Consider the following 48,283-nt stretch of genomic DNA (forward strand, 5'->3'; position numbering starts at 1 on the left):
GGACCCGCCCACATCACGCAGGCTCACACCGCAAATCCGACCTACATCTTGGGGTCAGTAGAACCTGTTTCACGCACCGCCAATCCGGAAGAGCCCCTTTGCCACCGCGAACCGGAACATTACTATGTAGCGCCTAGCAGCGTGGCACATCGCACACTTCGATCACGTGCATTCTGCGATCACAGCTTTTGATGTGTGGCCCCGCCGTCCACATGGAGGGTGGGGCCACACGTTGCCTGCGTCACCCGGCAGTGGGGCGACGTCGACGGCGTTGTTGTCGGTTGGGTCCGTAACTGCGTGAGATCACCCGCGGACCGACGGTTCGGATATTCGGGTCGGGGAGAAGCCCCTTGATCGGTTGGTGAACGTGATCGAGTCCGTACCGCTCGTCCCACGGGTAGATGCCGTGGTCGTCGGGCCATACGACCTGCACCGCAGGTGCGTCGGGGAACAACTCATTCGCAATCGTCATGTCGTCCTTGTCGATCACCTCGATGAGGCGCACCGGTACGTCGAGTGATCGCAAGGCGATCTCGGTGTCCGCGGCCACCAGGCTCCGCCAGTCGCATCGGTGAAGGGTGTCTCCGAGCTCGTTGAGAACACCGTTCGCGGTGATGGCATCGAGGCCGAAGACCAGGAGCTCCGGCTGATCGTGCAGCACCAGACCGGCGGTGTAGGCGAACGCGGCATCGGGGATCTCCTCGGGCGTTTTGCCTTCAGCCGCGCAGTATTTGCAGAGCTCGGAGACGGCGGTGACCGACCAACCGTATGAGCGGATGCGATGCAGTGCGTCTTGCACCAGCGGATTGGGATGCCAGCGCGGAATGCCACGGATGGCTGATGCGTGATCGGACATGATTCGCTCCTTTGTTCGAACGGGTGTGACCATGAGATCACGCCGGTCCGACAAGTCCGATGGATACCTCGAACGATGGGTGTGAATGGAGTCGAGTAGCAGATCAGCGGAATGTGCGACGTGCTATTTCCTCGACCTCGTCCTCAGTCGGCGGGCTCTTCCACCTGCTGACACCGCTTCTGCGGTAACGCTTCTCGATGAGTGGCCCCGCTTCCCGACAGGGAAGCGGGGCCACTGTCTTTGATCGGTATGACGGGTAAGTATGACGGAGGGCCAAGGGAGACGGCTCGGGTCAGTGCGCCAGCACGGTGAGGAGCACTGCGGAGTCGTCGTTCGCCCTCAGGGTGTGTCGGGCGTCGGGAATGGTGACGAGGTCACCCGCCGTGCCGTGCCAGTCGTCAGGGCCCGCGGTGAGGGTGACGTCGCCACGGAGAACCTGCAGGGTTGCCTCACCGGGACTCTCGTGTTCGGCGAGTTCGGCGGCGGCTGCAAGGGCGATCACTGTCTGACGCAGGTGACGTGACGAATCGCCATGGAGGGTGTGACCGGCTCTGCGACTGTGTGCGGTGCGCGCTGTGGCGATGAGTTCGTCGGCGAGGGCTGGGAGTCGGGTGGAGTCCATGTCTCACGATGGCACGTGATGCACGACGGACGTGCGGCATTAGCGGACTTCACACCTGCGTGTCGTCGACGTGCGGCACCGCGCCCGGAATCTCATGATGTGAGCGCGCCGTCAGGCGCGCGGTGTGCGAGCGATGGCAATAACCTCGTCCTCGGTCGGTGGGCTCTGAGGGTGGTAGCTCAGGCACAGTGGGGTTTGCACCTGGACGAAGCGGCCGCCGTCGACGGCGGTGTAGAACCTCCCGGTCGACAATCGTCCGACATCCGGGATCGGGCTCCCCTTGCTGTTCGCGAGATCCTTGGCTGCCTCGATCTGATTGGGATGGTTCAGTTTTCCGAAGAAGTGGGTCGACGCATTGCCCGACACCCGCCCGTGGATTCCCTTCGGCGCCTGGGTTGCGAAGATCAGTCCCAATCCGTACTTGCGTGCCTGAGATGCCAGCGCCAGAGTGCTCTGCGTCGCGGTTGTGACGCCCTGCGACGGTGCATAGTTCTGTGCCTCGTCCATCACCAGAATGCCGCCCAATGGACGGTCTGCGGCGGGGTGTTTCTTGATCCATGCGAACAATGACATCTGCAGTTGGCCGACGAAATTCGCGACCCGGGACTCGCTGCCGAGGCCCGCGAGATTGATGACGGAGACACGCGCGCGATATCCCGACGACGGAGTGAGTAGCAGGCCCGGGTCGGCGGGAGTCGCGTCCTCGTCGAGCAGGGGATCGTTGGCCATTGACGCCTTCAGATTCTCGGCAAGGTCGATCGCCAGTCGAGGTGCGTCGGCAAGGGTGCTGACTCCGTCGGGCAATTCAGACAGCAAAGTGACGAAGGACTGCAGGGTTCCGCCGCCCCGGCGGCCGAAGTGCACCATCGCCTGGCGTAATACCGCCTCGTAGCGGGTGGCGCGGGCCCCTCGTTCGGTGGGGCGTGCCTTTGGCAGCAGAGCGCCGACCGCAGAGTCGACGGCGGCGGTGAACTCGTCCGTATCGCTCTCGAGCGAGGCGAATTCCGGTAGCGGTCGGAAGCTCAAAGGGCGGCCGGAGCGTCGCCCGGGAGTGAACACCACCACCTCGGTGTCGGCGAAGTAGCGGTCGGCCAGCGAGTGTTCGCCAGGGGCCCACTCGCGGGTGCCGTCGGGCCAGGGGGTGCCAAGCCGCGCGAGGTCGTTGTTGATGTCGAGGACGATCGACGAAACCCCCTGCAGAGCGGCCTCTTCGACGATTCGTCGAATGAGAACGGTCTTTCCGGAACCGGAACCCGCAAAGATCGCTACATGTTTGCGGAACGACTCCAGTGGCGCCGCTACGGGTTCACCGCTCGCGGTTCGAACGCCGATGGGTAGCACGTCGAGGGCACGCTGCGGACCGGACGTACGTGATTCGGTGGGAGGTCTCGGCTCGTCGGGGGTGATCGATTCGGTCGAGGTGTGACTGTCGGCGGCGTGGGTGCCGGGTTGTGCCTTCTGCGCTTCCCCTTCGTGCGCGTGCTCGACCTCCGGAGCCTCGGTGTCGGTGGTGATCGCCTTGTCCAATCCGGGTGCGAGAACCTCGGTGAGGAAGTCGATCTCGGCTGCCGGGTTACGTTCGACGATCCACTCGTGCAGGTGCGGTGATCGCTCGGACCGCAATTGCGCCAGTCCCATGAGCCGGCGAATATCGTCGTCGGTCCACGCGATCACGCGACCTCCGCGCGCACGCAACTCGTCTACCAACTGGGCGGTTTTGGGTCCAGTCGGCCACGGCTGGCGTCGGAGCACCACGAGGGTACGCTCGACCTCGCCCAGGCTGAGCCCGGCAGCATTGTTCGCATTGGTGAGGCGTGACTGCACCGAGCGCGGGTGTGTGGCGGCGAGAGCGCGGAAGCTCCACGACTCGTCGAACTCCCGGGCCGGATCGATGACATGGCGAATTCGGCCGTGCAGCACGGCTTTTGTGCCGGGCTTGGGATCGTGATGCCATTCCCCGGCCTTGGTGGGCAGTGCTTCGATCCATGCGCCGAGACCGGCCGCCAGCAAGTCGGGCACGACGGCATCCTCTGTTGTGTAGTCGAGTGCGTCGGTTGGATCGGCGAGCTCGATCAGTTCGCGGTAGCGCTTCTCGATCATCGCGAGATCAGGTGTGGTCGAACTGGTATCGCCTGCGAGCGAGGAGGTGGTCTCCCGCTCACTCGTGGTCTCGCGGACGACTCGCGCAGCAGCCTCGGGCGCGGTGAGGGCCGTGATCGGTGTGAACGTGTCACTGCGCAGCAGCACCGCGATCTGACGGTCGACAGCCATCATGATCTCGCGCGGGGTGTAGCGCTGAGCGTCGGCGAGGGCGGCGTCGTCGACCGGCCAGTAGGGTCGGGGTGGTGTGAACCCGACCTCCGCGAAGCCTGGTGCGAAGCGTTTGGCCAGGAGTTCACGCGCGAAGTCGGCGGAGGGCGGCCGTTGCAGCATCGGCGGTGTGCGGAAGCGCTCGACCGCGGAGCGCATCACGCGGCTCTCCAGGTGTTCCCAGGCGGCTGTGATGCTCGAAACGACGGTTGTCGTGCGACTCATGTTCTCGCGCAACGCCATCAGGCCGTGAGCCACGCGATTGACCACGGAGTTCTCGTCTGCGGCCGTTGACCATCCCGCTTCGATGAGTGTGTCGATCTGGTCGACGGCCAGGACTGCGGCAGAGTCGAATGCGACGATGCGCGAGATGTTCTGCACCATTTCCTGGTACCCGAGTGTCGCGTTGCGGATACCCCACTGGGCCAAATCGTCTGCGTCGTCGACGTCGAGGTGAAGGAAGGCCTCACCGAGATCCCTCGCGTCGTAATCCTGCGACGCGGTCAGTACCAGCGCGCGCAGGATGTGCTGTGAGCGTCGACGATGGGGATGATGCCGATACACGCCTGCCACGAACTCTTCGAGCGCGGACGCGGTCAGCGATGAATCGCCGACGACTGCGGCGCGCGTAGATTCGGTCACCCCGGCTTCCCGGGCGAGGCGGTCGAGGAGTTGCGCGAGTTGGGTGGGATGATCGAGACCCGGACGACTGAGGCTTTCAAGCATTGCGACCGTCACCGACTTCCAGAAGTCGCTGCCATCCAGCAATTTGACGAGGAAGAAGTAGCCGCCGCGTTCCTGCACACGTTGGCGGATCTGGCCCAGAAGGTGCGTCTTTCCCGATCCCGCTTCGCCGCGGATCACCACGCCGATGGGACTTGCCGACTCCGCCCGCTGCGCGTCGACGAAACTGCGCATCGTCTCGTCGGTGACCTGCTCGTGCAGGCCTGCTACGTGATAAGCCCCCGACGTGCCCCAGACGTCGTCGGGGGTATCGGCCCAGTCGAGACGAATCGACTCGAGTGCCTGACGAATTCCGTTGTCCATCAGGCCTCCTCGATGGCGAACAGGTGGCACGGTTGTGTGCCCACCACAACGGCTGCGGCTCGGTCGGCCTCGCGCAAACGGGCGCGGTCGTCCTGCGGTATCAGGCTGATTCCGGGGCGGTCCTGCAACGTGAGAATCGCCGCGTCGAATTCGGTGCGGCTCACATCGGGGAGTGCCGAACGCAGCGCACCGACGTCGACCAGTGCCCCGCGGCGCGCAGCCAATGACTCGTAGGCTGCGACGATCCGGGGGGTGACCGCGCCGGAGGCCGAGTCGGTCTGCGGGGTAGTCGGAGCGCCCTCGATGACGGGACGCGAACGCCCGAAGATCTCGTACAGACGCAGGTCCTCGGCGTCGAGATGTCGTCCGATCGCGTTGAGTACGGCGTAGAGCGCGCGGACCGGCGGCAACGAGCGGGCTGGTGGACCGGAGCGCAACTCGTCTGCGCACCAGGCCCATCCGCGATCGGTGAGCGAGTGGTAGAACGCGTTGCGGTCGCCCTTGCGCGACTCGATCAGGCCGTGGTCGATCAACCGCTGTCGCGCGGTTTTGTCCAGGTTGGGGCCCAGCTCGCGCAGGCGCGGCGTCGACACCTCCGCCGACTCCGCCATCAGGACGAAGAGCACCGCGCTCTGGCTCGGTGTCAGCTCCGGGTGGTCCACGGTGACTCCTTCATGAGTGTCCGGTGCAGTGATCCGGTATTCGGGTTTCGATGAGTGAGAACGTCGCGCAGTTCTGCTACGACCGACAACGGATCGTCGAGGACTGTTTCGTTGGGGTAGCGCAGTACGAGGTAGCCGTGGCGTTGCAGCATGTTGTCCCGACTGCGGTCGCGCGCGTACTTGTCGGCGCGACGGTGGTCGGGGCCGTCGACCTCGACGACGACGCGCTCATCCGGCCACAGGACGTCGACCACGGCAACGCCCGACAGCGCCGCGAGATCGGAGGGGCAGCGGTTCCACACCCGGCCGCGTGCCCATTCATGCTGCGCCAGCGCGTGTTCGAGCGCCTGCTCGGCAGCACTGTGCGGGGCGGGAGCGCCTGTTGGCCGCGAGACGATCAGGATCGGTCGCTCGGTGTTGATCGGGAGCGGGTCGGTCGGGAGCGGGTCGGTCGGGATCGGGTGGGGCGGGACGGCGACGCCGAGGCGTAGCACAGGGATTCGGTGCACCACAGGCAGTGCGTCGGCTGTGAGCCAGACGGTGATGCGGCCGTGTTCGGCAAGCCACGCACAGGCCGCCGCGGCCGCCTGCTGAGCGGACTCGGAGAGCGTGCTGCTCGCGCGCACCGCCAGCACGACCTCGCCGCGCCCGTAGAAGTGGCGTAGTAAGGCGACGAGGGTTGCTGCGCGTTGTTCCGGCACCGCATGCGGCGTCGTGGAGTTGTGGGAAGCGCCGGTACGCGCGAGTGGTACGACGACCGCAGTGGCCAGGCCGACGTGAGCGCACAGTTGGCGCGCGAGGGCTTCCGCCTCGTCGACGTCGACTCGATCACCCGATGACCTGTGGGGTAGCCAGGCCGGAAACAAGGTGATGAGTGTCGATTCGAGCGCGTCGAGGATCTCAGCGGTGACCTGCCGTGCGGTCCGCTCATCGGGGCCGCGGTAGTCGAGGATCACCGGCAATTCAGATGCGACGGCGTCGGCGAGTTCATCGATCGCCGAACCGTGTACGTCGGCGAGGCGAAAGACCCGTCCGGGACGGATCGCATGGCCGACCAGTGGCGGCACATCACTGTCGGCGTGGGTCATCGGAGGTGAATATAGTCGCCGCAGCCGACAGGTGTGCGGGCGAGATGCGTGGCGGAACGCCGCCGCGGTGCAGCTCCCGTCACGTGTCGCGGTGCGGCTCCGGTCAGCCCGCCGCCCGCTCGACGGTGAGGAGGCTCTCGGCGCTGTGCTCGGCGTGGAACGCGGTCTCGCCGCCGCGTACTCCGAACAGTCTCTTGCTCCAGATCAGCCACACGACCGCGGCCACGTTGATCGCGAGCAGCAGAGCCTTGAACACTGTTGCCTTCTCGACGAGTTCGTAGATCTCGAGGGGGATGAAGATGCTCGTGACGATCACTGCGAAGTACTCACCCCAGCGTTTGGCGAACCACAACCCGTATGCCTCGACGAGCTGGCTGAGTCCGTAGGCCAGCACTGCGCAGCCGACGAGAACGATGGTCGTCGTGGACAGCGTTGTGGCCTTCTCGATCCATTGCACGACCTTCGAGTCGTCGATGTTCCAGCCGATCTGGTCGGCGATCGGTTTGAGGAGCGGCATCTCGGCGTCGAACTTCTCGTGCAGCGTCTGCTGGCTGTTGCGCAGCTCGATCACGAACGACCCGGCAATCACCAGGAAGATGCCGCGGATCAGGCGCTCGATTGCGAGTAACCGCATGATGATCAGATCGCGCAGCATGCGACCGCGGGGGACCTCCGGCGCGTGATCGGCCGGTCCGCTGCTGCGCGGGTCGCCGACGACGAAGTCTCCGCATCGCAGACACCGCCACGCATCGCCGACGGCGGTGTCCGAGCGGAGGTGGTCGGCGAGATCCGCTTCGTCGGGGCGGTAGGTTTCGTGGCCGCGCAGACCGCAGGAGACCAGTTCCCAGTTCACCGCAGCAGGGTAGCTCTGCCCGTGGTGGAAGCGTCACGACGCCGCGGTCATCTCACCCTCTCGATCACCCTTGTGTTCCGGTGCGCCGACATCGCCGGTCACCCCAGTGCTGGTGGCATACAACAGATCCCGGAAGTCGCCGATCGCCTGACGCTCCGTCGACCACACCATGCGGTTCCACGAGGTGTGTGAGGTGATGTCGAGATCTACCGCGATGAGACGGTCGGTGCTCGATGAACCCCCGATGGCGAACCTCGGAACCGCCACAAGCCACCGCTTCGACGACGCTCGTCGGGTCGGCGAGCGTGTCCACCGCGGCGGTGCGCCGGGGATACGGGCGCGAAACTCTCGGAGGGCTCCAGTATCTGCGTGATGGCATTCCGTCCGCACCGCGCGGAGTGACTCCGCGTGCCGCGAAGGGTTCGCGGTCGTCGATTTGGGTGTGGCCAGCAGATTCTCTACACTAGAACGGTTGCCTGTGCGCCTTGGTGTGTCCGCAGTCGCAAGTATGCGTACACACGCGGGGTTTACGGCCACAAGTGAATAGTCGCCGGTGCCGGTGAAAAGCCAAGGGCATCGGCGGCGAGAACCTTACACAACTATCCACTTCGTGGAAGGCCCACCGCAGGTCATGAGGGATTTCCCTCCGACCGGCGCTGCATGGGAACCGCTACGAGAAAGGTTGACGGTCAACCATGACCATGACTGACCCGATCGCAGACTTCTTGACACGTCTGCGTAACGCCAATTCGGCGTACCACGACGAGGTGACCCTCCCGTCGTCCAAGCTCAAGGTGAACATCGCCGAGATCCTGAAGCGCGAGGGCTACATCACCGATTTCCGCGTCGAGGACGCGGAGGTCGGCAAGAACCTCGTCGTCTCCCTCAAGTACGGCCCCTCCCGTGAGCGCTCCATCGCCGGTCTGCGTCGCGTGTCGAAGCCGGGCCTGCGGGTGTATGCAAAGTCCACCAACCTGCCCAAGGTGCTGGGCGGCCTCGGCGTGGCCATCATCTCCACGTCGTCGGGCCTGCTCACCGACCGTCAGGCAGCCAACCAGGGCGTGGGCGGCGAAGTCCTCGCTTACGTCTGGTAAGGGAGGCCTACACATGTCGCGTATCGGTAAGAACCCCATCGAGATCCCCGCGGGTGTGACCGTCTCCGTGGACGGCTCCACGGTCACCGTGAAGGGTCCCAAGGGCGAACTGAGCCACACCGTCACCTCGCCCATCGAGGTGGCCCAGGAGGGCAACACCATCGTGGTGACCCGCCCCAACGACGAGCGCCGCAACCGTGCCCTGCACGGCCTGAACCGCTCGCTGGTCGCCAACCTGGTCACCGGCGTCACGCAGGGCTACACCACCAAGATGGAGATCTTCGGTGTCGGCTACCGCGTGCAGGCCAAGGGCCGCGACCTCGAGTTCGCGCTCGGTTACAGCCACCCCGTGCCGATCGAGGCGCCCGAGGGCATCACCTTTGCCGTCGAGTCGCCCACCAAGTTCTCGGTGTCGGGAATCGACAAGCAGCAAGTCGGCCAGATCTCGGCGAACATCCGCCGCCTGCGTCGTCCGGACCCCTATAAGGGCAAGGGCATTCGCTACGAGGGTGAGCAGATCCGTCGCAAGGTCGGAAAGACGGGTAAGTAAGCCATGAGTGATACAGCAACCAAGACCGTTCGCAAGCCGCTCGGCAAGGACGTGTCGACCCGCCGTCGCACCGCGACCGCGAATCGACACTTCCGCCTGCGCAAAAAGGTCGCCGGCACCCCCGAGCGTCCCCGCCTGGTGGTCAAGCGCTCCAGCCGCCACATCCACGTGCAGCTGATCGACGACCTGGCCGGCAAGACCTTGGCCGCGGCGTCGACCATCGAGGCCGACGTGCGCGCCGCCGGTGGCGACAAGTCCGCGCAGGCCGCCAAGGTCGGCGAGCTGATCGCCGCCCGCGCCAAGGCAGCCGGCGTCGACGCCGTCGTGTTCGACCGTGGTGGCAAGGACTACCACGGCCGTATCGCCGCGCTCGCCGACGCCGCCCGCGAGGGAGGCCTGCAGTTCTGATGACCATTTTCTACAGCTTCACCAACATGACCGGAGGGAACCTCTGATGCCCGGACGTCAGCGTGACGGCGGAAACGGACCCGCCGGAAACGACAACAACAACGCCACCGCCGGTGGCGACCAGCGCGGCGATCGCCGCGGCGGCCGTGGCCGTCGCGACGACCGTGGCGGACGCGAACAGGACCGCAACCAGCTCGAGCGCGTGGTGACCATCAACCGCGTGTCGAAGGTGGTCAAGGGTGGTCGACGCTTCTCCTTCACCGCCCTCGTGGTGGTCGGCGACGGCCAGGGCATGGTCGGCGTCGGCTACGGCAAGGCCAAGGAAGTCCCGGCCGCGATCCAGAAGGGCGTCGAAGAGGCTCGCAAGAACTTCTTCCGCGTGCCGCTGATCGCCGGCACCATCACCCATCCCGTGCAGGGCGAAGCCGCTGCCGGAGTGGTGATGCTGCGTCCGGCCAGCCCCGGTACCGGTGTGATCGCCGGTGGCGCGGTGCGTGCCGTCCTCGAATGCGCAGGCGTGCACGACGTGCTCGCCAAGAGCCTCGGCAGCGACAACGCGATCAACGTGGTGCACGCCACCGTGGCCGCGCTGAAGATGCTGCAGCGTCCCGAAGAGGTCGCGGCCCGTCGCGGTCTGCCGATCGAAGACGTTGCCCCGGCCGGCATGCTGCGGGCCCGAGCGGGACAAGGAGTCTGATAGCCATGGCCGAACTCAAGATCACCCAGGTCAAGGGCACCATCGGTACCAAGAAGAACCAGCGTGACAGCCTGCGCACCCTCGGCTTGAGGGGCATCCGCCAGACCGTCACCCGCGAGGACACCCCGATCAACCGCGGTCTCATCAACGTGGTCCGGCACCTCGTGACAGTCGAAGAGGTTTAACAGCAATGACCATCAAACTGCATCACCTTCGCCCCGCTCCGGGCGCGAAGACCGAGAAGACCCGCGTGGGTCGCGGTGAGGGGTCCAAGGGCAAGACCGCCGGTCGCGGCACCAAGGGCACCAAGGCACGCAAGAACGTGCCCGCCGCATTCGAGGGCGGCCAGATGCCGATCCACATGCGGTTGCCGAAGCTCAAGGGCTTCACCAACCCCAACCGGGTCGAGTACCAGGTCGTCAACATCGGCGACATCGCCCGGCTCTTCCCGCAGGGCGGCACCATCGGCGTCGACGAACTCGTCGCCGCCGGTGCGGTGCGCAAGAACAAGCTGGTGAAGGTTCTCGGCGACGGCGAACTCGGTGTCGCCGTCAACGTGACCGCCAACAAGTTCACGGCATCGGCCAAGGAGAAGATCGCCGCTGCCGGTGGCAGCGTCACCGAGCTCTGATCCGGTTCACCCATATCCCGTTCCGCGGCGGGCGGCAGACTTCACTGCCGCCCGCCGCGGTGCCGGTGGGCCACCGGTGAAGTCCACTCATCCGGTCACGGTAGAGTCACAGGGGTTGCCGGACCGCAGACAGCGGGACTCTGGCCCCGTGGGGCCCGAGCCACACCGACCGCAACCACCGATCAACGTCGATTGCCGAGCACGCCGCGCTCGCCCGGGGACAGGTACCCCGGGGACACGCGTGGTCGTTCCTAGGAGGAGTTAGTGCTTTCCCCCCTCGTCGCGGCCTTTCGGACGCCCGACCTGAGGAAGAAGATCCTCTTCGTCGTCGGCATCATCGTGCTGTATCGCCTCGGCGCGACCGTGCCGTCACCCGGCGTCGACTACAAGGTGGTCAGCGCCTGTATCGACCGCATCAACAGCGGTAGCGGCAACCAGGTCTACTCGCTGATCAACCTGTTCTCCGGCGGCGCGCTGCTGCAGTTGTCGGTGTTCGCGATCGGCATCATGCCCTACATCACCGCCAGCATCATCGTGCAGCTGCTGACCGTGGTGATCCCGCGGTTCGAGCAGCTCCGCAAGGAAGGCCAGTCCGGCCAGGCCAAGATGACGCAGTACACCCGCTACCTCACGGTGGCGCTGGCCCTGCTGCAGTCCACCGGCATCGTGGCGCTCGCCGACCGCGGCACCCTGCTTCCGCAGGAGTGCGGCCAGGTGCTCACCGACCAGTCCATCTTCGGCCTGTCGATCATCGTGCTGGTGATGACCGCGGGCGCCTGCCTCGTCATGTGGTTCGGTGAGCTGATCACCGAACGCGGCATCGGCAACGGTATGTCGCTGCTGATCTTCGCCGGTATCGCCGCGCGTATCCCCGCCGAGGGTCGCGCGATCCTCACCAGCCGCGGCGGACTGGTCTTCGGTCTCGTCTGCGTGGCGGCCCTCATCATCGTCGCCGGTGTGGTCTTCATCGAGCAGGGCCAGCGCCGCATCCCCGTCCAGTACGCCAAGCGGATGGTGGGTCGCAAGATGTACGGCGGCTCGTCGACCTACCTGCCGCTCAAGGTCAACCAGGCCGGCGTCATCCCGGTCATCTTCGCCTCGTCGCTGCTGTATCTGCCGCAGCTCATCGTCCAGCTCACCAAGAGTTCCGACGGCACCGAGTCGGGCTGGCAGACCTGGGTGCAGACGTATCTGGCCGATCCCAGCAACTGGGTGTACATCGCCGTGTACTTCCTGATGATCATCTTCTTCACGTACTTCTACGTGGCGGTGACGTTCAATCCGGAAGAGCGGGCCGACGACATGAAGAAGTACGGCGGCTTCATCCCGGGCATCCGGCCGGGGCAACCCACCGCCGATTACCTCGGGTACGTGCTGAGCCGTATCACTCTGCCCGGCTCGATCTACCTGGGTATCATCGCGGTACTGCCAAACCTGTTCCTCGAGATCGGTAACAGCGGTGGTGTGCAGAACCTGCCATTTGGGGGCACGGCCGTGTTGATCATGGTCGGCGTGGGACTGGACACGATGAAGCAGATCAACAGTCAATTGATGCAACGCAAGTACGAAGGATTCCTCAAGTGAGACTCGTTCTTCTCGGCCCCCCCGGCGCAGGCAAAGGCACCCAGGCAGAACTCCTGTCCGAGGCGCTGGGCATCCCGCACATCTCCACCGGCGACCTCTTCCGCGCCAACATCTCGCAGGGCACCGCCATCGGTGTCGAGGCCAAGCGCTACCTCGACGCGGGCGACCTGGTGCCGCCGGAGATCACCGTCGACATGGTGCGTGCCCGAGTGGCCGAGCCCGATGCCGCCAAGGGCTTCATCCTCGACGGGTTCCCCCGCTCGACGGCGCAGGCCGATGCGCTCAAGGAGATCCTCGCCGACCTCGGCAACCCGCTCGACGCGGTGCTCTCGTTCGTCGTCGACACCGACGTGGTGGTGGAGCGGATGCTGGCCCGCGGTCGCGCCGACGACACCGAAGAAGTGATCCGCAACCGCATGGACGTCTACAACAAGGAAACCGCGCCGCTGCTCGAGTACTACGGCGACGCGGTGAAGACCGTCGACGCGGTGGGCGACATCCAGGACGTGCATCAGCGTGTGCTCAGCGCGCTCGGTGCGGGCGTGTCCTGACCGTTCTCATGTCATCGTCGGTCGTGTCGCCTCCGGTGGGCGGACGGTAGCCATGGGATTTCGTAAACCCAAGCGCGTACCGTTCCGCACCGCCGGCGAACTCGACGCGATGGCCGCGGCCGGCGCGATCGTCGGGGCCGCGCTGGTCGCCGTGCGTAACGCCGCGGCCCCCGGGGTGAGCACCCTCGACCTCGACGAGGTGGCCGAAACGGTGATCCGCGAGGCCGGTGCCGTCCCGTCGTTCAAGGGCTACCACGGGTTTCCCGGCTCGATCTGTAGCTCCGTGAACGACGTTGTGGTGCACGGCATCCCGTCAGCGGATGTGGTGCTGGCCGAGGGTGATCTGGTTTCCATCGACTGCGGCGCCATTCTCGATGGTTGGCACGGTGATTCGGCCTGGACGTTCGGGGTGGGGGAGTTGTCGGTTGCCGACGAGGAACTGTCCGAGGCCACCCGCCTGTCCATGGAGGCGGGTATCGCCGCGATGGTCGACGGCGCGCGGCTGACCGACATCAGCCATGCCATCGAAACCGGAACACACAAGGCGGAGAGCCGTTTCGGGCGATCTTTCGGGATCGTCGACGGTTATGGCGGACACGGCATCGGCCGCGAGATGCACCTCGACCCGTTCCTGCCCAACGAGGGCGATCCCGGCCGCGGACCGCTCCTGGTGATCGGTTCCACCCTGGCCATCGAGCCGATGCTCACCCTCGGCACCACCGACACCACCGTCCTCGACGACGACTGGACCGTGGTCACCGACGACGGCTCGCGCGCCGCGCACTGGGAGCACACCGTCGCGGTCACCGCCGACGGACCACGCATCCTCACGCAGCGTCCGCTCTAACGTGTGATCGCTTGTGCCGTAGATCGGTGTCAATAGTCGGCACCGATCTACGGCACAGTCATCGATTCGGGGTCAGTGCGGTCGTCCGTACACGGTCGGCGCGGGTATAGAGCACCATCGACTCACCACGCACGAAGCCGGCCAGGGTGAGTCCCTGCTCGTCGGCGAGGTCGGCGGCCAGCGACGACGGCGCCGACACTGCCGACAGCATCGGGATACCGGCCATCACGGCCTTCTGGACCAGTTCGAAACTTGCGCGTCCCGACACCTGCAGGATGTGTCCGCGCAGGGGTAACCGATCCTGCATCAGCGCCCAGCCGATCACCTTGTCGACGGCGTTGTGCCGTCCGACGTCCTCGCGCAGCACCAGCAGTTCACCGGTGACCGGATCGAACAGGCCCGCCGCGTGCAACCCGCCGGTCTTCTCGAACACCTTCTGCTGCTCACGAATCCGATCGGGAAGGTCGAGCACCACGTCGGCGTCGACGCTGAGCTCGTCCGCGGATACATCGAAAGATGAACGCGTGGTGACTGATTCGATACTCTCCTTGCCGCAGACGCCACACGCGCTGGAGATGGTGAAATCGCGTGCGAGCGACGGGTCGGGCACGGCGACGTGCGGGGCCAGCGTCACGTCGAGGACGTTGTAGGTGTTGAGCCCGTCCGGGTCGGTGCCCGCGCAGTAGCGGGCCGTGGACAGGTCTGCCGCGTGCAGCAGCACGCCCTCGGACACCAGGAAACCTGCGGCCAACTCGACGTCGTGGCCGGGGGTGCGCATGGTGACGGCCAGCCTCGACCCGCCGATCCGGATCTCGAGGGGTTCCTCGACGGCGAGCGCGTCGGGCCGGGTGACGGGTTCGGCGTCGCGACGCACGCGAATCACCCGGCGGCGCGCGGTGATACGTCCCATGGCATGCCAGCGTAGTCCGGCCGGGGGGCCTCACACGTCGAGTACCAGCGTCACCGGGCCGTCGTTGACCAGCTGCACGTGCATGTGCGCGCCGAAACGTCCCGTGGCAACCACCGCGCCCGCCTTCCGCAGCACATCGACCACGGCGTCGACGAGTGGCTCGGCGACCGGTCCCGGGGCCGCCGCATTCCACGACGGCCTACGCCCTTTCGCCGTGTTGGCATACAGCGTGAACTGGCTGATCACCAGGATCGGGGCGTCGAGATCGGCGGCGGACTGCTCACGCCCATCGGGCCCGTCGAGGATCCGCAGCCGCCAGATCTTGTCGGCGAGTTTCGCGGCGTGATCGACGGTGTCGTCGTGGGTGACCCCGACGAGCGCGACGAGGCCCAGCGTGCCCGGCGCGAGGTCGAGGGCCCCGACGACCTCACCGTCGACCGACACCGACGCCTCGCTGACCCGCTGGATGACCGCTCGCATGCCGACCAGCATCACAGATGAGCGCCGGGGTGAACACCCGGTGTCGCCACGGTGAGACCGGAATAGGCCGCACACCTAGGCGGTTGCCGATCTCATGAGCGCAGCAACGCGGCACGAGCACATCGCACGGTTCGGCACCCATGGAGCGTGGGGCTGGTTCAATCGGTTCTCGCCCGACGAGGCGCGGCAGATCGAGGACCTCGGGTACGGCACGATCTGGCTGGGTGGTTCGCCCCAGCATCTCGGGCCGGTACGGAAGGTCCTCGAGGCCACCGAGCGGCTCACGGTGGCCACCGGCATCGTCAACATCTGGAACACCGATCCCGACGCCATCGCGGGTGAGTATCACCAGCTCGAGCGGGACTTCCCGGGGCGCTTCTATCTCGGTATCGGTGCCGGTCATCCCGAGGCGACGGCCGAGTACACGTCACCGTTCGTGGCCGTCGGACACTATCTCGACGCGCTCGATGGCAAGAAGGTCCCGGTGGAGCGACGCCTGCTCGCCGCGCTGGGACCGCGGATGCTGCGCATGTCGGCGGAGCGTTCGCTGGGAGCCCACCCCTATCTGACGACACCGAAACACACCGCGCAGGCCCGCGAGATCCTCGGCGCCGACGCGTTGCTCGCGCCCGAACACAAGGTGGTGATCGACACCGATCCCACCGCGGCGCGTGCGGTGGGACGCCCGCCGGTCGATCAGCCCTACCTGCACCTGCGCAACTACACCTCGAACCTCAAGCGCCTGGGCTACACCGACGCCGACATCGCCGACGGCGGCAGCGACGCCCTCATCGACGCGCTGGTCGCCCACGGCAGCGCCGCGGCGGTGCGCAGCCAGATCGACGAGCACCTCGCCGCCGGGGCGAACCACGTGGCCGTGCAGGTCCTCGGTTCGGAGACACCGGTCGACGAGCTCGCCGCGATCATCGGCGCGTCCTGACCTTGTGCCGTACTTCGGTGTCAGCAGGTGACACCGAAATACGGCACTGATCGCCGGGCCGAACTCACGTCAGCGCATAGGTGACGGTCACGGTGAACGACACCGTCTGCTGGCCCGGTTCCAACGGCACCGCGGACACGGCCACGTCGGAGGAGCGCTGCGGCGTCTGCGGTTGCGCGTCGCCCGACGACTCGGTGATCGTGATGACCTTGCCGAGCGAATCACCGGCCAGCGAGGCGTACTGCGATGCGCGGGTGCGCGCATCGTCGAACGCCGCCTTGCGGGCCTGCTCGAGCAATGTCGAATCGTCGTCGATGGAGAAGGCCACGTTGTTGATGCGTGTGCTGTCGCCGCCGGCGGTGGCGGCCGCCGACAGTACCTGCGACGCCTTCGCGGTGTCGTGCATCGTGATGCGGATCGTGTTGGACGCCTGATAGCCGGTGATCTCGTTGGTACCGCCGGGAGCGGGTGTGGAGTACTGCGGGGTCAGCGACACATTCTGGGTCGCGACATCTTTGCGGTCCACCCCGGCCGCCACCACGGCGTCGGTGACCTTCTTGACCGTGGCATTGGACTCGTTGAGTGCCGTCGACACGTCGGGCCCGGTGGCCTCGACGCCCACGTCCGCGCGCAGGGTGTCGGGAACTCCGGTCACTTTTCCGCTCCCGACAACCGTCACGGTTCTGGTCTTGTCCGAACCGTCGTCGCCGCCGCAACCCGCCAGAAGTGTGACGGCGAGCAGGACCAGTGTCGCGGCGAGTGCCGCTACTGCCCGCGGCACCGGCCGCCTCATCGCACCGGTTCCTTGAGCAGCATCGAGATCGCCCAACCGACGATCGAGATCACCAGGGCACCGAGGATTGCCGACCAGAAGAAGCTGTCCACCTCCAGGCCCCAATGAGTGGTGTTGCGCGTGATCCAGGCGGTGATCTCGATCATGAACGCGTTGATCACGATGTGGATCAGCCCCAGCGTGAGGATGTAGAGCGGGATGGAGAGGATCTGCACGATCGGCTTGATGAACGCATTGATGACACCGAAGATCAGGGCGACCAGCACCACCACGCCGAACTGCGTCAGCACCGACGAATTCGCGGGGAACACGAAGTCGAGTCCGGGCACGATGAGTGTGGCGATCCACAGGGCGAAACCGGTGAGGCCGGCCTCGATCAGAAATGCACGCATGTCCGGTCATCTTGCCAAAGTCGACGCCGCGCGGCGCAGTTCTTCCCGAAGCGCCTCACAGGCCGAGTTCGACCATGCGTCGGGTGATGCGATCGTCGGTGCTGACCACGGGTGCCGAGCCGCGCACCCAGGGGTCGCCGCCGAAGTAACGCTGCATGATCTTCTCCGCACTGCGGGTCGCGATCGCCTGAGTGGTGAGGGTGGGGTTGGGGCCGCCGAGCGAATTCGCGAGAACCGAGTTGTCCGCGATGAACAGACGATCGACGAACCTCGCCTCACCGCTGTCCCGCGCGACCGAATTGCGCGCCGACACCCCCATCCGCATCGAGGAATGCACGTGCAGCAACAGCGGTGCCCAGTCCATGCGGTAGACGGTTCGCGCGCCCGCCTTCCGCAGCAGACGCGCGGCGGTGGCGGCCACGTACTCCCGGTTGCGTCGCGACGGTGCCGACCGTTTACGGATGTCGATGTCGATCTTGGCGACCGCGCCGTTGGAGTCGGCCGGGAACGCCGACGGCACGATCCGGCACTCGGGTTCGACGTGGTCGTCGGTGATGCACAGCACGTTGAGCATGTGATCGATGCCGTTGGCCATGAACTCCTTGAGTTCGGCACCCGCGAGCCTGCCCGTCGGCCCGTCCCACGGGCCGCGCATACCGCGACCATTGGTGTACTTACCGCGAATCCCGCTGTTGGACAGGCTCATGGTGAATGCCTGGATGCCCGGGGTGACCCCGGAGTTCTCCAGGCACCCGTAGCCGGGCAGTTCAACCCGCGCACAGGAGTTGCCCCCGCGGGTGTTGCCGGTGTCCTCGTCGAAAAGCCCGACGACCCAGTCGAACCAGTGGTCGGTGTGACCGCGCCCGACCCAGTCGTTGGGATTGGGCAGGCCACTGTTGAACCAGAGGCGCGGCGTTTCGGTGGCGCCCCCGGCGAGCACCACCACGCGGGCATCCTCACGAAACAACTCGCCCGTGTTGTTGTCCCGCCAGGTGACCCCGGAGGCGCGCACGCCGTTGCCCGACCCCGCCGTGTGCACCTGTGTCACGAAGGAGTCCGCCCGCAACTCGACGGCCTTGCCGCCCTTGCGAACACGGTCGGCGGCCAAGCCGAGGGGTACGTAACTGTTGTCGGTCGATCGCCGCGCCAACTGGTTGCGCGGAGCTTTCGCCGGCAGGTAGCAGCCCTGGAAACAGTGTCCGCAGAAGGTGCAACCGGTGGCCTGCGGATAGGTGAGCAACGAACTGTCCGACGTGCGGCCGGCGTTCCCGCCCGGGTGCAGGATGCAGTTGGGCTGTGGCCGGTAGGCGGCGCCCGTGGTGTCCCGGCCGCGCTGCAAGGGTAGTCCGAGTCCCTCGCAGCCGCGAAAGAACAAGGCCTCCTTGGTGCCCATCGGCGCGGGTTTCACCGGCAGGGTCTCCTCCACCCACTCGAGGTAGGGGACGAGTTCGGCGTAGGTGAACGGAAAGCGGTGGGTGGTGTCGTAGCGGGCGCGGTCGGCGCCGTCGTATCCGCTGAACACCCCCTGATACGGGCGTGGCGAGTTGCCGAAGAAGTGCTGGGTGGTTCCGCCGACGCCGGCGAGCTCCCACACGAAGCTGTTCTGCGCCCATTCCCGAAACCACCCCGGCTTGTTCCGGTCGCCCGGACCGAACCGCAGGAAGCCCGCGGTGGGATCGTTCGCGTCGAACTCCAGGTGCGACCACTGTTTCTCCGGGTTGCCCTGGCGCGGACCGCCTTCGAGCAGCAGCACGTCGAGTCCCTGTTGGGCCAGTTCGGCGGCCACGACGGGGCCACCGCCACCGGCACCCACCACGATCACGTCACGCACGTCTCAGAATTCCTCCATACCGCGGTAGTACCCGATGAACTCGTCGTGACCGTCGACGATGCCGTGCGGCCGATAGTTCGCGATGTTCCACGCACCCGGGCGGCGCCGTAGTCGTCGTGACACAGGATCGTAGAGGCGGTGCTCACTCCACACGGTGAATGCCGCACCGTCGAGCAGGATTCCGCCGACAAAGCGCAGTAGACCGGCCCCAGACCCTCGAAGTGGTTGCGGCAGTGCGGAATCGAATACGGCGAGCAGGTCGGCGGCGGGTCGCTCGATCAGCTCGAAGGCGCGGCATTTGGTGTCGAAGTCGGCGTTGGCGAAGGGGGATGCGAAGGGGCCGCCGACGGGGGAGCCCGCCAGGGTCGCGGCCACGTTCAGCACGAGGCCGGCCGCGAGCGAGAGCGGGAAGGTGCGGTCGTTGTCGGTGAGGCCGAGTGCGCGGTCGATGGCGCGAGTGGTCTGCGGTTCGGGTAGCCGCGTGCCCGGCACCGACAGATCTGCCAGCGTCACCGAGAGTGCGACCGCCACCGGTCGGACCAGTGTGTCGCCCTGCGGGAGGAAACGATCGATCAGCGCGATGAATTCGTCTGCCGCATCGTCGGATACCGCTCCCGGGCCGGGTGCGGTGACGCGCTGCCGGCGCGAGTAGGGATCGTTGCCGGGCATGACCATGGCGGCCACACCGGTGAGCGCCTCGTGCGAGGCACGTCGGACGGAGTCAAAGATCTCACGCACCGGCGACGGTAGCGATGGGTAGCCGCCGAGTGGCTGGGCCGCGGCGGGATCGGCCCGTGCGATCGCCGCGACGATCGCGGTCAGTCCCGCTGCGCGGAACAGCTCGCGCCGAGTCACAGTGGCAGGGGTCACACGTGCGACCGTACGTGACGCGGAACCTGTTTGCAGCCAAACGTCAAGTGACGCGCTGGTGGTGGCTGACTAGGTGTGGTGGGCTGCGGCGTGCGGGAACCGCTGGTCGTCGGCGCCCTCGATGCCGAGAAGGCGCAGGTACATGGCGTTGAGAGACGACGCCGCGCGGTCGAATTCGCGCGGATCGGTGAGGCGACGGTGAGCGAAACGTTCGAACATGCCCAACACTGCGTCGGCCACCGACTCGGGGTCGGCGGCGAGGTCGGCCTCCCCGGAATCGGCGAGACGACGCAGATAGCGCACCACCCGACGTCGCGGCCGTTCCTGGATCTCACGCCAGATGGACGCGATCGACTCATCGGCCAGCGCCTGATGTTCGATGACCGTCATCAGGTCGAGATGGCGGGCGTAGGCGGTCAGGAATGCCGCGGTGGAGGCGCGGCCCAGCGCCACCGGATCACTCTCGTCCACGTCGCGGATCTCGTGTGCGGCAAGGAAATCGTCGCGCACCGTGGCCGCCACCGACGCGAAGACGTCGGCCTTGGACGTGAAATACAGATAGAACGACGCCCGCGACACCCCGGCGGCGTCGGTGATGTCGGCGATGGTGGTGTGGGCGTACCCACGTGCGGCGAACACCTCCGCAGCTCGGCGCAGCAGGTGGCTTCGGGTCTCGTGTTCCTTTCCCTCGCGGGAGGTGCGCGCCCGCGCCCAGGCCGCCTCGGTCACGACGGCCGCGACCCAGGTGACACGCTCGGTTGCTGCGCCCGCTCGTTCACGATCTGCGTGCGCAGGCGGTACTTCTCGATCTTGTTGGTCGCGGTGCGCGGCAGGTCGTCCACGATCCGCACGATACGCGGACGCATGTACTTCGGCATCACCGCTGCGGCGTGCGCATCGATGTCCTCGACGGTGAGCACGACACCCTCGGCGGGTACCACGAACACCACCACGTCGTCCTCATCCCCGGACTCGGAGGCGATGGCGAAAGCGGCGCAGTACTGCACCGCCGGATGCTGATTCACCAGATCCTCCACCTGGAACGACGAAAGGCTCTCGCCCCGAACGCGAATGCGGTCGCCCAGACGGTCGACGAAGTAGATGGTGCCGTCGGCGGCGCGCACCGCGGCGTCGCCGGTGTGCAGCCACAGGTTGCGCCACGCCGCCACCGTGGCCTCCGGCTTGTTGTGGTAGCCGAGCATCGTCAGCGCCGGCAAGCGGGGTCGCACCGCCAGCTGGCCCGGTTCGTCCACACCGCATTCGCCGTCGTGATCGTCGCGGATCGTGACCTCGCAGAACGGGCCGGGGCTGCCCATGAACCCCTTGCGCGTCACCTCGGCTCCGCTCAGCACACGGATCCCCCGCTGCTGCGCGCGGTCGATGATGTCGGCGTGGTCGAGTCCGCGGTAGTGCTCGTCGGGTGTGCCTGCTCCGGCAGTGGTCTCCTCGATGAAGGCGCTCACCGTCGCGCCCGATTCGGTCTGGCCGAAACCGGCCAGCACGAAATCGAATCCGAAGCGCTGCGCGACTTGGGCGTGATGGAGCGGCAAGGGCTGCATGTACACCTTGTTGAGCGTGTTGGCGCGGTCGTCGGTGCGCGGCTCGGCGTTCATCAGCCATGGGATCATCACGTCCAGCAGGATCGCGGTGGTGGCGTTGCACGAGGCGATGCGTCGCCAGAAATCGCTGGGGCTGAACCGATCCCACAGTGCCACCGAGCATCCCACCCACGCCGCGCGAGCGACGTTGGCGATGGCGCCGCCCACGTGGTACATGGGCAGGTCGCTGTAGATCACGTCGTCGGCGGTGAGCGGAGCCCGTAACCCGAAGGTGTACTGCGCCATCCACCGATAGGGCTGCACCACGCCCTTGGCCGGTCCGGTGGTGCCCGAGGTGTACACGATGTTGGCCGGATCGTCGAAGCCGACGGTGACCGCGGGGCGCGGGGCGGCCGCCACGAGATCGGCCCACGCCGACGTCGCGAAGCGGGCATTCACCGCGGCGACGTCGGCCACATGGTCATGGGCGCCGGGTTCGGGTGCGTACACGACGACGGTGGGGAGATGGCGCAGTTCGACGGCGACGTCGTTGACGGCGGGCAGGTGCGTCGCGTCGGTGATCAGTAGCGCCGGTGCGGTGTCGTCGAGCTGGTAGGCCAGCAGCCGCCCGGTGTAGGCGAAGTTGACGGGGCAGTACACCGCGCCCGCCTTCCAGATCGCGAACATCAGGACGGCGGCGATGTGGGAGTTGGTGGTGAGCACACTGACCCGGTCACCCTTGGCGATGCCGTGCGCGGCGAGGTTCCCGGCGATGCGGTCGGTGAGGTCGCCGAACTCGGCGTAGCTCAACGTGAGCGACTCCTCGCCGTAGTGCAGAAGCGGCGCCTCGGGGGTGACGCCGACCCAATGGTCGAGCCGTTCGGTGATGATCTCGCCATCGGCGGCGAGCACCGCGAGCAGGGATGCGGGATCGGGGTGCCGGGGGTCGATCGCAGACGAGGGGGACATGATTCTCCTGTGGTGAGGTGGCGGTCGGGGGCGGTCAGGGACGCGTGCCGTAGGACGGGCGTCCGAGCAGTGTCGGCACGATTCGATAGGCGTCGGACACCCAGTCGCACAGCAACTCCCGGGTGGTGCGCGGGTCGATGAGGTCGGCGACACCGAACTTCTCCGCGGTGCGGAACGGTGACGTGAGCGCGGTGAGCATGCCGCGTATGCGGTCCGCCTCGGCCTCCGGGTCGTCGGCCGCCCCGATCTGCGCGCCGAACGCCGCCTCCACGCCGCCCTGCATCGGCAGTGAACCCCAGTCGCCCGACGGCCATGCCCAACTGCGTTGTGCCCTATGACGGTTGACGATGCCCGCACCGCCCACGCCGTAGACGCGGCGCACGATGATCTCGGCTTGCGGTACCCGTGCCTGGTACACGGCGGTGATGGCCCGCGCGCCGTGCCGGATCGTGGCGCGACGTTCGGCCTCGAGCCCGATCGTCATGCCTGCCTGGTCGGTGAGACTGACGATCGGCAGGTGGAACGTCTCGCACAGGTCCACCAGCCGGGTGATCGCCAGCGCGCCCGACGCCGACATGGTGGCTCCCGCAAAAGGGTCCGCGGCGATGACGCCGACGGGATGGCCGGCCAGCCGTGCCAGCGCCGTGAGCGTTCCGCCGCCGTATTCGGCGTAGCGGAACACCGACCCGGCGTCGAAGACCGCGTCGAGGATCGGGGTGATCGCATACGGGTGTCGCGGATTGCGCGGCACCGCCGACAGCAGTGACTCTTCTCGTCGTGCCGGCGGATCGGCGCACTCGGTGACCGGTGGGGTCTCGAAGACACTTGTCGGCAGGTACGACAGGAAGCGGCGGATGGTCTCGAAGGCGTCGTCCTCGGTGGCGACGATGCGTTCGACGGTTCCGTTGTCGCGGTGGACATCCGAACCACCGAGTTGCTCCTTGGTGAGATTCTCCCCGGTGGCGCTGCGCACCACGGGTGGGCCCGCGGTGAACACCTGACCCACGCCGTCGACCATCACCGAGAGATGCGACATCACCAGCCGGGCAGCGCCCAGACCCACGGTGGGACCCAGACAGGCCGCGGCCACCGGAACCAGCGACAGGTTGTCCACCACCACATCCCACGCCGGATTGAACGGGACATACGTGTAGCCGGCGTCGAGCGCCATCTTCACGCTGCCGCCGCCGCTCTGACCGTCGAGCAGGCGCACCATCGGCAAACGCATCTCGTTGGCGTAGCGCTCCAGGAAGATCTGCTTGGCGTGAATCGCCGCATCGCCGGCGCCCCCGCGCACGGTGAAGTCGTCGACGCCGACGGCGACCTTGCGTCCGTCCATGCGGGCGGTGCCCGCGATGAAGTTGGTGGGCGACACCGAGACCGTGTGGCCCGCATCGTCGACCGTCGGGAAGCCCGACAGCGCACCCATCTCGGTGAAACTGCCGGCGTCGCCGAGGCGCGCAATGCGCTCACGCGCCGTGAGGCGTCCCGAATCATGTTGCCGTGCAATCTTCGCCGGTCCACCCATGGTTTCGGCGAACGCGACGCGGCGATCGATCTCGGCCACTTCGGCCGACCAATCGGGATCGTCCGGCTCGGGGTTGTCCGGCTCGAGCGCGGGCGCAACCCCGGCGGCCGTGACGTCGGCGGGTTCCACCACGACCAGCGGTGCACCCGATGCCACGAGGTCGCCCGGGGTCACCAGCACGCGGGTCACCCGCACATCGTCGCCGGCACGCACGACGTGCTCCATCTTCATCGCCTCGAGCACCGCGATCGACGCAGTGGCGCCGACCTCGCTACCGGCCTGCACGTCGATCGACACCACGACACCCGACATGGGTGCCGAGATGACGTGTGCGTCGGCGGGCAGTTCCGCCGCGACGGGCCCGGCCGTCGGCGCGGGTTCGGCCACCGGTCGCGTGCCGGGCAGTTCGTGACCGGCCAAATCCGACAGACGGCCGGGCACGAAGGTGGTGTCCCAGGTGCCGGCAATGAACTCCGGATCGGTCAGGATCGCATGCAGCAGTGCACGATTGGTCGCAACCGGCTCGACGACGAAGTCGGCGATCGCCTCCGCGGCGCGACGGGCGGCCCCGGCGAAGGACCCCGCGTGCGCGACGACCTTGGCCAGCAGCGGGTCGTATCGGGGCGATACCGTCGCGCCGGGATGGCCGGCCGTGTCCACGCGGATGCCGGGACCCGAGGGCGGTGCGAACTCGTTCAGTACCCCCGCATCGGGCCGGGGTTCGCCGTGCTCGTCGAGTGTCTCGGAGTTGACCCGCACCTGCACGGCGTATCCGCGTGGGGCGGGTGGTGTCGCCAGTCCGCAGTCGGCGAGGCGTTCGCCGCGGGCGATGCGGATCTGCGTCGTCACCAGATCGATCCCGGTGATCTCCTCGGTGACCGTGTGCTCCACCTGCAGGCGGGGATTGGCCTCCATGAAATAGAACTCGTCGCCGGAGACCAGGAATTCGACGGTACCCAGGTTCTCGTACCCGGCGAGCCCCGCCAGTGCGATCGCCGCGTCGAGAACGGCCCCGCGAACGTCCCCGGGTAGATCGGGGCTGGGCGCCACCTCGATCACCTTCTGATGGCGACGCTGGATACTGCAATCGCGCTCCCACAGATGGGTGAGTGCTCCGTGCCCGTCGCCGATGACCTGCACCTCGATGTGGCGCGGATGCTCGATGAGTTTCTCCACGAACAGGGTGTCGTCGGCGAAGGCCGCCGCCGCCTCCGAAGCGCATCGGGTGTAGGCCTCGGCCAGCTCGGATTCGTGCCGCACCGCGCGCATGCCGCGGCCACCACCGCCGGCGGCCGCCTTGATCATCAGCGGTCCGTGCGTGGCGAAGAATGCCTGCGCGTCGTCGAGAGTCGCCGGGCCCGGTGAGCCGGGGGCGATGGGGATACCGGCCTTGGCGGCCAGAGCCCGCGCGGCGGTCTTGTCGCCGAACACGTCGAGCACCTCGGGAGGAGGCCCGATGAACACGATCCCGGCTTCCCGAGCCGCCCGGGCGAACGCCGCGTTCTCGCTCAGGAATCCGTAACCGGGGTGGATCATGTGCGCGCCGCAGCGCGCCGCGGTCTCGACAAGGTCGGCGGCGTCGAGGTAGGCCGCGGGGCCGCTCTGCTGAAGCCGGTGGGCCTCGTCGGCCATCCGGACGTGCAGGGCATCGGCGTCGTCGGCGGCGTACACCGCGATGGCGGTGTCGCCGAGTTCGTGGATCGCGCGCACGATCCGCACGGCGATCTCGCCGCGATTCGCCACCAGAATCCGGGCCATGTTTTCACTCCTCGCCGATGCTGACTCCGCCGCTGACGCTGACGTCACTGTCAGTACAGTACGCCATCGCATGCGGTGTCCGGAACAGGCAATGCCCGGCCGGCCGCGACGGTGTGGTGCAACCCGACCGCGGTCGTTGTGCCCTGGCTCACCCGTGTCATAAGGAGGACGATCGGGTCATGGGCACCGTTCTCGTCGCCTACGCGACCAAACACCACTCCACCGCCGAGATCGCCGAGGCCATCGCCGAGGAACTGCGTGGTCACGGCCTCGACACGGACTGTCTGGAGGTGGGGGAGGCAACCGTCGGCAACCACGATGCGGTCATCGTGGGCAGCGCGGTGTACATGGGGCGCTGGCGCAGGGAGGCGACGGCGTTCCTGAAACACCATCGAGCCGAACTCGGACGAGTTCCGTTCTGGATCTTCAGCTCGGGTCCGGTCGGTGATCACGTCGAGCAGGATCTGGCGGAGGATTCGAAGTGGCTCGAGCCACGTAAGGTGCTCGAGCTCGCCGAGTCGGTCGGGCTGCGCGGTCACACGGTGTTCGGCGGGCGGATACCGACCGATCCGCGGGGCTTCGTGGAGAAGGGGATGGCCAAGAACACGCCGGAGGGCCTGCGGGACGCGCGCGATTGGGATCAGATCCGCCACTGGGCCGACGGGATCGCGGCCGAATTGGGTGCCGCACGCACCTGATCCGCGGCCCCAGCGGGTGCCGGGAATGCGCCCGGACCGCTATTTGGACTGTTCGCGCAGTTCGCGTAACATGGATCGTCGGTGCGCGTGCCGTGCCGGTCTACGCGTGTCATCACCCGGCGCGCGACTCCGGCGCCAGCGTGGACGGTGATGACCCTGCCGTGAGGCGGGTGTCATCACAGTAGCGGACAAACACGGATTCAACCGGGCAACGCGGTGATCCGTTCGCCATGGCGAACGGGGATCGCGCGGCCAGGATCGCGGAGGACATGGCGAAAAAAGACGGGGCCATCGAGGTCGAGGGACGAGTCATCGAACCCCTGCCCAATGCGATGTTTCGCATTGAGCTGGAGAACGGTCACAAGGTTCTCGCCCACATCAGCGGCAAGATGCGGCAGCACTACATCCGCATCCTGCCCGAGGATCGGGTCGTCGTGGAACTCTCGCCCTACGACCTCGGTCGTGGGCGGATCGTCTACCGCTACAAGTAAGACTTTCCCGCACGTCGGGGAGAACAACAGGCGCGGTTTCGCCGTGCCTGCACAACCAGCAAGGAGAAGCGGACGTGAAGGTTCAGCCGAGCGTCAAGCCGATCTGCGAGAAGTGCAAGGTGATCCGCCGTAACGGTCGGGTCATGGTGATCTGCGAGAACCTGCGTCACAAGCAGCGTCAGGGCTGATCACCGGGCCGCAGGGCTCACGGCACCCACTCCGGGTCGCTTGAACAACCGAATAACACAGGAACTCCCAGCACCAGCGACGACAGACGAGTCGTCGCCCACCTCCGGTTCAGAGGCCGGAGCCTGACAGCGTTCAGGACGGACTAGGAGCAGACCTCTGACATGAAAAGGAAACCGCCACATGGCACGTGTTGCAGGTGTGGATCTTCCCCGCGAAAAGCGGCTGGAGATCGCACTCACCTACATCTACGGGGTTGGTCGTACCACCTCCAAGGAGATCCTCGACGCCACCGGGCTCAGCCCCGACCTGCGCGCCAAGGACCTCACCGACGCAGATGTCACCAAGCTGCGTGAATACATCGAATCCTCGGTGAAGGTCGAGGGTGACCTCCGCCGCGAGGTGCAGGCCGACATCCGTCGCAAGATCGAGATCGGCTGCTACCAGGGCCTGCGCCACCGTCGTGGCCTGCCGGTCCACGGGCAGCGCACCAAGACCAATGCCCGCACTCGCAAGGGCCCGAAGAAGACCATCGCCGGGAAGAAGAAGTAATGCCTCCGAAGTCACGTAGCGCAGGCCCGAAGAAGGGCGCACGCCGTCGCGATAAGAAGAACGTCCCGCACGGCAACGCACACATCAAGTCGACGTTCAACAACACCATCGTTTCGATCACCGACCCCAACGGCAACGTCATCAGCTGGGCGTCCTCGGGTCACGTCGGATTCAAGGGCTCGCGCAAGAGCACCCCGTTCGCGGCTCAGCTCGCGGCGGAGAACGCTGCGCGCAAGGCCGCCGAGCACGGCGTGAAGAAGGTCGACGTGTTCGTCAAGGGACCGGGTTCGGGTCGTGAGACCGCGATCCGGTCGCTGCAGGCCGCCGGCCTCGAGGTCGGCACCATTTCTGATGTCACCCCGCAGCCGCACAACGGTTGCCGTCCGCCCAAGCGGCGTCGGGTCTAGCGGGAAAGGAAGAGAATAGACAATGGCTCGTTATACCGGCCCCGCAACAAAGAAGTCCCGTCGTCTGCGCGTCGATCTCATCGGCGGCGATCAGGCGTTCGAGCGTCGCCCCTATCCGCCCGGCCAGCACGGCCGCTCGCGGATCAAGGAGAGCGAATACCTGCAGCAGCTGCAGGAGAAGCAGAAGGCACGCTTCACCTACGGAGTGATGGAAAAGCAGTTCCGTCGCTACTACGAAGAGGCCAACCGTCGTACCGGCAAGACCGGTGATGAGCTGCTGAAGATCCTCGAGACCCGTCTGGACAACGTCGTGTACCGCGCCGGCCTGGCCCGTACCCGTCGTCAGGCGCGTCAGATGGTCACGCACGGCCACTTCACCGTCAACGGTGTCAATGTGGACGTCCCCAGCTATCGGGTCAGCCAGTACGACATCATCGATGTCCGTCCGAAGTCGCTGCAGACCGTCCCGTTCCAGATCGCCAAGGAACTCCAGGGCGATCGTCCGGTTCCGGGCTGGCTGCAGGTGGTTCCGTCGACGCTGCGCATCCTCGTGCACAACGTGCCCGAGCGCGCCCAGATCGACGTGCCGCTGACCGAACAGCTCATCGTCGAGTTCTACTCGAAGTAATCGCAGTCGAGTTCTACTCGAAGTAGTTCGCCGATTCAGTAATACGCCGGCAGCAACAGCTGCTCGGTTCACCTTCTAGGCCGTCAAATAGCGGTCGGCCACAAGGAGTCACGTCAATGCTCATCTCACAGCGACCCACCCTCACCGAGGAGATCATCGCCGAGGACCGGTCGAAGTTCGTCATCGAACCGCTCGAGCCGGGCTTCGGCTACACCCTCGGCAACTCGCTGCGTCGTACCCTGCTCAGCTCGATTCCGGGTGCTGCCATCACCAGCATCCGCATCGACGGAGTGCTCCACGAGTTCACCACCGTCCCCGGGGTCAAGGAAGACGTCACCGACATCATCCTGAACCTCAAGGGCCTCGTGGTCAGCTCTGAAGAGGACGAGCCGGTCACCATGTACGTGCGCAAGCAGGGCCCGGGCACCGTCACCGGCGCCGACATCGTGCCGCCGGCCGGTGTCACCGTGCACAACCCCGATCTGCACATCGCCACCCTGAACGACAAGGGCAAGCTCGAGATCGAGCTCGTCGTCGAGCGGGGCCGCGGCTACGTCCCGGCCGTGCAGAACAAGGCGTCGGGTGCCGAGATCGGCCGCATCCCGGTCGACTCGATCTACTCGCCGGTGCTCAAGGTCACCTACAAGGTGGAGGCCACCCGCGTCGAGCAGCGCACCGACTTCGACCGTCTGGTGCTCGATGTCGAGACCAAGAATTCGATCAGCGCACGCGACGCCCTGGCGTCGGCGGGCAAGACCCTGGTCGAACTGTTCGGTCTGGCACGGGAACTCAACGTCGAGGCCGAGGGTATCGAGATCGGGCCGTCGCCTGCCGAGGCCGATCATCTGCAGTCGTTCAGTCTGCCGATCGAGGACCTCGATCTCACCGTGCGGTCCTACAACTGCCTCAAGCGCGAGGGTGTGCACACCGTCGGCGAGCTGGTGGCGCGGACCGAGTCGGATCTGCTCGACATCCGTAACTTCGGGCAGAAGTCGATCGACGAGGTGAAGGTCAAGCTGCACGCCCTGGGTCTGTCGCTCAAGGACAGCCCGGCCAGCTTCGACCCGTCGCAGGTTGCCGGTTACGACCCGGCGACCGGAACGTGGTCGGACGAGGCATCATTCGATGCCGACTCCGGTGAGGATTTTGCCGAGACCGAGCAGCTGTAGTTCGCTGCGTTGCCAAACCCCGACTCGGGAGATCGAGTGATCGCCGGGTCCTCCTAGGAGAAGACAATGCCCAAGCCCACCAAGGGTGCCCGCCTCGGCGGGTCGGCCAGCCACCAGAAGGCCATGTTGGCGAATCTCGCCACATCGCTCTTCGAGCACGGCCGCATCACCACCACCGAAGCAAAGGCCAAGCGCCTGCGCCCGTATGCGGAGAAGCTGATCACCCACGCCAAGGCCGGCAAGCTGGCCAACCGGCGTGAGGTCATGAAGGACATCCGCGACAAGGACGTCGTGCACACGCTGTTCGCCGAGATCGGTCCGTTCTTCGCGGACCGTCCGGGTGGCTACACACGCATCATCAAGACGCTGCCGCGCAAGGGCGACAACGCCCCCATGGCAGTGATCGAGCTGGTGCGCGAGACCACCGCGTCGAGCGAGGCGAACCGCGCCACGCGCGCCGCCGCGTCGAAGAAGGCCGCCGAGAAGAAGGCTGCCGCCCCGGCACCCGCCGCGGCCGACAGCACCGACGACACCGCCGGCACCGATGACGCCGACAACGTGGTCGAGGCCGTCGAGGCCGAGGCGTCCGACGACGCCGTCGAGAACGCCGAGGCTGTGGCCGAGGCCATCGACGACGAGTCGACCGCTGCCACCGCCCCCGAGGCGGAGGCCGCCGACGTCGACGTCGACGGCGACAAGGCCGACGACAAGTAAGTCGGATCACACTGAGCGCGTCACACATGGACGGACCCGCCACCCCGATGGGTGGCGGGTCCGTTCGTTTGCGCCTCGACATCGGTTACGACGGAACCGATTTCGCGGGATGGGCACGCCAGCCCGGACAGCGGACGGTGTGCGAGGTACTCGAGACGACGCTGGCGACGGTGCTGCGGGTGCCGGTGCGGCTGACCGTCGCCGGCCGCACCGACGCCGGGGTGCACGCCACCGGACAGGTCGCGCACGCCGACATCCCGTCGTCGGCGCTGGCCACCCGGTCGATCGACTGTGACCCGTCGAGGTTGGTACGCCGACTCGCCAAGATGTTGCCCGCCGATGTCAGGGTGAAGCAGATCGTCACGGTGTCAACCGATTTCGACGCCCGCTTCACGGCGTTGCGCCGGCATTACGAGTACCGGCTCACCGACGCCGCATTCGGCGCCGAACCCGTCGTGGCGCGTGTCACCGGCGACTGGGTGCGTCCGCTCGACGTCGACAGAATGAACGACGCATCGCGAACCCTGCTGGGACTCAACGACTTCGCCGCGTTCTGCCGATTCCGGGAGGGCGCCACCACGGTGCGTGACCTGCAGCGCTTCGCCTGGCGCCGCGGTGGCGACGGCGTGCTCGTCGCGGAGGTCGTCGCCGACGCCTTCTGCTGGTCGATGGTGCGGTCGCTGGTGGGGGCGGTGGCCGCGGTGGGCGACGGCCGCCGCGACGTGACGTGGTGTGCGGGCTTGCTTGCGGAGCGCACCCGATCGGCTCAGGTGCCGGTGGCGCGGGCCCGGGGCCTGTCGCTGGTGGGGGTGGATTATCCCGACGCCTCTCAGTGGGCCGCCCGCAACGCCGTCACCCGTGACGTGCGCGACGCGGTCCCGGGGGAGGACTGCCGCGGAGGGTAGCAAGCGTCGACACACATCGAGTGCCGTATTTTCGTGTCACCTGGTGACCCTGATCTACGGCACAAGCAGGCGGCAGCGCACCTCAGATCTCGTGGGCGAGGCCCTGCGCGTAGTTGACCCGGGCGCCGAGGTCGGCCACCGCTGCCGGTGACGACACGGGGATCGACGTGGTGTGCATCAGCCCGTTTCCGGCGACGGTGACCTGCACGAATCCCACCGTGCGATCCTCCTTGACGAGCAGAAACAGGAGTCCGAGGCCGCACAGGACGATCGCGGTGACGATGGCGACGATGATCGCCCACTGCGGGATCTCCCGCGTGGTGCGCGACAGGTCGGCGAAGCTCCACTGCGTGCCCGCGATCGGGTAGGACCCGACCGGCGTGAGCACCTGCGTCCTGGTGCAGTGGATGTCGCCGATCGAGACCAGAATGGGGTCGCCGGCGGGCGGCTGGGGTACGTAACCGCTGAAAGCCGGGCCGGGCGTGCTGTAGGGCAGTCCGGTGTACGGATCATTCTGGGGATTGGTCACGAGCCCATCGTCGCACAGCCACGCCGCAGTCTAGGAGCGGAGCTTGAGGCCGTTGGCGTCGGGCACACTGCCGGTGAGCATGCGGATGCCGTCGACGAGAGCCCAGATGCCCACACCCATCACGATGAAGATACCGACGATCAGGATCGACGTGACCCAGCCGAGAATCGTCAGGCCGAGCATGATGCCACCGGTCTTGTTGTCGCCGATGTAGAAGCGTCCCACGCCGAATCCGCCGAGGAAGATCTGCAGCAGCCCCGCGGCCAGCTTGGACTTGTCCGACAGTGGCTCACCGGTGTACGGATCGCGACCGAAGGGGGCGCCGGCATCCGGCGCGCCCGGCACCCCGGGATAGACGGGCTGGGCGTAGGGCCCGACGGGCTGCGGCGGCGGTGCGCCGGCATAGGACGGTCCCGCGGCGAAGTTGTTGGGCTCGGGCTGCGGCGCGCCGAACGGGGCGGAGGGCGGCTGATTGGAGTCCGGCGAGTATTGCGGAGATGTCATGCAAGCCATCGTGGCACGTCCGAATCGGCGTCGACAGTCGTTCGATTGTTGTCTTTGTCGGGTTGCCGACGCACCTGCCGGCGGGCTATGGCGACGTCAGGTTGCGCTGCGCTCGTCGTCGAGCGCGTCGAACACCGCCTCGACGGTCTCCTCGTCGCCGCTGAAATCGTCGGAACGGCGGCCTTCGGTCATCAGCGTGCGCCACACCAGCGGATCGAACTCCATCGGTTCGTTGCGCTCGAGGAACTCGGTCAGCACCTGCACGAAGCGTTCCGGCTCGTCGTGAAACGGGAAGTGACCCGACCCCGCGAACGTCGACAACTCGCTGTGCGGCATCGCCGAATGCAGCATCAGCGCGTGCTCGTAGGGGATGACCGAGTCGTCATCGCCCCACACCACAAGCACCGGAAGGAATTCGGTCAGATATGCGCGATCGAGCATGGTGACCGCCTGGCCTCGCCAGTCCACCACCGCGCGCAACGTCCGCAGGAATGCGGCCGACGCGGTCGGCGCGGCGAGATCGCCGACCACCCGCATCATGTCCTCGTGGTCGTTGAGCATCCGTTTGGGCGAGAGGTTGCGGGGAAAACCCGGCGGGGTGGGTAACGACGGCGCTTTGGCCACACTGTGCCCGACGGCGCGCATCGCCGGAAGCACACCGGGCACCCGAAGAAGGGTGAGGGCTTCGTGCACCACCGGGATCGTCACCAGGCGCAGCACCGGGTTGACCTCGCGGCTGACCCCGCCCGCAGCCACGAGAACCAGGCGTTCGACGAAGCGGGGGAACTGGTAGCAGAACTGCGTCGCCACGCCGCCGCCGAGCGAGTGACCGACCACGGTGACCTTGTTGATGCCGAGTACCACCAGCAGGTCGCGCATTCCGTTGGCGAACGCGGACACCGAATAGTCGGCGCGGGGCTTGTCCGAGCGGCCGTGCCCGAGAAGGTCCGGTGCGATCACCGTGTAGTGCTGCGCCAGCATGGGGATCACGTCGTTCCAGGTGGACGAATTGTCGCCGATGCCATGAATCAGCAGCAGCGCCGGGCCGTTGCCCGCAATGCGGAAGGCCCGGCGGTAACCGTGGATGCGCCGATACTCGACGCGCACCTCGGTATCGGAGACCGGGCGCAGGTTGGCAGGCGCCTGGCCACCTCCGGCTCGGTTGACGTTCGCGCCGCGTTCGGCGGTGCCGGCGCGGCCCCTTTTCTCGGACACGTTCGACTCCTCGACATTCACCACAATGTGACCAGCGACGTCGGGATGGTTCCGCTCACGGCGCTTTCAACTATCGAGTTAACCCCACGTTCGGCGATCTTGCGCGAGATGTTGCACCGAGTTAACGGCCGCCGACGAACCCGTGACGCAGCCGGACCGCATCGGCACCGCCCAGTAGTCTGGGGATCGATGAATCCGTTCGACATCGACTCGTTTCTCGCGACGGGCGGACTGATCGGACTGTGCGTTCTCATCTTCATCGAGACCGGTCTGCTGATCGGGTTCGTGTTGCCCGGCGACTCGGTGCTGTTCACCGCGGGTGTGCTCGCGGCACAACCGGAACCGTTCGCACCACTGTGGCTGTTGTGTGTCCTGGTGCCACTTGCGGCGATCCTGGGTGATCAGTGTGGCTACGTCATCGGGCGCCGACTGGGTCGGGGAGTGCTCGAGGGACGGGTGATGCGCAGCATCGGACCCACCTACCTGGAGCGAACACATCGCTATTTCGAACGGTTCGGACCGCTGACGGTCTTCTTCGGACGCTTCATCGGCATCGTGCGGACCCTCACCCCCGTGGTGGCCGGTTTCAGCGGCATGCCGTATCGGGTGTTCACCCTGTTCAGCGTGCTGGGCAGCATCGTGTGGGCAGGCGGGATCATCCTGGCCGGGTACTTCCTGGGTCAGGTGCCGCTGATCCGCGACCATCTCGAGGTGATCATCGTCGCATCGGTGCTCACCGTCGTGGTGCCGACGCTGATCGCGGCCTGGCGACGATGGCGGACGCGTCGACGCGACGTCGCCGGGCTTGCCGACGAAGCACCCGAACGTGAGCGTCAGGTGTAGAACGGCTCGGCATTCGGGGCGGTGGCGCCACCGAAGTCGTCGGCGATGGTGGCGGCGAGTTCGACCAGCGCGTGGCGGGTCGGTCGGCTCACCAGATCGAGGTCGATGTCGGCGCCCTCGGCGAGGTGGTCGTCGAACGGGATCTGATGCACCGCGCGGCAGCGGGTCAGGAAGTGTTGCGCCAGTTGACCGGTGTCGATGGTCGACGCACCCGGACGCGACGAGCTGAGCACCACCACCGCGCGCGACACGAGATGACCGAAACCGTGCGCCTGCAGCCAGTCCAGCGTTGCGCCCGCACTGCGCGCGCCGTCGAGTGCGGGGGAGCTGACCAGGATGATCGCGTTGGCGAGGTCGAGGACACCGTTCATCGCCGAGTGGCTCAGGCCTGTTCCGCAGTCGGTGATGATGATGTTGTAGAAGCGCTGCAGAATGGTCAGCACGCCGCGGTACTCGTCCTCGTTGAACGCTTCGGCCATCGCCGGATCACGTTCGGAGGCAAGCACTTCGAGTCGGCTCGGCGCCTGTGAGGTGTGCGCACGAACATCGCTGTAGCGGTACACGTTCTCGTCGGCGAGCAGATCGCGCACCGTCGACCACGTCTGCTGCGGAATCCGCTGTGCGAGGGTGCCCAGGTCGGGGTTGGCGTCGACGGCGATGACCCGGTCGCCGCGCAGCGTCGCGAAGGTGGACCCGAGCCCGACGGTGGTGGTGGTCTTGCCGACGCCGCCTTTGAGGGAGAGCACCGCGATCCGGTAGTCGCCGCGGACGGGGCGACGGACGCGTTCGAGCAACTGCTGATACTCGATGTCGCCGGGGGAGTCGCCGGGGTTGATCGTGCCCGCCGACAACGTGTGTACCGCGCGTCGCCAGCCGCGGGCCGGTGGTCTGCGGGCCTTGCGCAACAAGGCCACCTCGTCGAGTCCGGGGCCCCGTGGGTGGTCGCCGGGAAACCGGCCGGGGCCCGGCGGCGGCTGGGGCCCCGGCGGCGCCTGCGGCATCGGAGGGCCGTGCGGTACCGGCGTTGTCGGCGCCGGTGGATGAGGCTGTGTGCCGGCGTGCCCGTAGAGGTGAGCCGTCGCCGGTTGCGGTGGCATCGAGGTGGGCGGTGGAACGGCGGAATGAGGGGCGGCGGCTTGCGCTGCGGTGGGCGGCGGTGCCGACGGCGGAGGTGTGGGCGACGGGTGCGCGACGTGCGGAGATGGGGCGGTCGGCGGTGTGATGGGGGGCGGTGTGATGGGGGGCGGCGTCGGCGCTGCAGAGGGCGGCGGACCGGCTGTCGGAGGCGCGGGCGGCCGGCCCGACCACGGTGCAGCCGTGTGCACGGGGCTCGCCGGCGGGGTGGCGGTACCGTTCGCTGCGGCGGGTTCGTCGGGATCGGCGAGAGGGGCGAACTGCAGCCACGGTGGCGGTACCGGGCGGGCGGTGTCGCGCCCGTAGTCGTCGGTCGTCATCGATCCAGCATCCCCCTCGGATCCGAGGCTCTCGCGGCACCGGTGTCGGTGCGCTGCGCCGTGGGCAGCTTACCGAAGAGTAGGTGCCACCCGGCGAGTCGGATTGATCACCGACCCCGACTTGTCGGCGAGCCAAATGAATGAGCGTGTAGATCTCGCCGCCGTGTGGCGAGTGTGGCAACATCCAACGTCACGTCATATCGGACACTTCGGTCGCGAGATTCGGCCGAGAACCCGGGCACGACCATGACGGATCCACGAGATGACCCGAAGTCGGATGGTGATGGAACCGGCCACCACGTCGGTGCGTCAGAGGGATGGAACTGCGTCAGAGGGATGAACAAAACGGGGGTGTCGATCTCGCATGACCGAACAGCACGACAGGGTCACAGAACAGCACGACAGGGTTACCGCGCACCACACCGCAGGTGCGGGCACGACCTCGGGAACCGATGAAGCCGCCGAGGCGCCGGCCGCGTTCCGTATGTCGTCGGCACGTTCCCGGTCGGGGACTCTCGCTGTGGTGACCACTCCACAGGGCCTGCCGACCACGGTCCGCATCGATCGCTCGGAGCTGAACAAGAGTCCACAGGTACTCGCCGACGAGATCCTGCGCCTGTGTCGCCGATCGGCGATGGTGGCCGGACTCCGATGGCGTGAAGAACTCGTCGCGGCGGGAGCACCGTCCGAGGTGATCGACACCCTCGGACTGCCGACGGCGGACGTGTTAGCGCACGCCGAACAGTCCGACGACGAGATCGAGGACGCGCCGTCGTCCTGGCTGAGACGGGTGTAGGGGTCGAGATGACTTGGGCCATGGACGAACTCGAAGCACGGGCGCGTGCTCAACTCGGTACTCTCGCGGACTTCGGGGATCGACTCGGATCACTATCGGTCCGGCAGACTTCCGACGACGACCTCATCACCGTGGAGGTCGACGGCACCGGCGCCCTGACCGGATTGTGGTTCGCCGACGGTGCCAACGAACTGGGGGCGAGTCGCCTCGGCGACCAGATCGTCGCAACGGCCGCACTCGCCGCCCAACGGGTTTTCGCGCGCAGGGCCGCACTCACCGAGGAATTCACCACCGCGTTCGGCGAACAACTGGGCATCGGCCCGACGGGCGAATGATGCACACGGAACCACGACGCGCATACGCGCGTCTCATCTCACAACCGACATCGAGGGGGCAGACATGGACGACGTGACAGTGAGTCCGGAAGTGCTGGAAGGTTTCGCGGCCACCAACGCCGCCATCGGCACCGCTGTGGCTGCGGCGGGCGGTATCAACGCTGCGGCCAACACCGCGGTCATGATTCCGGTATTCGGTCTCATCGGGCAGGAGTTCCTCGCCTCGTTCATCACCGCGCAGGCCAACCACCTCTTCTCCGTCGGCAGCCTGGCCGCGGTGCATGCGTCCACCGCGGCGGCCTCGCTGACGGGTCTGGCCGAATTCGACGGCACCGACGGCGCGAACGGCGCCGTCATCCGCTCGGCGCTGTGACCACACAGCACAGCGTCGGTCCTGCGGTCCCGGCGCTCACCGACATGTCGGTGCAGGAGATGATCGACGCCACCCCGCTCGGTCCCATCCTGGATCAGCCGGTCGGCGAGATACTCGCGGGACTGGGTCTGCCGCCACTGCCACAACTTCCGCCCCTGCCCCCACTGCCGGGACTGCCCCCGCTGCCGACGATCGATCTCGCGATGCTGTTCAAGCCGTTGACCGATCTGCTCGGCGGATTCGGCACCGGTGACCTGTCGACGGCGGGATTCGACCCGTCGATGGTCTTCGAGGGCCTGTCGAAGGTGCTCGAGACCTCGCTGTCGATGAGTCAGGGCGCACTCGAGGCGCTCGACAAACTCTGGACCGGGCAGGCCTCGGTCTCGGCGGCGGCCAAGACCACCGAGGCGGGTGCGAACAGTGCGGCGCTGTCGGGGCAGGGCAGCGGCATCTCGTTCAACATCCAGGCCGCGGCCGGCATCGTCGCCACCGGTCTGGCGACAGTGCAGGCGATCATCGCGGCGACCATCGGCAAGGTCCTCGTGATCGGGCCGGGTCTGCTCACCCCTGTCGGTCAGGGGGCCGCGGTGCTCTTTGCCAACGAGGGACTCGCGGAGGCGACCACCGCAGTCGCCGTGACCCGCGCGCAGCTCCTCGGACCCACCACGTCGATGACCGTCAACGGTGCACCGGTCGCGGTGACCAGCGCCCCCACGACCGCAACGGCCCCCACAACCCAGTCTCCGTTCGCGATGGCCAGCACCATCTTGCAGGCGGTCTCGCCGGTGTTGACCACGGCCGCCGAGTTGCCCTCGACGCTCTCGACGCCGGTGCAGAAGATGCTGACCCTGCAGGACAAGGAGATTCCCGATATCGAACCCGCCCGGATGGCGCATCCCGAACGGGTCGACGACCCCGATCACACCGGGCCGAGTCCCGGCGCCACCAGCCCGGCAAGCCTCGGCGGCGCACCGATGCCCGGCGGCATCGGTCCCATGGCAACGCCTCTCGGGCCGGCCCGCGCGTCGATGCCGGTGCCCGGAACCACCGAACCCGCCGGTTACGTTCCGGGGACGGCCACCAAAACGGCTGTCACCGCCGCGCCCGCGACGATGCCCGCCTCCATGGCGCCGATGGCGGGGGCGGCGGGCGCCGCGCGCGGGGCCGGTGCGGCCGACGAGCACCATGAGATCCCCGACTACCTGGTGACCGAGGACAACGGCCAGCAGGTGGTCGGTGAGGTCGGCGGTGTCGCACCTCCGGTTCTCGGTGACGACCAGCCCGCCGCGCCCGCACCCGCGCCCGACATCGAATTGCGCCTGGGCGTGCCCGCTCCCGACCTCACCACCTGACTTCTTCGGCGACTCATACCGTCCCCGTCTACTTCACCCCGATCCGGCAGGAGAATCCCATGGCCCACGAATCGCATCTCGACGTCGACCCCGCTCAGATATCCACGGCTGCAGGTGATCTCGACCGCCTCGCCGACCGGCTCGAACGTGTGCTCGCCGATGCCCGCGCGTCCCTGGACGTATCCGAGGCGGGACGCGACGAGGTGTCGCAGACCGCGGCCCGCACCTTCACCACCGTGGCCGCGGGATTCGCCGGTGACACCGCGACCGGCGTCCACGAGCTCCGCAAGATCGCCGCCACCCTGCGCGCGCAGGCCAAGGGAATCGACGACGCCGACACCGAGGCGGCCGCGAGCCTGCGCGCCTGACCGTCACCGCCCCACCACGTCCGCACCCACCCACCGCATCCGGGAAGGAGATCGACATGACCGGCTTCACCGGCATCGTATGGGACGCCCGTACCACCGAGCGTCTGGTCGCCGACCTCTCCGCGGGCGCTGGGCCGGCGCCGCTCGCCGAAGCGGGAATCTCCTGGGCCGCACTGGCAGCCGAGCTCGCGGACATCGGTGCGCAGTACGCCGCCGTGCTTGCGCGGCTGGGAGTCCACTGGCAATCCACTCACGCACCCACCGCGCTGGAACATCTTGCCGAGCTCGTCACCTGGTTCGCCGACACCGCCGCCGATGCGACGGCGAACGCGTCGCGCGCCGAGGCGCAGGCCGCCGCGAACACGGTCGCCCGGCTGGCCATGCCGAACTCGGCCGAGGTCGATCTCACCGAGCATCTGCGTGACCTGGCGGTGAGCGTCAGCGCGGTGGCCCCCGTGTTGACCGGGGCGGCTGCGCACGCCGAACGCGCACTCCACGATCAACGGATGCGAGCGGCACGCGTGATGGACACCTACGAGCACGCCACCGAGCCGGTGGCCGCGCCGTGGCACCCGGCGCGCCCGTCGCCACTGATCGTCTCGGATGCCGCGCTGCGTGCCGAGCAAGCCGCAGCCCGTTCCGCGGCCCAGCCGTCGGTAGCGCCCGCCGCCCCCACCCCCACACCGGCATCCGCCGCGCCGATACCCGGTCTGCCGTTCGCGGCGTTCTCGGCTCCGCCGGCGGCGAAGTCCGTTTACGCGCCCACCGTGCTGGCCTCGAGCGCCCGGCCGGCGCCCCTCATCCCCGGCCAACCCACACCGTCGGTGCCCGCGAGCGATCCCACCCTGCCGCCGCCGGTACATCCCGGCGCTGCGATGACCGAGCGGACGCCGGCCCGGCAACAGTCGGGGGCCGACGCGTCCGCGAGTGGGCACTGCGCCGACGGCACCTCCGACTCCTTGGCCGGAGCACCCGAGGCCGCACCGAGCACCTGGGCCGACGTGGTCACCACGCACAGTCCGGTGGTCCGGCACGGTCCGGAACTCGAGGAGGGTTCGGCCACACTGGATCCCGCCTACCTCGAGCAGACCCTTCGGCTCGGTGCGGGAGGTGCACGATGACGTCGACGACCACCCGGGGGGCGCGCCTGAACGTGGCGACGCTTCGCCACGCCGGGCGCCGAGCGGGGGTGACCACCTGGCCCGTGGTGCTCGACGTGACGCCCGGCGACACCGACGTCGAATCCGCTGATGGGTCTGCGGTTCTCGCCGAGCAGGAGCTCGCTCGACTCGGACTCGTCGACGTCGACGGGGAGCCTCCGCAGTGGCTGGCCACCGCACTGTGGGTGCTGGCCCGCCCCGATCGCGAACTGGAGATCCGGACGTTCACCGCCGCCGGCACGATGCGCGCGGTACTCGCCCGGCGCGGGCACCACCACGTGTTCGCCGAGCGCGAGGGCGACGCCGTGGCGCTGCGTCCCGTCGACGTCCCCGACACCGCGGAGATCGGCGCCATCGTTCGCCGACACTGCGCCACGACCACCGCCGCAACCACATTCACGACGCTCGCACAGCCCACTGCGGAACTCGCCGATCGTCTCGGACGGTGTCGGGGCGCCGACGACATCGCGAGTGTGCTGCACGCCCTCGGGATGTCTGCCGCCGACGCGGCATCGGTGGGGCGGGCGTTGTCGCATACGGTGCGCCGCACCGAGATCGTCGCGGTCTCGCGCGAGGGTGCAACGCTGTCGCAGGCGCCGGGTGCGGTGGGCATCTTCGACTCCGACCGGGGCTGTGTTGTCGCCAGCCCCAGCAGAGCTCCCGACGGCCGGGTGTGGACCACCTTGTCGCCGGGTACGGGTCATCGCATCGAGCAGGCCACCGGTCTGCTCGTCGGGACCCTGCCCGAAGGCTGGTGGCGATGACACCGGCCTCGGGGATCGTCGGCGCGGGCGGAACATCCGCCGGCGCCGGCAACGCACATGTCAGAGGTATCTGTGTCACGGATACCGCTCGGGGGGCATCGCACCGCGGTGCCGTTACACAGGAGGAGAACACATGAATCTGGATGGAAGCGGCGGCGGCGCCGTCGATATCGACGTCAGCAGCGCACTCGGCACTGCGCAGTCGGTGTCAGGTCTGGTCGACGAGATGCAGGAGACGATCAACCGCATCGGCCGGGCCTCGGCGAATGGTGTCGCGGACTGGGGCGGTAAGGCGTCCAGCGCCTTCGACACCACCCACACCGACTGGAACTCGTCGGCGATGACGTTGAACTCGGCGCTCAACGACATCCGCACACAGCTCACCAGTGGCTTCACCGGATACGAGGACCACGACGGCCAGGCCGCGTCGGGCTTCGACACCGGCGGACCGACGCTGCGCCTCTGACACCGCGCCGATCACTGCCGGACCCATCACACCCGCCCCACTCGAAAGGACGTCCATGACGAACCGCATCAAATACGATTTCGCCTCGCTCGGTGACCTGAGCTCAAGCCTGCAGGCCGAGTTCAGCCATCTCGAAGAGCTCGCCAACAAGCTCAAGCAGCAGGTCTCGTCGCTCGACGGCAGCTGGCACTCGCCGCTCGCCAAGTCGGCATATTCCGACGCGCAGCTCAACTGGGATCGCGTCTTCTCCCAGTCGCGCGAACAGTTGCTCGGCATCCACCACGGTGTCACGAACGCGTCGCGCACCATGTCCGACCTCGACGGTGCCATCGGTCGCGGATTCCGGGGCATGGCCTGACATCCCGCCACCACCTCACGGGCCGCTCCCGGGATACTCTCGCTGCGTTGCGGGTGAATCCCGGGAGCGGTGTTCAGGACGGAAGGGAAGCCGGTGTCCGCTGAAGGTTCCAAGAAGGCGATCATCGCCGCGCTGACGGCAAACGCCGGGATTGCGGTTGCGAAGTTCGTGGGTTTCGCCATCACCGGCTCGTCGTCGATGCTGGCCGAGGGTGTGCACTCGGTGGCCGACACCAGCAATCAGGGTCTGCTGTTGCTCGGCCAGAAACGTGCCGGGAAGGCCGCAGATCAGCTCCACCCCTTCGGCTACGGCCGGTCGCGCTACTTCTACTCCTTCATCGTGGCTCTGGTGATCTTCGCCCTCGGCTCGATGTTCGCGATCTACGAGGGCATCGAGAAGATCACCCACGCGCACGATCACGAACTCGAGTCGCCGCTGGTGGCGATCGTCATCCTGGTGGTGGCGATGTGTCTGGAGGGCTACAGCTTTGCCACCGCGTTCCGGGAATCGAGTCCGCTCAAGGGCCGGGCCACCTGGTGGCGTTTCATCCGCAATTCGCGCAATCCCGAGCTGCCGGTGGTGCTCCTGGAGGACTCGGGTGCCCTCATCGGCCTCGTGCTCGCACTGGCTGGAGTGGGGCTCACCATGGCCACCGGCGATGCGATCTGGGACGGCATCGGCACACTGTGCATCGGTGCGTTGCTGGGTGTCATCGCGATCGTGCTGATCGTGGAGATGAAGAGCCTGCTCATCGGGGAGGGTGCCACCGAGGACGAGGAGATCGCGCTGCGTGCCGCCCTGGCCGGCGACGGCGTCGACCGGGTCATCCACATGAAGACGCAGTATCTGGGCCCGGAGGAGATGCTGGTTGCGGCGAAGATCGCGGTGTCGCCCGGCACCGATGTGGCGAATGTGGCCCGCGCCATCGACGCCGCAGAGCAACGAGTCCGCGCGGCAGTGCCCCAGGCCAGGGTGATCTATCTCGAGCCCGACATCGATCGCGGTGACGGGTCGCGGTGATTACCGCGCGCACGGCGCACCCTTGTCGGTAGCGTGAGCCACACGAGCCGGACGGAGTCCACGCGCAAACGGCAGGCAGAGGAGAACCGCTGATGGCCAACGCATTCACCCGCACGAAGTCCGTCGAGCAATCGATGTCCGACACCGACGAGCCCGGGCACCAACTGCGCAAGGACCTCACCTGGCGTGACCTGATCGTGTTCGGTGTCTCGGTGGTGATCGGTGCCGGTATCTTCACCATCACCGTCTCGACCGCCGGAGACAAAGCGGGACCGGCGATTTCGCTGTCGTTCGTGATGGCTGCCATCGCCTGCGCGCTCGCCGCCCTCTGCTACGCCGAGTTCGCCTCCACCGTGCCCGTCGCCGGTTCGGCCTACACGTTCGGCTACGCGACCTTCGGCGAATTCCTCGCCTGGATTCTCGGCTGGGATCTCATCCTGGAGTTCGCGGTGGGCGCCGCGGTGGTGTCGAAAGGCTGGTCGAGCTACCTCGGCAGCGTGTTCGGGTTCTCCGGTGGCACCGTGAGTCTGGGTTCGTTCACCATCGACTGGGGCGCCATCCTGATCGTCGCGACAGTCACCACGCTGCTGGTGCTGGGCACCAAACTGTCGTCGCGGGTGAGCGCGATCATCACCGCGATCAAGGTCTCCGTGGTGTTGCTCGTCATCGTCGTCGGCTTCTTCTACGTCAAGACCGCCAACTTCAGCCCCTTCGTGCCGCCCGCCCAACACGCTGCGGGAGAAGGCAGGTCGGTCGATTCCACCTTGTTCTCGCTCATCACCGGTGGCGGCGACAGTTCCTACGGGTGGTACGGAGTGCTGGCCGCCGCGTCGATCGTGTTCTTCGCCTTCATCGGTTTCGACGTCGTCGCGACCACCGCCGAGGAGACCCGCGATCCCAAGAAGGACGTTCCGAGGGGCATTCTCGGATCACTGGCCATCGTCACCGTGCTGTACGTGCTCGTGACGATCGTGGTGACCGGCATGGCCAACTACAAGCAACTCGCCAGCGAGGGCGGCGACACCAAGAACCTGGCCGACGTCTTCGCGCTCAACGGTGTCACCTGGGCGGAGAAGATCATTGCGATCGGTGCGCTGGCCGGACTCACCACCGTGGTCATGGTGTTGATGCTCGGGCAGTCGCGCGTGCTGTTCGCCATGTGCCGCGACGGTCTGCTGCCGCGGCCGATGGCCAAGACCAGCCCGAGATTCGGCACACCGGTGAGGCTGACCGTCCTCATCGGTGTGGTGGTTGCGCTGGTCGCCGGGTTCTTCCCGATCAACAAACTCGAAGAGATGGTCAACGTCGGCACCCTGTTCGCCTTCGTCGTGGTCTCCGGCGGGGTGATCGTGCTGCGGCGCACCCGGCCCGACCTGTCGCGCGGATTCACCGTGCCCGGTGGCTCGGTGATCCCGGTTCTCGCGATTCTCGCGTGCCTGTGGTTGATGCTCAACCTGTCGGCGCTCACCTGGATTCGCTTCGTGGTCTGGATGATCATCGGCGTGGCGATCTACCTTCTCTACGGTATGCGGCACTCGATGGTGGGTCGGCGAGAGCGCGGCGAGGTGGACGATTCGGCGCAGGCCGCGACCGAGGGTTCCGCAGCCGACCGGTAGTGCAGATCGCCGCCATCGCATGCCCACCGGGCGGTCATGCCCGGCGTTCGGTGTCACATCAGGTCCGATAGCCTGGCACAAAGCATCACGCACGCCACCGGCACACCGGGCGGACTCGAACCTCCCGGGTGATCACTTCGCGACAAGGGGACCTGATGACGACGGTGCACGACGCACTGACCGCGGACAGCAAGAACGGGATCGACTACAAGGTGGCCGACCTCTCGCTCGCCGACTTCGGCCGCAAGGAGATCGAACTCGCCGAGAACGAGATGCCCGGACTGATGTCGCTGCGACGCGAATATGCCGACGTGGCGCCGCTCAAGGGCGCACGGATCTCCGGATCGCTGCACATGACGGTGCAGACAGCCGTCCTCATCGAGACGCTGGTGTCCCTCGGCGCCGAGGTTCGCTGGGCGTCGTGCAACATCTTCTCCACCCAGGACCATGCGGCCGCCGCGGTGGTGGTGGGCCCGCACGGCACTCCGGACGAGCCCAAGGGTGTGCCGGTGTTCGCCTGGAAGGGTGAAACACTCGAGGAGTACTGGTGGGCCGCCGAGCAGATGCTCACCTGGCCCGACTCCGATGCCGGCAGCCGCCCGGCGAACATGATCCTCGACGACGGCGGCGACGCCACCATGCTGGTGCTGCGTGGCGCCCAGTTCGAGAAGGCCGGCGTGGTACCGCCCGCCGAGGACGACGACTCGGCGGAGTACAAGATCTTCCTGGAACTCCTGCGTGACGGTTTCGAGAAGGACAAGACCAAGTGGACGACCATCGCCGAGTCGGTGCAGGGAGTCACCGAGGAGACCACGACCGGTGTGCTGCGGCTCTACCAGTTCGCCGCCGCGGGTGAGCTCACGTTCCCGGCGATCAACGTCAACGACTCGGTCACCAAGAGCAAGTTCGACAACAAGTACGGCACCCGGCACTCGCTGATCGACGGCATCAATCGCGGCACCGACGTGCTGATCGGCGGCAAGAAGGTGTTGATCTGCGGCTACGGGGACGTCGGCAAGGGTTGTGCGGAATCGCTCGCCGGGCAGGGTGCCCGCGTCCAGGTGACCGAGATCGATCCGATCAATGCCCTGCAGGCACTCATGGACGGATTCGACGTGGTGACCGTCGAGGAGGCGATCGGTAACGCCGACATCGTGATCACCTCGACCGGTAACAAGGACATCATCCTGCTCGAGCACATGCGTGCGATGAAGAACCAGGCGATCCTGGGCAACATCGGTCACTTCGACAACGAGATCGACATGGCCGGCCTCGAGGGATCGGGCGCCAAGCGCATCACCGTCAAGCCGCAGGTCGATCAGTGGATCTTTGATGACGGTCGTTCGATCATCGTGCTCAGCGAGGGACGGCTGCTCAACCTCGGCAATGCCACCGGCCACCCGTCGTTCGTGATGAGCAACAGCTTCTCCAATCAGGTCATCGCCCAGATCGAGCTGTGGACCAAGAACGACGAGTACGACAACGAGGTCTACCGCCTGCCCAAGCACCTTGACGAGAAGGTCGCGCGAATCCACGTCGAGGCTCTCGGCGGAACGCTCACCAAGCTCACCAAGGAGCAGGCCGAGTACATCAATGTCGACGTCGAGGGCCCGTACAAGCCGGAGCACTACCGCTACTGAGTCACCGACCGTTGACCGACGAGGTCGCCCCGGCGCTGCCGTGGGCGACCTCGTCGTCAATGGCCGTCAGGTACCGATTTCAGGTACCCATGGCGGTGTCAGGTGCCGATGTCCGGTTCGGTGCCCGGGCAGACGTACCAGACGGAGCCTTCCTTGGCGAAGGTCTCCTCGCTTTGCTTGGACTGTGACCGCTGCTGCCCGAGTTCGACGTGGGTCAGCACCTGGGAGGTAGCGGTGGTGCCGTCGACGGAGACGTTCAACAGGCCTTCGAGAACCACGTTGCCCGGATTGCTGGGCGCTTTGCTCACCTGCGACCGGACCTGGCTGCACACAGCCTGTTTGATCCGCGTGACGTCACGGGTATTCAGCGCGTCGATGAACTTCTGCATGGCGTCGCGAATCCCGATCAGCTCTGCCGGATCGTCCGGCAAGGACTCCTCCGCGCCGGAGCCATCGGACCCGGAGCCATCCGGTGTGGACTCGGGTTGCGATGTGGGCGTTGATGATTCGGCCGACGTGGAGGAGTTGGCCGCGGTTGTGGCGTCCGGCGAGCCGGAGTTTCCGCCGACCGCCAGCACAACCACCAGCGCACCGAGTGCCAGGACTGCGACCACACCGGTGACCACCGCGGCGATGAGTCCCTTGTTGCGGCGCGGCGGTTGCGGCGGCGGTGAGAAACCACCCCCGTACGCCTGCGCTCCGAAAGGGGGCCCACCATTCGGCGGCCACCCGCCCGGTGGTGGGCCGGGCATCGGGGGCATTCCCGTAGGGGGCATTCCCGTAGGGGGCATTCCCGTCGGGCGCGCGCCGTACCCCGGTGGTGCCGCAGGTCCTTGCGTTTGCGGCGGAACCGCTCCCGGGGGCGTGGATGGTCCGGGCGGAGGGCCGGGACGTGGGCCGGGAACCGGGCCTGGCGGGCCCCACGGCGGGACGGCGCCGCGGTCAGGCGGCGGCGGGTAGGTCATGTCGCTCCTCGGCGGACGATGGATGTATCCAGGCTAACGAACAGGGACTCCGGCATGACCCAACGGTCATTCCGACGGGCGACGTGTCCATGACGTGATCGATGTCCGATCAGCGTCGCCGGTTGTCAGGTCGTCAGGTCGTCACCCGATCATCAGACGCCGCGCGAGGTCTTCCGGTTCCGGCGAGGTATTGCCGATCTCGATCCACGGACTCACCCAACCGGCCGCCGCGAGTTCTCGATACGCGTCGTGCACCCGGAGCTGAAGTGCGGTATCGGTTTCGTACGCGTCGCGGGTGCGGCCGGGATCAGCCGATTCGCGCTTCCGTGCCCGGTTCATCGCCACGTCGGGGGAGACGCCCAGCAGGATGTGGTGGTCGGGGGTGGGCAGGCGGAAGCGGCCGAACTCCAGGTCGCTCACCCAGCGCACCACCTCCCCGTCGGCGTGCTGATGTAGCCGCGCCGCGCTGTAGGCGGCGTTGGAGGCGACATAGCGATCGAGGATCACCACGTCGGAGTCGTAGCAGGCGGCCCGGATCTCCTCGTTCGCATCGAATCGGTCGAGCGCGAACAACAGAGCCATGCCGTAGACGCTGTTGCGCATATCGCCGTGTTCGCCGTGCAGGGCCTGTGCTGCGATGTCGGCGGTCAGCGAGCGGTCGTAGCGGGGGAAGGTGAACGTCGACACGCTCACCTCCTCCCGTCGGAGGTGATCCACCAATCCGGTGACCAGTGTGTTCTTGCCGGCCCCGTCGAGTCCCTCGACCGCTATCAGTACTCCCACGCCCGAGATCGTAAGCTGCGCTCGTCGATTCTCACTCGGCGCCCGGCTGGAGTATGGCGCCGGCTCGCCTCGCTCCGAGCCTCCTCGCTGCGCTCGTCGATTCTCACTCGGCGCCCGGCTGGAGTATGGCGCCGGCTCGCCTCGCTCCGAGCCTCCTCGCTGCGCTCGTCGATTCTCACTCCG

General features: G+C 67.0%; 54 protein-coding genes. 32 read left to right on the forward strand and 22 right to left on the reverse strand.

Annotated elements, in window-relative coordinates; translation table 11 throughout:
• Nucleotides 1-241: 241 nt before the first annotated feature.
• From ACWDSI_RS15920 to ACWDSI_RS15950, 7 genes are all read right to left on the reverse strand, one after another.
• Nucleotides 242-856 (reverse strand): DUF4262 domain-containing protein, encoded by a 615-nt coding sequence (locus ACWDSI_RS15920; protein WP_449757145.1) that lies wholly within the window; start codon nt 854-856, stop codon nt 242-244.
• Nucleotides 857-1,148: 292 nt separating this feature from the next.
• Complete coding sequence (locus tag ACWDSI_RS15925) at nt 1,149-1,478, reverse strand: LuxR family transcriptional regulator (RefSeq protein WP_449745445.1); 330 nt, start codon at nt 1,476-1,478, stop codon at nt 1,149-1,151.
• Nucleotides 1,479-1,589: 111 nt separating this feature from the next.
• Nucleotides 1,590-4,835, reverse strand: coding sequence for a helicase HerA domain-containing protein (locus ACWDSI_RS15930; RefSeq protein WP_449757146.1), 3,246 nt, complete (start codon nt 4,833-4,835; stop codon nt 1,590-1,592).
• On the reverse strand, nt 4,835-5,497 hold the full coding sequence (locus ACWDSI_RS15935; protein ID WP_449757147.1) for a MarR family transcriptional regulator: 663 nt from the start codon (nt 5,495-5,497) through the stop codon (nt 4,835-4,837). Before ACWDSI_RS15935 ends, ACWDSI_RS15930 begins: the two co-directional genes overlap by 1 nt.
• Nucleotides 5,479-6,585 carry an endonuclease domain-containing protein gene (locus tag ACWDSI_RS15940; RefSeq protein ID WP_449757148.1) on the reverse strand — a complete coding sequence of 369 codons (1,107 nt, stop codon included), beginning with the start codon at nt 6,583-6,585 and terminating at the stop codon, nt 5,479-5,481. Before ACWDSI_RS15940 ends, ACWDSI_RS15935 begins: the two co-directional genes overlap by 19 nt.
• Nucleotides 6,586-6,688: 103 nt before the next feature.
• Entirely contained in the window at nt 6,689-7,438 is a 750-nt protein-coding gene (locus tag ACWDSI_RS15945; protein ID WP_449757149.1) for a DUF2127 domain-containing protein, read from the reverse strand.
• Nucleotides 7,439-7,471: 33 nt separating this feature from the next.
• Entirely contained in the window at nt 7,472-7,705 is a 234-nt protein-coding gene (locus tag ACWDSI_RS15950; RefSeq protein WP_449757150.1) for a hypothetical protein, read from the reverse strand.
• Nucleotides 7,706-8,133: 428 nt separating this feature from the next.
• Between ACWDSI_RS15950 and rpsH the strand changes: the two genes are divergently transcribed.
• The 9 genes from rpsH to map all read left to right on the forward strand — a co-directional run bounded on the left by rpsH (nt 8,134) and on the right by map (nt 13,800).
• Complete coding sequence (gene rpsH, locus ACWDSI_RS15955; protein ID WP_449745440.1) at nt 8,134-8,532, forward strand: 30S ribosomal protein S8; 399 nt, start codon at nt 8,134-8,136, stop codon at nt 8,530-8,532.
• Nucleotides 8,533-8,545: 13 nt separating this feature from the next.
• Nucleotides 8,546-9,082 carry a 50S ribosomal protein L6 gene (rplF, locus tag ACWDSI_RS15960; RefSeq protein ID WP_449745439.1) on the forward strand — a complete coding sequence of 179 codons (537 nt, stop codon included), beginning with the start codon at nt 8,546-8,548 and terminating at the stop codon, nt 9,080-9,082.
• 3 nt (nt 9,083-9,085) lie between these two features.
• A complete protein-coding gene (gene rplR, locus ACWDSI_RS15965; protein ID WP_449745438.1) occupies nt 9,086-9,490 on the forward strand; it encodes a 50S ribosomal protein L18 in 405 nt (134 codons plus the stop codon).
• Nucleotides 9,491-9,536: 46 nt separating this feature from the next.
• Complete coding sequence (gene rpsE / locus ACWDSI_RS15970; RefSeq protein ID WP_449745437.1) at nt 9,537-10,187, forward strand: 30S ribosomal protein S5; 651 nt, start codon at nt 9,537-9,539, stop codon at nt 10,185-10,187.
• A gap of 5 nt (nt 10,188-10,192) precedes the next feature.
• Complete coding sequence (gene rpmD, locus ACWDSI_RS15975) at nt 10,193-10,372, forward strand: 50S ribosomal protein L30 (RefSeq protein ID WP_449745436.1); 180 nt, start codon at nt 10,193-10,195, stop codon at nt 10,370-10,372.
• A gap of 5 nt (nt 10,373-10,377) precedes the next feature.
• Entirely contained in the window at nt 10,378-10,818 is a 441-nt protein-coding gene (rplO, locus tag ACWDSI_RS15980; RefSeq protein WP_449745435.1) for a 50S ribosomal protein L15, read from the forward strand.
• A gap of 264 nt (nt 10,819-11,082) precedes the next feature.
• Nucleotides 11,083-12,402: a preprotein translocase subunit SecY gene (gene secY / locus ACWDSI_RS15985; RefSeq protein ID WP_449745434.1), complete on the forward strand. Its 1,320-nt coding sequence runs from the start codon at nt 11,083-11,085 to the stop codon at nt 12,400-12,402.
• Nucleotides 12,399-12,953 (forward strand): adenylate kinase, encoded by a 555-nt coding sequence (locus tag ACWDSI_RS15990; RefSeq protein WP_449745433.1) that lies wholly within the window; start codon nt 12,399-12,401, stop codon nt 12,951-12,953. Before secY ends, ACWDSI_RS15990 begins: the two co-directional genes overlap by 4 nt.
• A gap of 52 nt (nt 12,954-13,005) precedes the next feature.
• Nucleotides 13,006-13,800 carry a type I methionyl aminopeptidase gene (gene map / locus ACWDSI_RS15995; RefSeq protein WP_449745432.1) on the forward strand — a complete coding sequence of 265 codons (795 nt, stop codon included), beginning with the start codon at nt 13,006-13,008 and terminating at the stop codon, nt 13,798-13,800.
• 58 nt (nt 13,801-13,858) lie between these two features.
• Here map and fdhD read toward each other — a convergent pair whose 3' ends face one another.
• Both fdhD and dtd read right to left on the reverse strand, forming a co-directional pair.
• Complete coding sequence (gene fdhD, locus ACWDSI_RS16000; RefSeq protein WP_449745431.1) at nt 13,859-14,710, reverse strand: formate dehydrogenase accessory sulfurtransferase FdhD; 852 nt, start codon at nt 14,708-14,710, stop codon at nt 13,859-13,861.
• Nucleotides 14,711-14,740: 30 nt separating this feature from the next.
• Complete coding sequence (gene dtd, locus ACWDSI_RS16005; RefSeq protein WP_449745430.1) at nt 14,741-15,190, reverse strand: D-aminoacyl-tRNA deacylase; 450 nt, start codon at nt 15,188-15,190, stop codon at nt 14,741-14,743.
• A gap of 94 nt (nt 15,191-15,284) precedes the next feature.
• Here dtd and ACWDSI_RS16010 point away from each other — a divergent pair, with 94 nt between their 5' ends.
• Nucleotides 15,285-16,130 carry an LLM class F420-dependent oxidoreductase gene (locus ACWDSI_RS16010; protein ID WP_449745429.1) on the forward strand — a complete coding sequence of 282 codons (846 nt, stop codon included), beginning with the start codon at nt 15,285-15,287 and terminating at the stop codon, nt 16,128-16,130.
• Between the two features lie 64 nt (nt 16,131-16,194).
• Here ACWDSI_RS16010 and ACWDSI_RS16015 read toward each other — a convergent pair whose 3' ends face one another.
• From ACWDSI_RS16015 to ACWDSI_RS16045, 7 genes are all read right to left on the reverse strand, one after another.
• A complete protein-coding gene (locus tag ACWDSI_RS16015) occupies nt 16,195-16,923 on the reverse strand; it encodes an SIMPL domain-containing protein (RefSeq protein WP_449745428.1) in 729 nt (242 codons plus the stop codon).
• Nucleotides 16,920-17,315 (reverse strand): phage holin family protein, encoded by a 396-nt coding sequence (locus ACWDSI_RS16020; RefSeq protein WP_449745427.1) that lies wholly within the window; start codon nt 17,313-17,315, stop codon nt 16,920-16,922. Before ACWDSI_RS16020 ends, ACWDSI_RS16015 begins: the two co-directional genes overlap by 4 nt.
• A 55-nt stretch (nt 17,316-17,370) precedes the next feature.
• A complete protein-coding gene (locus ACWDSI_RS16025) occupies nt 17,371-19,146 on the reverse strand; it encodes a GMC family oxidoreductase N-terminal domain-containing protein (protein WP_449757151.1) in 1,776 nt (591 codons plus the stop codon).
• Nucleotides 19,147-19,149: 3 nt separating this feature from the next.
• Nucleotides 19,150-20,016: a hypothetical protein gene (locus ACWDSI_RS16030; protein ID WP_449757152.1), complete on the reverse strand. Its 867-nt coding sequence runs from the start codon at nt 20,014-20,016 to the stop codon at nt 19,150-19,152.
• A gap of 69 nt (nt 20,017-20,085) precedes the next feature.
• Nucleotides 20,086-20,745, reverse strand: coding sequence for a TetR/AcrR family transcriptional regulator (locus ACWDSI_RS16035; protein WP_449757153.1), 660 nt, complete (start codon nt 20,743-20,745; stop codon nt 20,086-20,088).
• A complete protein-coding gene (locus ACWDSI_RS16040; protein WP_449757154.1) occupies nt 20,742-22,523 on the reverse strand; it encodes an AMP-binding protein in 1,782 nt (593 codons plus the stop codon). The genes ACWDSI_RS16035 and ACWDSI_RS16040 overlap by 4 nt, the downstream gene beginning before the upstream one ends.
• Before the next feature lie 34 nt (nt 22,524-22,557).
• Nucleotides 22,558-25,809: a carboxyl transferase domain-containing protein gene (locus ACWDSI_RS16045; RefSeq protein ID WP_449757155.1), complete on the reverse strand. Its 3,252-nt coding sequence runs from the start codon at nt 25,807-25,809 to the stop codon at nt 22,558-22,560.
• A 179-nt stretch (nt 25,810-25,988) separates the two neighbouring features.
• Between ACWDSI_RS16045 and ACWDSI_RS16050 the strand changes: the two genes are divergently transcribed.
• From ACWDSI_RS16050 to truA, 9 genes are all read left to right on the forward strand, one after another.
• A complete protein-coding gene (locus tag ACWDSI_RS16050; protein ID WP_449757156.1) occupies nt 25,989-26,507 on the forward strand; it encodes a flavodoxin domain-containing protein in 519 nt (172 codons plus the stop codon).
• 269 nt (nt 26,508-26,776) lie between these two features.
• Nucleotides 26,777-26,998 carry a translation initiation factor IF-1 gene (gene infA, locus ACWDSI_RS16055; protein WP_005170487.1) on the forward strand — a complete coding sequence of 74 codons (222 nt, stop codon included), beginning with the start codon at nt 26,777-26,779 and terminating at the stop codon, nt 26,996-26,998.
• Between the two features lie 74 nt (nt 26,999-27,072).
• The gene (gene rpmJ / locus ACWDSI_RS16060; protein ID WP_005207978.1) at nt 27,073-27,186 is read left to right on the forward strand and encodes a 50S ribosomal protein L36; all 114 of its coding nucleotides are present in this window, start codon (nt 27,073-27,075) and stop codon (nt 27,184-27,186) included.
• Between the two features lie 181 nt (nt 27,187-27,367).
• Nucleotides 27,368-27,736 (forward strand): 30S ribosomal protein S13, encoded by a 369-nt coding sequence (gene rpsM, locus ACWDSI_RS16065; protein WP_449745422.1) that lies wholly within the window; start codon nt 27,368-27,370, stop codon nt 27,734-27,736.
• Entirely contained in the window at nt 27,736-28,143 is a 408-nt protein-coding gene (gene rpsK, locus ACWDSI_RS16070; RefSeq protein WP_006338095.1) for a 30S ribosomal protein S11, read from the forward strand. The genes rpsM and rpsK overlap by 1 nt, the downstream gene beginning before the upstream one ends.
• A gap of 22 nt (nt 28,144-28,165) precedes the next feature.
• Nucleotides 28,166-28,771: a 30S ribosomal protein S4 gene (gene rpsD, locus ACWDSI_RS16075; RefSeq protein WP_449745421.1), complete on the forward strand. Its 606-nt coding sequence runs from the start codon at nt 28,166-28,168 to the stop codon at nt 28,769-28,771.
• Nucleotides 28,772-28,887: 116 nt separating this feature from the next.
• A complete protein-coding gene (locus ACWDSI_RS16080) occupies nt 28,888-29,940 on the forward strand; it encodes a DNA-directed RNA polymerase subunit alpha (RefSeq protein WP_449745420.1) in 1,053 nt (350 codons plus the stop codon).
• 66 nt (nt 29,941-30,006) lie between these two features.
• Entirely contained in the window at nt 30,007-30,654 is a 648-nt protein-coding gene (rplQ, locus tag ACWDSI_RS16085) for a 50S ribosomal protein L17 (RefSeq protein ID WP_449745419.1), read from the forward strand.
• Nucleotides 30,655-30,680: 26 nt separating this feature from the next.
• Entirely contained in the window at nt 30,681-31,559 is an 879-nt protein-coding gene (gene truA, locus ACWDSI_RS16090; protein ID WP_449757157.1) for a tRNA pseudouridine(38-40) synthase TruA, read from the forward strand.
• A gap of 82 nt (nt 31,560-31,641) precedes the next feature.
• Here the strand turns inward: truA and ACWDSI_RS16095 are convergent, their stop codons facing one another.
• The 3 genes from ACWDSI_RS16095 to ACWDSI_RS16105 all read right to left on the reverse strand — a co-directional run bounded on the left by ACWDSI_RS16095 (nt 31,642) and on the right by ACWDSI_RS16105 (nt 33,723).
• Nucleotides 31,642-32,088 carry a hypothetical protein gene (locus tag ACWDSI_RS16095; protein ID WP_449745417.1) on the reverse strand — a complete coding sequence of 149 codons (447 nt, stop codon included), beginning with the start codon at nt 32,086-32,088 and terminating at the stop codon, nt 31,642-31,644.
• A 30-nt stretch (nt 32,089-32,118) separates the two neighbouring features.
• Nucleotides 32,119-32,592, reverse strand: a complete 474-nt coding sequence (locus tag ACWDSI_RS16100) for an NINE protein (protein WP_449757158.1) — start codon at nt 32,590-32,592, stop codon at nt 32,119-32,121.
• 96 nt (nt 32,593-32,688) lie between these two features.
• Nucleotides 32,689-33,723 carry an alpha/beta fold hydrolase gene (locus tag ACWDSI_RS16105; RefSeq protein ID WP_449757180.1) on the reverse strand — a complete coding sequence of 345 codons (1,035 nt, stop codon included), beginning with the start codon at nt 33,721-33,723 and terminating at the stop codon, nt 32,689-32,691.
• 273 nt (nt 33,724-33,996) lie between these two features.
• Between ACWDSI_RS16105 and ACWDSI_RS16110 the strand changes: the two genes are divergently transcribed.
• Nucleotides 33,997-34,650, forward strand: coding sequence for a DedA family protein (locus ACWDSI_RS16110; protein WP_449757159.1), 654 nt, complete (start codon nt 33,997-33,999; stop codon nt 34,648-34,650).
• On the opposite strand, the gene ACWDSI_RS16115 is transcribed toward ACWDSI_RS16110, so the two are convergent.
• On the reverse strand, nt 34,641-36,104 hold the full coding sequence (locus ACWDSI_RS16115) for a MinD/ParA family ATP-binding protein (protein WP_449757160.1): 1,464 nt from the start codon (nt 36,102-36,104) through the stop codon (nt 34,641-34,643). The genes ACWDSI_RS16110 and ACWDSI_RS16115 overlap by 10 nt on opposite strands.
• A gap of 523 nt (nt 36,105-36,627) precedes the next feature.
• Here ACWDSI_RS16115 and ACWDSI_RS16120 point away from each other — a divergent pair.
• The 12 genes from ACWDSI_RS16120 (at nt 36,628) to ahcY (ending at nt 46,352) form a co-directional block, all read left to right on the forward strand.
• Complete coding sequence (locus ACWDSI_RS16120; protein WP_449757161.1) at nt 36,628-36,900, forward strand: hypothetical protein; 273 nt, start codon at nt 36,628-36,630, stop codon at nt 36,898-36,900.
• Between the two features lie 8 nt (nt 36,901-36,908).
• On the forward strand, nt 36,909-37,235 hold the full coding sequence (locus ACWDSI_RS16125; RefSeq protein ID WP_449757162.1) for a YbaB/EbfC family DNA-binding protein: 327 nt from the start codon (nt 36,909-36,911) through the stop codon (nt 37,233-37,235).
• Between the two features lie 64 nt (nt 37,236-37,299).
• Nucleotides 37,300-37,608, forward strand: coding sequence for a type VII secretion target (locus ACWDSI_RS16130; protein WP_449757163.1), 309 nt, complete (start codon nt 37,300-37,302; stop codon nt 37,606-37,608).
• Between the two features lie 44 nt (nt 37,609-37,652).
• Nucleotides 37,653-38,960: a hypothetical protein gene (locus ACWDSI_RS16135; RefSeq protein WP_449757181.1), complete on the forward strand. Its 1,308-nt coding sequence runs from the start codon at nt 37,653-37,655 to the stop codon at nt 38,958-38,960.
• Nucleotides 38,961-39,019: 59 nt separating this feature from the next.
• Nucleotides 39,020-39,328, forward strand: coding sequence for a PE family protein (locus tag ACWDSI_RS16140; protein WP_449757164.1), 309 nt, complete (start codon nt 39,020-39,022; stop codon nt 39,326-39,328).
• A gap of 56 nt (nt 39,329-39,384) precedes the next feature.
• Entirely contained in the window at nt 39,385-40,449 is a 1,065-nt protein-coding gene (locus ACWDSI_RS16145; RefSeq protein ID WP_449757165.1) for a PPE domain-containing protein, read from the forward strand.
• Entirely contained in the window at nt 40,446-41,252 is an 807-nt protein-coding gene (locus ACWDSI_RS16150; protein WP_449757166.1) for an ESX secretion-associated protein EspG, read from the forward strand. The genes ACWDSI_RS16145 and ACWDSI_RS16150 overlap by 4 nt, the downstream gene beginning before the upstream one ends.
• A 133-nt stretch (nt 41,253-41,385) precedes the next feature.
• Nucleotides 41,386-41,718: a WXG100 family type VII secretion target gene (locus ACWDSI_RS16155; protein ID WP_449745405.1), complete on the forward strand. Its 333-nt coding sequence runs from the start codon at nt 41,386-41,388 to the stop codon at nt 41,716-41,718.
• 55 nt (nt 41,719-41,773) lie between these two features.
• Nucleotides 41,774-42,076, forward strand: coding sequence for a WXG100 family type VII secretion target (locus tag ACWDSI_RS16160; protein WP_449745404.1), 303 nt, complete (start codon nt 41,774-41,776; stop codon nt 42,074-42,076).
• A gap of 93 nt (nt 42,077-42,169) precedes the next feature.
• Nucleotides 42,170-43,096 carry a cation diffusion facilitator family transporter gene (locus tag ACWDSI_RS16165; RefSeq protein WP_449745403.1) on the forward strand — a complete coding sequence of 309 codons (927 nt, stop codon included), beginning with the start codon at nt 42,170-42,172 and terminating at the stop codon, nt 43,094-43,096.
• A 92-nt stretch (nt 43,097-43,188) separates the two neighbouring features.
• Complete coding sequence (locus tag ACWDSI_RS16170) at nt 43,189-44,712, forward strand: amino acid permease (RefSeq protein ID WP_449757167.1); 1,524 nt, start codon at nt 43,189-43,191, stop codon at nt 44,710-44,712.
• A gap of 155 nt (nt 44,713-44,867) precedes the next feature.
• Nucleotides 44,868-46,352: an adenosylhomocysteinase gene (ahcY, locus tag ACWDSI_RS16175; protein ID WP_449757168.1), complete on the forward strand. Its 1,485-nt coding sequence runs from the start codon at nt 44,868-44,870 to the stop codon at nt 46,350-46,352.
• Nucleotides 46,353-46,450: 98 nt separating this feature from the next.
• On the opposite strand, the gene ACWDSI_RS16180 is transcribed toward ahcY, so the two are convergent.
• Nucleotides 46,451-47,104, reverse strand: a complete 654-nt coding sequence (locus ACWDSI_RS16180) for a hypothetical protein (RefSeq protein WP_449757169.1) — start codon at nt 47,102-47,104, stop codon at nt 46,451-46,453.
• A 354-nt stretch (nt 47,105-47,458) separates the two neighbouring features.
• Nucleotides 47,459-48,100 carry a dTMP kinase gene (locus tag ACWDSI_RS16185; RefSeq protein ID WP_449757170.1) on the reverse strand — a complete coding sequence of 214 codons (642 nt, stop codon included), beginning with the start codon at nt 48,098-48,100 and terminating at the stop codon, nt 47,459-47,461.
• Nucleotides 48,101-48,283: the final 183 nt, after the last annotated feature.

Source organism: Gordonia sp. NPDC003429, from assembly GCF_053588575.1.

Bases quoted from the DNA above. Each gene is read 5' to 3' on its own strand.
- ACWDSI_RS16115 (WP_449757160.1), bottom strand. From the start codon at position 36,104: ATGACGACCGACGACTACGGGCGCGACACCGCCCGCCCGGTACCGCCA.
- rplO (WP_449745435.1), top strand. From the start codon at position 10,378: ATGACCATCAAACTGCATCACCTTCGCCCCGCTCCGGGCGCGAAGACC.
- rpsE (WP_449745437.1), top strand. From the start codon at position 9,537: ATGCCCGGACGTCAGCGTGACGGCGGAAACGGACCCGCCGGAAACGAC.
- ACWDSI_RS16145 (WP_449757165.1), top strand. From the start codon at position 39,385: ATGACCGGCTTCACCGGCATCGTATGGGACGCCCGTACCACCGAGCGT.
- rpmD (WP_449745436.1), top strand. From the start codon at position 10,193: ATGGCCGAACTCAAGATCACCCAGGTCAAGGGCACCATCGGTACCAAG.
- ACWDSI_RS16040 (WP_449757154.1), bottom strand. From the start codon at position 22,523: ATGTCCCCCTCGTCTGCGATCGACCCCCGGCACCCCGATCCCGCATCC.
- ACWDSI_RS16150 (WP_449757166.1), top strand. From the start codon at position 40,446: ATGACGTCGACGACCACCCGGGGGGCGCGCCTGAACGTGGCGACGCTT.
- rplR (WP_449745438.1), top strand. From the start codon at position 9,086: ATGAGTGATACAGCAACCAAGACCGTTCGCAAGCCGCTCGGCAAGGAC.
- ACWDSI_RS16045 (WP_449757155.1), bottom strand. From the start codon at position 25,809: ATGGCCCGGATTCTGGTGGCGAATCGCGGCGAGATCGCCGTGCGGATC.
- ACWDSI_RS16170 (WP_449757167.1), top strand. From the start codon at position 43,189: ATGGCCAACGCATTCACCCGCACGAAGTCCGTCGAGCAATCGATGTCC.
- ACWDSI_RS16130 (WP_449757163.1), top strand. From the start codon at position 37,300: ATGGACGACGTGACAGTGAGTCCGGAAGTGCTGGAAGGTTTCGCGGCC.
- ACWDSI_RS16050 (WP_449757156.1), top strand. From the start codon at position 25,989: ATGGGCACCGTTCTCGTCGCCTACGCGACCAAACACCACTCCACCGCC.
- ACWDSI_RS16010 (WP_449745429.1), top strand. From the start codon at position 15,285: ATGAGCGCAGCAACGCGGCACGAGCACATCGCACGGTTCGGCACCCAT.
- ACWDSI_RS16110 (WP_449757159.1), top strand. From the start codon at position 33,997: ATGAATCCGTTCGACATCGACTCGTTTCTCGCGACGGGCGGACTGATC.
- ACWDSI_RS16140 (WP_449757164.1), top strand. From the start codon at position 39,020: ATGGCCCACGAATCGCATCTCGACGTCGACCCCGCTCAGATATCCACG.
- ACWDSI_RS16155 (WP_449745405.1), top strand. From the start codon at position 41,386: ATGAATCTGGATGGAAGCGGCGGCGGCGCCGTCGATATCGACGTCAGC.
- ACWDSI_RS16015 (WP_449745428.1), bottom strand. From the start codon at position 16,923: ATGAGGCGGCCGGTGCCGCGGGCAGTAGCGGCACTCGCCGCGACACTG.
- ACWDSI_RS16160 (WP_449745404.1), top strand. From the start codon at position 41,774: ATGACGAACCGCATCAAATACGATTTCGCCTCGCTCGGTGACCTGAGC.
- rpsM (WP_449745422.1), top strand. From the start codon at position 27,368: ATGGCACGTGTTGCAGGTGTGGATCTTCCCCGCGAAAAGCGGCTGGAG.
- map (WP_449745432.1), top strand. From the start codon at position 13,006: ATGGGATTTCGTAAACCCAAGCGCGTACCGTTCCGCACCGCCGGCGAA.
- rplQ (WP_449745419.1), top strand. From the start codon at position 30,007: ATGCCCAAGCCCACCAAGGGTGCCCGCCTCGGCGGGTCGGCCAGCCAC.
- ACWDSI_RS16125 (WP_449757162.1), top strand. From the start codon at position 36,909: ATGACTTGGGCCATGGACGAACTCGAAGCACGGGCGCGTGCTCAACTC.
- rpsH (WP_449745440.1), top strand. From the start codon at position 8,134: ATGACCATGACTGACCCGATCGCAGACTTCTTGACACGTCTGCGTAAC.
- ACWDSI_RS15930 (WP_449757146.1), bottom strand. From the start codon at position 4,835: ATGGACAACGGAATTCGTCAGGCACTCGAGTCGATTCGTCTCGACTGG.
- ACWDSI_RS15940 (WP_449757148.1), bottom strand. From the start codon at position 6,585: ATGACCCACGCCGACAGTGATGTGCCGCCACTGGTCGGCCATGCGATC.
- ACWDSI_RS16135 (WP_449757181.1), top strand. From the start codon at position 37,653: ATGTCGGTGCAGGAGATGATCGACGCCACCCCGCTCGGTCCCATCCTG.
- ACWDSI_RS16080 (WP_449745420.1), top strand. From the start codon at position 28,888: ATGCTCATCTCACAGCGACCCACCCTCACCGAGGAGATCATCGCCGAG.
- ACWDSI_RS15925 (WP_449745445.1), bottom strand. From the start codon at position 1,478: ATGGACTCCACCCGACTCCCAGCCCTCGCCGACGAACTCATCGCCACA.
- truA (WP_449757157.1), top strand. From the start codon at position 30,681: ATGGACGGACCCGCCACCCCGATGGGTGGCGGGTCCGTTCGTTTGCGC.
- rplF (WP_449745439.1), top strand. From the start codon at position 8,546: ATGTCGCGTATCGGTAAGAACCCCATCGAGATCCCCGCGGGTGTGACC.
- rpsK (WP_006338095.1), top strand. From the start codon at position 27,736: ATGCCTCCGAAGTCACGTAGCGCAGGCCCGAAGAAGGGCGCACGCCGT.
- rpsD (WP_449745421.1), top strand. From the start codon at position 28,166: ATGGCTCGTTATACCGGCCCCGCAACAAAGAAGTCCCGTCGTCTGCGC.
- ACWDSI_RS16100 (WP_449757158.1), bottom strand. From the start codon at position 32,592: ATGACATCTCCGCAATACTCGCCGGACTCCAATCAGCCGCCCTCCGCC.
- dtd (WP_449745430.1), bottom strand. From the start codon at position 15,190: ATGCGAGCGGTCATCCAGCGGGTCAGCGAGGCGTCGGTGTCGGTCGAC.
- ACWDSI_RS15920 (WP_449757145.1), bottom strand. From the start codon at position 856: ATGTCCGATCACGCATCAGCCATCCGTGGCATTCCGCGCTGGCATCCC.
- infA (WP_005170487.1), top strand. From the start codon at position 26,777: ATGGCGAAAAAAGACGGGGCCATCGAGGTCGAGGGACGAGTCATCGAA.
- ACWDSI_RS16020 (WP_449745427.1), bottom strand. From the start codon at position 17,315: ATGCGTGCATTTCTGATCGAGGCCGGCCTCACCGGTTTCGCCCTGTGG.
- ACWDSI_RS16180 (WP_449757169.1), bottom strand. From the start codon at position 47,104: ATGCCCGGCCCACCACCGGGCGGGTGGCCGCCGAATGGTGGGCCCCCT.
- fdhD (WP_449745431.1), bottom strand. From the start codon at position 14,710: ATGGGACGTATCACCGCGCGCCGCCGGGTGATTCGCGTGCGTCGCGAC.
- ahcY (WP_449757168.1), top strand. From the start codon at position 44,868: ATGACGACGGTGCACGACGCACTGACCGCGGACAGCAAGAACGGGATC.